This is a genomic window from Pseudoflavitalea sp. G-6-1-2, from assembly GCF_012927185.1.
Lineage (GTDB): Bacteria > Bacteroidota > Bacteroidia > Chitinophagales > Chitinophagaceae > Pseudobacter.
In genome coordinates, this window is record NZ_JABBGB010000003.1 from 1,613,839 (window position 1) to 1,671,509 (window position 57,671).

At 47.1% G+C, this 57,671-nt stretch carries 47 protein-coding genes (2 of these 47 only partly in view); 25 read left to right on the top strand and 22 right to left on the bottom strand.

What is annotated here, in order from left to right; translation table 11 throughout:
* From HHL16_RS25380 to HHL16_RS23820, 8 genes are all read left to right on the top strand, one after another.
* On the top strand, positions 1-392 hold the 3' portion of the coding sequence (locus HHL16_RS25380) for a TlpA family protein disulfide reductase (RefSeq protein ID WP_169427829.1). It extends 748 nt beyond the left edge of the window; the window shows 392 of its 1,140 coding nt (coding positions 749-1,140); its start codon lies beyond the left edge, outside the window; the stop codon is at positions 390-392.
* Positions 393-587: 195 nt separating this feature from the next.
* Positions 588-824: a 50S ribosomal protein L28 gene (gene rpmB, locus HHL16_RS23790; RefSeq protein ID WP_169427830.1), complete on the top strand. Its 237-nt coding sequence runs from the start codon at positions 588-590 to the stop codon at positions 822-824.
* Between the two features lie 25 nt (positions 825-849).
* Positions 850-1,032 (top strand): 50S ribosomal protein L33, encoded by a 183-nt coding sequence (rpmG, locus tag HHL16_RS23795; RefSeq protein ID WP_127125004.1) that lies wholly within the window; start codon positions 850-852, stop codon positions 1,030-1,032.
* Between the two features lie 20 nt (positions 1,033-1,052).
* On the top strand, positions 1,053-1,226 hold the full coding sequence (locus HHL16_RS23800) for a DUF4295 family protein (protein WP_169427831.1): 174 nt from the start codon (positions 1,053-1,055) through the stop codon (positions 1,224-1,226).
* Positions 1,227-1,306: 80 nt separating this feature from the next.
* Positions 1,307-2,272, top strand: a complete 966-nt coding sequence (gene ftsY, locus HHL16_RS23805; protein WP_169427832.1) for a signal recognition particle-docking protein FtsY — start codon at positions 1,307-1,309, stop codon at positions 2,270-2,272.
* A gap of 484 nt (positions 2,273-2,756) precedes the next feature.
* The gene (locus HHL16_RS23810) at positions 2,757-3,170 is read left to right on the top strand and encodes an EVE domain-containing protein (RefSeq protein ID WP_169427833.1); all 414 of its coding nucleotides are present in this window, start codon (positions 2,757-2,759) and stop codon (positions 3,168-3,170) included.
* Positions 3,171-3,279: 109 nt separating this feature from the next.
* The gene (locus HHL16_RS23815; protein WP_169427834.1) at positions 3,280-4,245 is read left to right on the top strand and encodes a DUF4349 domain-containing protein; all 966 of its coding nucleotides are present in this window, start codon (positions 3,280-3,282) and stop codon (positions 4,243-4,245) included.
* 139 nt (positions 4,246-4,384) lie between these two features.
* Entirely contained in the window at positions 4,385-5,080 is a 696-nt protein-coding gene (locus HHL16_RS23820) for a Sir2 family NAD-dependent protein deacetylase (protein ID WP_169427835.1), read from the top strand.
* A gap of 124 nt (positions 5,081-5,204) precedes the next feature.
* Here the strand turns inward: HHL16_RS23820 and HHL16_RS23825 are convergent, their stop codons facing one another.
* From HHL16_RS23825 to HHL16_RS23835, 3 genes are all read right to left on the bottom strand, one after another.
* Positions 5,205-6,509 carry a saccharopine dehydrogenase C-terminal domain-containing protein gene (locus HHL16_RS23825; RefSeq protein WP_169427836.1) on the bottom strand — a complete coding sequence of 435 codons (1,305 nt, stop codon included), beginning with the start codon at positions 6,507-6,509 and terminating at the stop codon, positions 5,205-5,207.
* A 102-nt stretch (positions 6,510-6,611) separates the two neighbouring features.
* Positions 6,612-6,926: a hypothetical protein gene (locus HHL16_RS23830; RefSeq protein ID WP_169427837.1), complete on the bottom strand. Its 315-nt coding sequence runs from the start codon at positions 6,924-6,926 to the stop codon at positions 6,612-6,614.
* A 198-nt stretch (positions 6,927-7,124) separates the two neighbouring features.
* Complete coding sequence (locus tag HHL16_RS23835) at positions 7,125-8,849, bottom strand: hypothetical protein (protein WP_169427838.1); 1,725 nt, start codon at positions 8,847-8,849, stop codon at positions 7,125-7,127.
* Between the two features lie 400 nt (positions 8,850-9,249).
* On the opposite strand from HHL16_RS23835, the gene gyrA reads away from it, so the two are divergent.
* From gyrA to HHL16_RS23850, 3 genes are all read left to right on the top strand, one after another.
* Positions 9,250-11,883, top strand: coding sequence for a DNA gyrase subunit A (gyrA, locus tag HHL16_RS23840; RefSeq protein WP_169427839.1), 2,634 nt, complete (start codon positions 9,250-9,252; stop codon positions 11,881-11,883).
* Between the two features lie 70 nt (positions 11,884-11,953).
* Positions 11,954-13,336 carry a hypothetical protein gene (locus HHL16_RS23845; protein ID WP_169427840.1) on the top strand — a complete coding sequence of 461 codons (1,383 nt, stop codon included), beginning with the start codon at positions 11,954-11,956 and terminating at the stop codon, positions 13,334-13,336.
* 111 nt (positions 13,337-13,447) lie between these two features.
* Positions 13,448-13,594 (top strand): hypothetical protein, encoded by a 147-nt coding sequence (locus HHL16_RS23850; protein ID WP_169427841.1) that lies wholly within the window; start codon positions 13,448-13,450, stop codon positions 13,592-13,594.
* A gap of 35 nt (positions 13,595-13,629) precedes the next feature.
* Here the strand turns inward: HHL16_RS23850 and HHL16_RS23855 are convergent, their stop codons facing one another.
* The 5 genes from HHL16_RS23855 to HHL16_RS23875 all read right to left on the bottom strand — a co-directional run bounded on the left by HHL16_RS23855 (position 13,630) and on the right by HHL16_RS23875 (position 21,003).
* Positions 13,630-14,307, bottom strand: coding sequence for a hypothetical protein (locus HHL16_RS23855; protein WP_169427842.1), 678 nt, complete (start codon positions 14,305-14,307; stop codon positions 13,630-13,632).
* Positions 14,308-15,867: 1,560 nt separating this feature from the next.
* Entirely contained in the window at positions 15,868-18,249 is a 2,382-nt protein-coding gene (locus HHL16_RS23860; protein ID WP_169427843.1) for a TonB-dependent receptor, read from the bottom strand.
* A 131-nt stretch (positions 18,250-18,380) separates the two neighbouring features.
* Positions 18,381-19,289, bottom strand: a complete 909-nt coding sequence (locus tag HHL16_RS23865) for a response regulator transcription factor (protein WP_169427844.1) — start codon at positions 19,287-19,289, stop codon at positions 18,381-18,383.
* Positions 19,267-20,262, bottom strand: coding sequence for a histidine kinase (locus HHL16_RS23870; RefSeq protein WP_169427845.1), 996 nt, complete (start codon positions 20,260-20,262; stop codon positions 19,267-19,269). Before HHL16_RS23870 ends, HHL16_RS23865 begins: the two co-directional genes overlap by 23 nt.
* 153 nt (positions 20,263-20,415) lie before the next feature.
* Positions 20,416-21,003, bottom strand: a complete 588-nt coding sequence (locus HHL16_RS23875; RefSeq protein WP_169427846.1) for a nitroreductase — start codon at positions 21,001-21,003, stop codon at positions 20,416-20,418.
* Positions 21,004-21,071: 68 nt separating this feature from the next.
* Here HHL16_RS23875 and HHL16_RS23880 point away from each other — a divergent pair, with 68 nt between their 5' ends.
* The 6 genes from HHL16_RS23880 (at position 21,072) to HHL16_RS23905 (ending at position 29,276) form a co-directional block, all read left to right on the top strand.
* Positions 21,072-22,196 carry a 5-(carboxyamino)imidazole ribonucleotide synthase gene (locus tag HHL16_RS23880; protein ID WP_240966300.1) on the top strand — a complete coding sequence of 375 codons (1,125 nt, stop codon included), beginning with the start codon at positions 21,072-21,074 and terminating at the stop codon, positions 22,194-22,196.
* Between the two features lie 105 nt (positions 22,197-22,301).
* Complete coding sequence (locus HHL16_RS23885) at positions 22,302-23,351, top strand: efflux RND transporter periplasmic adaptor subunit (protein WP_169427847.1); 1,050 nt, start codon at positions 22,302-22,304, stop codon at positions 23,349-23,351.
* 9 nt (positions 23,352-23,360) lie between these two features.
* Positions 23,361-26,501 (top strand): efflux RND transporter permease subunit, encoded by a 3,141-nt coding sequence (locus tag HHL16_RS23890; protein WP_169427848.1) that lies wholly within the window; start codon positions 23,361-23,363, stop codon positions 26,499-26,501.
* A gap of 8 nt (positions 26,502-26,509) precedes the next feature.
* Positions 26,510-27,820 carry a TolC family protein gene (locus HHL16_RS23895; RefSeq protein ID WP_169427849.1) on the top strand — a complete coding sequence of 437 codons (1,311 nt, stop codon included), beginning with the start codon at positions 26,510-26,512 and terminating at the stop codon, positions 27,818-27,820.
* Positions 27,821-27,874: 54 nt separating this feature from the next.
* Positions 27,875-28,387, top strand: coding sequence for a 5-(carboxyamino)imidazole ribonucleotide mutase (gene purE / locus HHL16_RS23900; RefSeq protein WP_169427850.1), 513 nt, complete (start codon positions 27,875-27,877; stop codon positions 28,385-28,387).
* A gap of 10 nt (positions 28,388-28,397) precedes the next feature.
* A complete protein-coding gene (locus HHL16_RS23905; RefSeq protein WP_169427851.1) occupies positions 28,398-29,276 on the top strand; it encodes a hypothetical protein in 879 nt (292 codons plus the stop codon).
* A 736-nt stretch (positions 29,277-30,012) separates the two neighbouring features.
* Here the strand turns inward: HHL16_RS23905 and bshC are convergent.
* From bshC to rimO, 4 genes are all read right to left on the bottom strand, one after another.
* Positions 30,013-31,608 (bottom strand): bacillithiol biosynthesis cysteine-adding enzyme BshC, encoded by a 1,596-nt coding sequence (gene bshC, locus HHL16_RS23910; RefSeq protein ID WP_169427852.1) that lies wholly within the window; start codon positions 31,606-31,608, stop codon positions 30,013-30,015.
* A gap of 91 nt (positions 31,609-31,699) precedes the next feature.
* On the bottom strand, positions 31,700-32,947 hold the full coding sequence (locus HHL16_RS23915; RefSeq protein ID WP_169427853.1) for an FAD-dependent oxidoreductase: 1,248 nt from the start codon (positions 32,945-32,947) through the stop codon (positions 31,700-31,702).
* 46 nt (positions 32,948-32,993) lie between these two features.
* Complete coding sequence (locus tag HHL16_RS23920) at positions 32,994-34,478, bottom strand: aldehyde dehydrogenase (NADP(+)) (RefSeq protein ID WP_169427854.1); 1,485 nt, start codon at positions 34,476-34,478, stop codon at positions 32,994-32,996.
* Between the two features lie 101 nt (positions 34,479-34,579).
* Positions 34,580-35,890 carry a 30S ribosomal protein S12 methylthiotransferase RimO gene (rimO, locus tag HHL16_RS23925; protein WP_169427855.1) on the bottom strand — a complete coding sequence of 437 codons (1,311 nt, stop codon included), beginning with the start codon at positions 35,888-35,890 and terminating at the stop codon, positions 34,580-34,582.
* A 182-nt stretch (positions 35,891-36,072) separates the two neighbouring features.
* Between rimO and HHL16_RS23930 the strand changes: the two genes are divergently transcribed.
* Together HHL16_RS23930 and HHL16_RS23935 are read left to right on the top strand one after the other, a co-directional pair.
* Entirely contained in the window at positions 36,073-36,558 is a 486-nt protein-coding gene (locus HHL16_RS23930) for a hypothetical protein (protein ID WP_169427856.1), read from the top strand.
* Positions 36,559-36,788: 230 nt separating this feature from the next.
* Entirely contained in the window at positions 36,789-38,549 is a 1,761-nt protein-coding gene (locus tag HHL16_RS23935) for a carboxypeptidase-like regulatory domain-containing protein (protein ID WP_169427857.1), read from the top strand.
* Positions 38,550-38,655: 106 nt separating this feature from the next.
* Here HHL16_RS23935 and HHL16_RS23940 read toward each other — a convergent pair whose 3' ends face one another.
* Positions 38,656-39,675, bottom strand: a complete 1,020-nt coding sequence (locus tag HHL16_RS23940) for a WYL domain-containing protein (protein WP_169427858.1) — start codon at positions 39,673-39,675, stop codon at positions 38,656-38,658.
* Between the two features lie 102 nt (positions 39,676-39,777).
* On the opposite strand from HHL16_RS23940, the gene HHL16_RS23945 reads away from it, so the two are divergent.
* Both HHL16_RS23945 and HHL16_RS23950 read left to right on the top strand, forming a co-directional pair.
* Positions 39,778-41,298, top strand: coding sequence for a TROVE domain-containing protein (locus HHL16_RS23945; RefSeq protein ID WP_169427859.1), 1,521 nt, complete (start codon positions 39,778-39,780; stop codon positions 41,296-41,298).
* Positions 41,299-42,149: 851 nt separating this feature from the next.
* A complete protein-coding gene (locus HHL16_RS23950; RefSeq protein ID WP_169427860.1) occupies positions 42,150-43,565 on the top strand; it encodes an MAC/perforin domain-containing protein in 1,416 nt (471 codons plus the stop codon).
* A gap of 473 nt (positions 43,566-44,038) precedes the next feature.
* Here HHL16_RS23950 and HHL16_RS23955 read toward each other — a convergent pair whose 3' ends face one another.
* The 3 genes from HHL16_RS23955 to HHL16_RS23965 form a co-directional block, all read right to left on the bottom strand.
* Positions 44,039-45,337, bottom strand: a complete 1,299-nt coding sequence (locus HHL16_RS23955; RefSeq protein WP_169427861.1) for a hypothetical protein — start codon at positions 45,335-45,337, stop codon at positions 44,039-44,041.
* Positions 45,338-45,403: 66 nt separating this feature from the next.
* Positions 45,404-46,489 (bottom strand): hypothetical protein, encoded by a 1,086-nt coding sequence (locus HHL16_RS23960; protein WP_169427862.1) that lies wholly within the window; start codon positions 46,487-46,489, stop codon positions 45,404-45,406.
* A 22-nt stretch (positions 46,490-46,511) separates the two neighbouring features.
* Positions 46,512-47,132, bottom strand: coding sequence for a hypothetical protein (locus HHL16_RS23965; protein ID WP_169427863.1), 621 nt, complete (start codon positions 47,130-47,132; stop codon positions 46,512-46,514).
* A gap of 179 nt (positions 47,133-47,311) precedes the next feature.
* Here HHL16_RS23965 and HHL16_RS23970 point away from each other — a divergent pair, with 179 nt between their 5' ends.
* Complete coding sequence (locus HHL16_RS23970) at positions 47,312-49,279, top strand: tetratricopeptide repeat protein (protein WP_169427864.1); 1,968 nt, start codon at positions 47,312-47,314, stop codon at positions 49,277-49,279.
* 23 nt (positions 49,280-49,302) lie between these two features.
* Entirely contained in the window at positions 49,303-49,920 is a 618-nt protein-coding gene (locus tag HHL16_RS23975; protein ID WP_169427865.1) for a response regulator transcription factor, read from the top strand.
* 96 nt (positions 49,921-50,016) lie between these two features.
* Here HHL16_RS23975 and HHL16_RS23980 read toward each other — a convergent pair whose 3' ends face one another.
* The 5 genes from HHL16_RS23980 to pdhA all read right to left on the bottom strand — a co-directional run bounded on the left by HHL16_RS23980 (position 50,017) and on the right by pdhA (position 55,681).
* Positions 50,017-52,623 carry a zinc-dependent metalloprotease gene (locus tag HHL16_RS23980; protein ID WP_169427866.1) on the bottom strand — a complete coding sequence of 869 codons (2,607 nt, stop codon included), beginning with the start codon at positions 52,621-52,623 and terminating at the stop codon, positions 50,017-50,019.
* A gap of 90 nt (positions 52,624-52,713) precedes the next feature.
* Entirely contained in the window at positions 52,714-53,433 is a 720-nt protein-coding gene (locus HHL16_RS23985; protein ID WP_169427867.1) for a (Fe-S)-binding protein, read from the bottom strand.
* A complete protein-coding gene (gene ribH, locus HHL16_RS23990) occupies positions 53,430-53,930 on the bottom strand; it encodes a 6,7-dimethyl-8-ribityllumazine synthase (protein WP_169427868.1) in 501 nt (166 codons plus the stop codon). The genes HHL16_RS23985 and ribH overlap by 4 nt, the downstream gene beginning before the upstream one ends.
* A 12-nt stretch (positions 53,931-53,942) precedes the next feature.
* Positions 53,943-54,650 (bottom strand): tetratricopeptide repeat protein, encoded by a 708-nt coding sequence (locus HHL16_RS23995; RefSeq protein WP_169427869.1) that lies wholly within the window; start codon positions 54,648-54,650, stop codon positions 53,943-53,945.
* 35 nt (positions 54,651-54,685) lie between these two features.
* Entirely contained in the window at positions 54,686-55,681 is a 996-nt protein-coding gene (gene pdhA / locus HHL16_RS24000) for a pyruvate dehydrogenase (acetyl-transferring) E1 component subunit alpha (protein WP_169427870.1), read from the bottom strand.
* Positions 55,682-55,806: 125 nt separating this feature from the next.
* Here pdhA and recF point away from each other — a divergent pair, with 125 nt between their 5' ends.
* Positions 55,807-56,892 (top strand): DNA replication and repair protein RecF, encoded by a 1,086-nt coding sequence (gene recF / locus HHL16_RS24005; RefSeq protein WP_169427871.1) that lies wholly within the window; start codon positions 55,807-55,809, stop codon positions 56,890-56,892.
* A gap of 40 nt (positions 56,893-56,932) precedes the next feature.
* Positions 56,933-57,214, top strand: coding sequence for a DUF721 domain-containing protein (locus HHL16_RS24010; protein WP_169427872.1), 282 nt, complete (start codon positions 56,933-56,935; stop codon positions 57,212-57,214).
* A gap of 119 nt (positions 57,215-57,333) precedes the next feature.
* Here the strand turns inward: HHL16_RS24010 and HHL16_RS24015 are convergent, their stop codons facing one another.
* Positions 57,334-57,671 carry the 3' portion of an ABC transporter permease gene (locus HHL16_RS24015; RefSeq protein WP_169427873.1) on the bottom strand. Its footprint extends 712 nt past the window's final position, so only the last 338 of its 1,050 coding nucleotides appear in the window; its start codon lies beyond the right edge, outside the window; its stop codon occupies positions 57,334-57,336.

Here is a 57,671-nt window from a genome sequence, read left to right on the forward strand (position 1 = left end):
ACGGTTTCACTATGAACAACGAGCTGGGCAAGGCGGTGGAGTTCGCTTCTTTCCGTGGAAAATATGTGCTGATCGATTTCTGGGCGAGCTGGTGCGGCCCCTGTGTTGCTTCCTTCCCGAAGCTGAAAGAAGTGTATGAGCAGTACAAAAACAAAGGCTTTGAAATTGTGGGAGTTTCAACGGACAAGAGTGAAGCAGCCTGGCAGACTGCCGTAAAGAAATATTTGAATCCATGGCCACAATTACATGATACGCAAAACATTGCAGGAAAATTCTTTGCGGTAAAAATGTTGCCAACCACCTACCTGATCCACCCTGATGGAAAGATCGTTGCGCGTGATGTGCATGCGGAAGAGCTGGGGGCGAAGCTGAGCGAACTGCTGAAGCAGTAAAAATCATTTACTTTCAGAAACGTTTGCCCTTTACCCGGGTATTTACTATATTTGCAACCTTTGGCACTGGGAGTTAAATGATTAAAAAGAAAGGGTTATTCACAATGTTGATAATCTTTGTTTGAAAAACCAGTATTTTCTTTTTGATAATTAATTGCATTTACCGACCTTTGCACTCCAAAAATTTTCAAAGTCATGGCAAGAGTATGTCAGGTGACAGGTAAAGTTCCGGTAACCGGAAACCGTGTATCACACTCAAATATTAAGTCTAAACGCCGGTTTTTACCAAACCTGCAAGTGAAACGCTATTACCTGCCCGAAGAAGAAAAGTGGATTACCTTAAAGCTGTCTACCGAAGCTATCCGCACTATCAACAAGAATGGTCTGTATAGCGTAGTGAAAGAACTGAGAGCAAGAGGTGAGAAAATCTAATTAGTCAAATTTTCAACGTAGATATATGGCAAAGAAAGGTAACAGAGTACAGGTGATCCTGGAATGTACCGAGCATAAGACTTCTGGTCAGCCCGGAACAAGCCGCTACATCACTACCAAAAATAAAAAGAACAATCCTGAGCGTATGGAGCTCAAGAAGTTCAACCCGATCCTGAAAAAGGTTACGGTTCACAAAGAGATTAAATAATTCTTTCAATTTAGATAATCATGGCAAAAGCAGCTTCTAAAAACGCGAAGGTAAAAGATGCGAAGGCTTCAGCTGAAGCTAAGAACTATACCAAAGTTATCCGTGCTGTTCGTAGTCCTAAGACCGGTGCCTATACTTTCAAAGAGGCTATCGTTCACAAGGAGAAGATCAAGGATTTCATGGCAAAAAAATAAGTGGATAGTAAGTACAATATTAAAAGCTGTTCTCCGTAGAGGACGGCTTTTTGTATTTTTGATTTTCACAAACTCGGACTATGGGATTTTTCGGAAAACTCTTCGGCAAGAAAGAAAAGGAATCACTCGATCAGGGATTGCAGAAAACCAAGGAAGGTTTCCTCTCCAAGCTCACCAAAGTAATCGCAGGTAAAAGCACCGTCGACGACGAAGTGCTCGATAACCTCGAAGAAGCGCTGGTGAGTGCAGATGTAGGAATCGATACCACGGTTCAGATCATCAATCGCATCGAGAAGCGCGTAGCAAAAGATAAGTATTTGAGCACCAGCGAACTCAATGGACTGCTTCAGCAGGAAATAGAGGCTGTGCTCGTAGATGCCGACGAAGCATCTTCCTATACTTTCACTTCAGAACTGCCTGCGAAACCTTACGTAATATTGGTAGTGGGTGTTAACGGCGTTGGCAAAACCACCACCATCGGCAAACTGGCCTATAATTTCAAGAAGGCAGGCAAATCTGTTTTACTCGGAGCGGCGGATACCTTCCGTGCCGCAGCCGTAGACCAGCTCACCATCTGGAGCGAGCGGGTGGGCGTGCCGATCGTAAAACAGGCCATGGGATCAGACCCCGCTTCTGTTGCCTTCGATACCGTTCAGAGTGGTGTTGCCAAAGGCGCCGATGTGGTGATCATCGATACCGCCGGTCGCCTCCATAACAAGGCACACCTGATGGATGAGCTGAGTAAAATCAAACGTGTTGTTCAGAAACATATCCCCGAAGCCCCGCACGAAGTGCTGCTGGTGCTCGACGGATCAACCGGACAAAACGCACTGGAGCAGGCTAAACATTTTACGGCTGCTACCGATGTTACTGCGCTTGCCATCACCAAACTCGACGGAACCGCCAAGGGCGGCGTAGTGCTGGCGATCGCCAATCAATTCAAAATTCCGGTGAAATTCATCGGAGTGGGCGAGCAGATGGAAGACCTGCTGGTGTTCGATAAACATGAGTTTGTAGACAGCCTCTTCAATCTCGACAAGAAATAACGCTGTTCCGGAGACATTGTCTCCATCAAATATTGAGCCCCGTGACCAGCTTTTCAAGGCCGGTCACAGGGCTTTTTGTTTTTCCGGCTATATGCCGGATAATGCGGAAGCTTCCTGTTGCATGTCGTGTGCAATCACTCCAAACCTACGCCAGCCGGCCCTTTGCGGATTACCTGTGTAGCTTTACTTTCCAAACCTGCTGAATGCTTCCACAAAAACTGCCGTAAAAAAGGAAGACCGGCAAAAGCCGGTCTTCGTTAGTGAGCCTTTTAGCTCCTGGGTAACACCACATGATCGATCACACGCTATAACTTTAAATGCCGGGTAATACCATGAAATCGATCACGTGCTATGACACCATTATATATCTACGTTGATTATTTACGAAAGCAATCCACCGATTGGATTTTACAGCGCACAAATTTTTTTACTATGTACATTTGCTGCAATTACAATACTTTAAAATACTCCAATCCGATCAGATATGGCTTACTGGCTGGTAAAATCAGAACCTTTCAAATACTCCTGGGATCAGTTTGTGAAAGACAAAAAGACCTTCTGGGACGGTGTGCGCAACTATGCTGCCCGCAATTTCCTCCGCGACATGAAAAAGGGAGATGAGGTGTTCTTTTACCATAGCAATGAAGGTCTTGAGATCGTAGGAATTGCCCGCGTGGTAAAGGAATCCTATCAGGACCCTACCACCGATGAGGATGCATGGGTAGTGGTAGATCTCGCTCCGGTAAAACGATTGCCCAACCCCGTTAGCCTGAAACAAATCAAGGCCGAACCCAAACTCAAAGAAATGGCACTCCTCAAACTGAGCCGCCTTTCTGTAACTCCGGTTACCCCCGACCAATGGGAGCAGGTGCTGAAAATGGCAGGGGAGAAAGGCTAAATAACCTTTAACATTCTTCATGGGTTACATGCTGCAGGTGAGATGTATCAATCAATTGTGAAATATCACAGTTCTGTGCATCTCAGTTCCATCACCTAAAAATTGCAGTATGAAAACCTTACTTACTGTATCAGCCTTTATGCTGGTACTGGCCAGCTCATGCGATCACAAAAACGCCAATCAAAAAGAAGCTGCTGCCACTGCTCCTTCAGAAAATGCAAAATCAGAAGAACTTGTTGTCGCATCAGCAACTGATTCTGCCGCCGGCTACGAACAACTTCCGATGCCGCAAACGGTTTCGCCCGAAAATCAACCCAATCAACCACAGCCTCAACAAAAGAATAATGCTCCCGCTCCGGCGCCCGTAAAAGCAGACTGGAACCGTAAGATCATCCGCCATGGCGATCTGGAGCTCGAAGTAAAGGATTTCAAAAACTTCAATAACCGCGTTTCGGCCATTGCAGGTAAGTATGGTGGTTATATCTCCGAAGAAACACAGGAAAGCTCCGATTACAGACTGATGTCCAAAGTTACTTTGCGTGTTCCCGTAGATCAGTTCGAAGCAGCGGTGAACGAACTGAGCAGCACAGCCGAAAAACAAATCAGCAGAAATATCACTTCGCAGGATGTAACAGGGCAGGTAGTAGACCTCCGGTCGCGGCTCGAAGCCAAACGTCAGGCAAGACTTCGCTATCTCGAACTGATGAAATCTGCAAAGAATATGGAAGAAGTATTTCAGGTGCAGAAAGAAGTGGATGAAATTCAGGAAGAGATCGAAGCCGCTGCCGGAAGAGTTAGTCAGCTTTCCAACCAGTCGGCCTACAGTACCATTACCGTTGTGTTCTTTCAGATAATCGATCCGTCTGCTCCCGTAACAGATAAGTCTCCTTCATTTGGCGACAGACTGCTGGAGGCACTCGGCTCCGGGTTCAAATGGTTTGGCGATGTTGTGATCGCATTGCTGACGCTCTGGCCACTCTGGACCATCGCCATTCTCGGAGTATACGGATACAGAAAATGGAGAAAGCAACGCCCCGCGAAACCCGCCACAGTAGCTGAATCTCCCGTGAAATAAGAATACGCTTTTAATAGCTCTCCCGAATGCAGATTGTGTAACCTCAATGTTCGCAATCTGCATTTTTTTGGAAAGATATGGATAGAAAAGCCATGCTGTAAGATGGTTTTGTAACATCCGTTTTGATTAAATTTGAGATATGGCAAAGAAAAAATTAGTGGTGCTTTCCGGTGCCGGCATCAGCGCTGAAAGCGGACTGAAAACATTCAGAGACAGCGACGGATTATGGGAAGGATATGATGTATACGAAGTAGCCACACCAAGAGGCTGGAATAAAAACCCCGCACTGGTGCTCGATTTTTATAATATGCGCAGGAAGGATGTATTGGACGCCCAACCCAACGAGGCGCATATCGGCTTAGCAGAATTGCAGAATGATTTCGATGTTCAGATCATCACACAAAATATAGATGACCTGCATGAGCGCGCAGGTTCGGAAAAAGTATTACACCTGCACGGTGAGATCTTTAAGATGAGATCGGTAGCGGATGAATCGCTCATTTATCCGATCAAAGGAGATATCAAACTGGGCGATGTGGCAGAAGACGGCGCGCAGCTGCGTCCGCATATCGTTTGGTTTGAAGAACCCGTTCCGATGATCGGGCAGGCAGTTCCGTTAGTGAGGCAGGCTGATTATTTTGTGGTGGTAGGAACATCTCTGGCAGTGTATCCCGCAGCTGGATTGGTAGATTTTGCCCATCATGCCATCCCTAAATTCATCATCGATAAGAAAATTCCTGGCGATGGAGTGAACGGAATACATGGTTTGAAAATTATCGAGAAGCCCGCTACGGAAGGAGTGCAGGAACTGATTGCATTGCTTCGCGGCATTTGATTTGTAGGCCATAACATCCTCACCATAGCATTAAAAAAGCTGTCACTTGCGCGACAGCTTTTTTTGTATCAGTTGAAATGCGGATAAGCCTTGCTGTTACTCAGCGTCAGCCCCGCATGGCTATCTAATCTTCGTGGAACTTCACGCCATGCGCTTCCAGTTCGGCGAGTACCGGCGTATAGATCTCCGGCAGAATAGGAATATGCAAACCGGTTAATGTGATCTTGCCCTGCAAAATCAGTTTGGCAGCAATGCCTAACGGTAATCCAACAGTTTTGGCCATGGCAGTACGGAGTTGATCTTCTCCCTTCACCAGCAGGCAGCTGCTGGCTTTGTGTGAAGAGCCGTTCAGTTCGTATTCCAGCTCGTGAAGCATTACGATCATGTCTTTGTCCTGTGGCTTCAGCACCAGTTTTTGTTCGAGAACAAACTGCATTACATCGGCAGCACTGCATTGGCCTTTGTTGATGAGAGTGGTATTGTCCTCCAGTCCGAAATACTGCAATTGCTGCATGAAAAGTGATGAAGGATCTATAGCCGCCACCGTTTCTTTCAGCGCATATTTTTCAAAGTGCTGCTGATAGAAATCGCGGAGCGACAATCCATCTGTATTGTATTGCACCGTTTCGTCGGTGAGTTTGAGTTCGATTATCTGTTTCCATCCTGAAGAGAATGCAGGATAGCGAAGGGTAGTGCGGAGGAAGGTGGTGGCGGATTCCAGTCCGTATACCGGAATATAACTGAGCGAATCGCGGTTGGCGTACCATGCAAGCGGACCTAGATCGGGGATCTCCACTTTATTCTCCGGGTTGAACAGGTGGTGGTAATCCACTTCAACCGTTTGGTTATTGTCTTTGTAGATGGCGCCTGCTTTTCCCGCCATTACCACGTTGCGGGGATTCCAGCTGATTTTGTAATGCCAGGGATTGTCGTCGCTTTCAGGAGCCACGAGTCCGCCGCAATGCGATTTGAAAGATTGGAAATTGCCACCTTTTGCGCGGATGGCTGCAATAAGCTGCATGGCGCTCATGTGATCGATACCGGGATCGAGACCCATCTCGCATAAGAAGAGCAAACCTTTTCCGGCGATCTCATTCTTCAGAGCGCCGATCTTATCATCCACATAACTTGCTGTGAGCAGGTTTTTTCCGAGGGCGAGGCAGTCCTTCGCCACCAGATAATGCAGCGCGGGCGGAAGCAGGGAGATCACGATATCGGCAGATTGCACCAGCGGGGTACGGGCAGAATCATGTTCTACATTAATGCTCACTGCGCGTGCCTGAGGGGCGCCGGCAATTTTGGAACTGGCCAGTTCGAGGTTTCCGTCCACTACGGTAAGTGTCCACTGATGAGTGGCGGTTTCTTTTTTCAGGTAATCGATCAGGCATGTAGCCGACTTTCCTGCACCAAACACGAGGATATGCTTCATGTGGCGCAAGATAGTAAAAACAGGAATAGGGGAATGCCTGCAATGGCTGAGAAACAACGGTCTGTAAGGAGCGGATTGATGGAAATCCGCCGTGCGGGCGGATCAGCGACGGAGATTGATAACGCCGATATCGGTAGTCTGACGATCCTGCACCTGCACTTCCATATCACAATCTTTCAGCGGATCTCTGGCATCGATACGAAGCTTCCAGGTACCCGGAGTAAGGTTACAATTGAAGTTGCCGTTCTCTGAGGAATAGACCCGCAGGGAATCATGGCCTTTGATGGCCCAGATGGCATCTGCTCCATAAGATGGCTGAACAGATCCGGCTACAGATGAGTGATGCATTGCACGGAATGCATGGAGACTTGCTACCGCAATAATAATAGCTACCAGCGTGGCAAGAGTATTCTTCATAGCATACGTGTTTTTATTTATTGAAGAATAAACTATTCATTTACAAGCAAGTTACAGCAGCTTAGTATGTGTCTGTGCTGTTTTAATGCCTTTTTAATACGGTAACGCGGGTGTTTGGGGGGGGATGGGAGTAACAATAAATCCATGCCAGGCTATCCGGGGAAAAGACAGCTGAACATTGATCATGGGAAAGGTTGATCAAAAACCTGCATGGGCAATGCCCAATGCTCTGGAATGGATACGGGTAACTACATAATCGATAGATACACCTCTGGAGGTACGGGGAGCTTCCAGTGTTTTTTGCGAACCTGCACTCAGGTCGCTGAAAAGAAGCCTTTGCACTTTCACTACCCGTTTTTCGGGACCGAGGTATTTTATCTCCAGTTCAACTTCATCGAGTGGAAATGAACTGTTATTGGATACCGTGAAATGAAGGTCGGAAATTCCTCCCAGTACACCAATTTTGAATTGGCTGGCTGCTACCTGAATCATCTGGTAGAGCTTTTCGCGGGTGGCTTCCGGATCGGCCTGCCGAACAGGGCGTGGCTCTTCTTTATTGGTAACAACGGCCTGGCTCACTTTCATGCCAGACTCATCCGATGGGGGAGTTGTGGTTGGATCATGCACGGGCATCACAGCTTTGGCAACCTGCTCTTTCGGTTCTGCAACCGGTTTGGATGCAGGGATCGCGCTGTGTTCATTACCGGCAACCGGTGGCTTCTCTTCTTTGTATTCAGCTGTACTGATTTGTGTGGAGTGCTCGTTTGGCGTGGCCTGCAGGGCATTCTTCGCATCGGCTTTTTGCTGTGCGTCTCTTTGCTGCAATCGAAGCACCAGCTCGTCGAGCGCTGCCTGATCACCGCTGTTCTGTTTGCTGTAGGTAAGTGCCATGCCGATAACGATGCCGCCGAGCAGAAGGCATGCTGCCACTATACCGCGCATCATCATGCGATGATTGCGTGCAGATGCATTGATCGGAATAACCGGCGCTTTTTCTTCCTGATTGCTTTTTGTGTTGATCAGGGTAGAGAAAGAAGCGGCTTTGCCGGATTGGGTTGTATGGGAAGTTTGAGCGCTTTTGGTGGTAACAGGTGTAGTTGCTTTGGCAGACGATTTATTGTCTGAAAGCTTCCCGGAATGCTGCTCTGTGGCTGATTTTGCCTGCTTGCTAACATCGGAAGATTGTACAATTGCTTTATTCTTTGCGGCAGCGGCTGCCTGCTGAACAGACAATGCCAGTGCTGCTGCACGATCTTCCAAAGCTTTGGCTGCATCCTGCGAAACTTCTGAACGGCTGGTTTTATTTTCTTCGGTTACAGCTGGTGTTTCTGCTTGTTGCTGAACACTTACTGTTTGTTGATTGGATTTCTGTTTGAATGCCTGACTGGCATTCATGCCGGCAGGAAGCGTTACATATACTTTGCTGGTTGCTGCAGTTGCGGTTTGTTGTGCAGCTGCCTGTTGTGTTGATTGATTGGCGGTGCCCGAAACCGTCTGTACAGACTGCATGGCTGCTGTTTGTTCAACGGCTTTTGGCTGCTGTGCAGGAGTATTTTCTGCTGCGTTTATCTCAATATTGGTTTGTGCGGTGGCCGTCTGTTTGATAACAGGAATGGTAACCTGTGCATTTTCGTTTCCTGCCTTCGTGTTATTCTGCTGAAGGGTGCTTCCCAGCTGTTGTGTAGCAGCATTGATCGCATGCTCCTGTGCAATGCTGCTTCTTTTGTAGAATCTGTCGTAAGGCTGTTCTTCAATAGCAGGAGCAAATGCCTTCAATTCCTCCATTTCACTGGGGTATCTCCAGGCCGCACTCTTTCCGTCGAGCCATACGAGATCGTAAGGCTTCAATCCTTTCGTAGCCAGTTCCTGAGCGGAATAAGGGCCCGTTTGTTTATTATCGCGCAGCAATAAATACTTGTTCATAGATCACTGATAAACGTGCTTGAAAATGGGATGTCCATTGGAATCACCGTTCAGATCCGCTAGGCGGAATGCTGTATTACGGAAGGGTAGGATCGAATAGAGGGATATTGGCTGATATCGGAGTTAACGTAAAGGGTACATGCAAGTTAACTGTTGAACAGGGTTAATCCAAAAAGCAGGCCACGAAAATTATGAAAACAGCGTTAAAAAACGAGGTGGCGCCACTTCCTCCCAATCCCTTGAAAATCTGCATAAGTTCCCCACATCAGTGGATAAAATAGAGGGGTAAATACTGGCCTTTTATCGCGGTTTTACGGTCATAATTGGATAAATTTGCAGCCTTCACGTTCCGCCTTCAGTGGCGGTAAAAAAACGGATCAAAAAATACAGGAAAGCAAGTATGGAAGAGAATCTTATACCACAAGAAACGAATGACCAGAACCGGATCGTTCCTGTCAACATCGAAGAACAGATGAAAACAGCCTACATCGACTACTCCATGTCGGTAATCGTAGGCCGTGCATTACCGGATGCGCGCGACGGTTTCAAACCCGTTCACCGCCGCATTCTGTATGCCATGAATGATCTGGGGCTTCATTTCAACAAGCCACATAAGAAATCTGCCCGTGTTGTAGGGGAAGTGTTGGGTAAATATCACCCGCACGGTGATAGCTCTGTATACGATGCCATGGTGAGAATGGCTCAGGAATGGAGCATGCGCTATACGCTGGTAGATGGTCAGGGTAACTTCGGTAGCCAGGATGGTGATCAGCCGGCCGCTATGCGTTATACCGAGGTGCGCCTTCAACGTGCAGCCGAAAGCATGCTCGAAGATATCGAGAAAGACACTGTAGATTTCCAGCTCAACTTCGACGACTCTCTCAAAGAACCAACTGTGCTGCCTACACGCTTACCCAACCTGCTCCTCAACGGATCGAGCGGTATCGCCGTAGGTATGGCCACCAACATGATGCCCCATAACCTCTCCGAGGTAATCGACGGCTGTGTGGCGTATATAGATAAACGCGATATCACGGTAGACGAAATAATGCAGTACATCAAAGCGCCCGACTTCCCAACCGGCGGTATCATCTACGGTATGGAAGGCATCAAATCCGGCATGCATACCGGTCGTGGAAGGGTAGTGCTCCGTGGACGTGTTCATGTAGACACCAAATCGAGCGGCCGCGAACAGATCATCATCACCGAAGTGCCTTACCAGGTAAACCGCGATTCACTCTGCGACCGCATCGGTCAGCTGGTGAACGAAAAAGTGCTGGAAGGCATCGCTCACGTGAACAACGAATCGAACAATAAGGAAGGCACCCGTATCGTACTCGACCTCAAACGCGATGCGATCTCCAACGTGGTGATCAATCAGCTCTATAAATACACCGAGCTGCAAACCTCTTACGGTATCAATAACGTGGCGCTGGTGAAAGGCCGCCCGCGTACGCTCAGCATTCTGGAGATCATTTCCGAATTCATCGAGTTCCGTCACGAAGTGGTGGTTCGCCGTACTAAATTCGAACTCAAAGAAGCCCAGAAGAAAGCGCATATTCTGCAGGGTTATCTCATCGCTCTCGATCACCTCGACGAAGTGATTGCTCTCATCCGCGCCTCTGCAACACCTGAGATCGCCAAAGAAGGACTCGTAAATGCAGGATGGGGCCTCGACGAAATTCAGGCAAAAGCCATCCTCGAACTCCGCCTCCAGCGTTTAACAGGCATGGAGCGTGAGAAGATCAAGGAAGAATACGACGAACTGATGAAGTTGATCAATTATCTCACAGAACTCCTTGGCAACGAAGGAATGAGATACGACGTAATTAAGAACGAACTCATCGAGGTAAAAGATAAATTCGGCGACGAACGCAGAACCGAGATCACTTTCCTCGACGACGAAGTAAGCATCAAAGACCTCATCAAAGAAGAAGATGTGGTGATCACCATCTCACATCTCGGATATATCAAACGTACACCGGCATCCGAATTCCGCGCTCAGCGCCGCGGCGGCCGTGGCGTACAGGGAGGCAAAACCCGCGAAGAAGATTATATCGAACACCTCTTCGTGGCAAGCACCCACCATACCATGCTCTTCTTCACCGAAAAAGGAAGAGTTTACTGGCTCAACGTTTATCAGATCCCCGATGGTGAGAAAACCGGAAAGGGCAGAGCCATTCAGAACATGATCCAGATTGCACCAGACGATAAGGTTCGTGCAATTATCGACGTGAAAGACTTCGCCGACAAGGATTATGTGAATGAGCATAATATTGTACTTTGTACCAAGCGGGGCATCATCAAGAAAACAGCCCTCGAAGATTTCAGCCGCCCACGTTCAACCGGTGTGAACGCAATTACCATCAACGAAGGCGACATGCTGCTCGAAGCAAGGCTCACAGACGGTAAGAGCGAAATCATGATGGCCGTGAAGAGCGGAAGAGCCATCCGTTTCCCCGAAGAAAAAGTAAGAGCAACCGGTCGTGGCGCCATTGGTGTGGCAGGTATCGAGGTAGACGACAACAATGATGAAGTGATTGGTATGATTTGTGTTAATAGTGCAGACACAACCCATACAGTATTGGTTGTGAGTGAAAAAGGATACGGAAAGAGAACACAGGTAGAAGAGTATCGTATCACTAACCGTGGCGGTAAAGGGGTGAAAACCATCAGTGTAACCGAAAAAACAGGCTCACTGGTAGGTATTCTCAATGTAACCGAGAAAGAAGATCTGATGATCACCTGTAAGAGCGGTATCATAATCCGCATGCCGGTTTCCGGCATCAGCGAACTGGGCCGCGCCACACAGGGTGTGAAACTGATCAGAGTGGAAGATGGCGACGAAATCGCAGCTATCACCAGTCTCGATGAAATCGACAACGAAGAAACACCCAATGGAGAGGAAGTAACTGAAGGAGCAGAAGGCGTTTCAACAGCAGAAGGAACAACCGAAGCAGCTGCTTCCGGTGAGGAACCTGCAACCGGAGAAGCCGATACTGCATCTGAAGAATCAGCAGAAACACCGGAATAATTCATCAACCGATAACAGTCTCACCAAAGACACAGAAAACCTCTTATACTATTAAATAAATAAGCAAACAATGAAAAAAGTATTGCTGTTAGCGTTGCTCGCCACACCAGGATTGGGTTTGTATGCGCAGAAGCTGGACAAAGCGAAGGATTATCTGACGAAGAAAAAGCTCACTGAAGCTAAAACTGAGATCGACAATGTTCTCACCGTAGATAAGAATCAGTCGAATTCAGAAGCATGGTATACCAAGGCAAAGATCTATGTTGCCATCGCCAATGATTCAACGCTCCGCAGTGCAACACCCGATGCACGTGAAGTTTCTTTCGAGGCGCTGAAGAAGTATATGGAAATGGAAGAGGCCCGTGAAAAAGATGCTACCAAAAGAAACCTGCTGCTGACAATGGATAACAGCCAGCCGCTGCTCGATCTGTACAGTGGTTACTCATCTGCAGGTGCTACCTTCTATAATGCAGGCAACTTCAACGATGCGCTCGCCAACTTCAAAAAATGCCTCGGCATTTTCGATTTCATGAGCAGCAAAAAGTTGACTAACCTCTCGCTCGATACCACTACAACCCTGTATGCAGGTATCTCTGCTGAGAAAGCAAGCAAACCCGATGAAGCAGCTGTATTCTACGGAAAAATCGCTGACGCGAAAGCAAAAGGCGAAGGATTTGCCGAGCTCTACAAATGGCTGGCAGATTACTACCGTCAGAAAAGTGATATCGCTACCGCTCAGAAATATTCTGCACTCGGAAGAGAAGTATATCCCGGAGATTCTTTCTGGACTGGCTTTGAACTGGAAATGCTTCGCGAGAAGGGTTCCAAAGAAGAGCTGTTCAAAAAGTACGACCAGGTGCTGACCGAAGATCCCAATAACCACCTGTTCCTCTTCAACTATGCTGTTGAAGTATATCAGGAAGGTTACAATCAGGATGCTACCAAACGTCCGGCTAACTCAAAAGAGCTGATCGCTAAAGCATCTGATCTCATCAAAAAATGCCTGACGCTGAAACCTGATTATCCCAATGCAAACATGGTAATGGGACAGATCATCTACAACCAGGGTGTTGATATTAACAATGAGAACAAAGCGATCCGTCCGCAAGGCGGCGTAAAACTCTCTGCTGATCAACTGAAAAAGAAAGAAGAACTTCGCGCACAGGTAGTAACCAAATTCGACGAAGCAGCTCCTTACTTTGAGAAAGTAGCATCAGCGCTGGAAGCTCAGGGCAAACTGAAAATGGATGATAAAGACATCCTGAAAAACTCTCTCGATCTGATGATCACCATCAACGAAGAGAAAGTAAGCCAGCTGGAGCAGAAAAAGAATGCAGCTGAAGCTAAGAAGAACGCAGCTGAGGTAAAGAACCTCGATGCAGAGATCAAAAAGCTGTCGGACAAAACCAACGAATACACTGAGAAGTTCAACAACGTAGACCGTAAGCACTAATCAGGTATAACGATAAATTTTAATGGAAAAACCTCTGAAGTTTCAGGGGTTTTTTCTATATTGGGCAGTATCGTAACCCCTTATCATACCCAAATAACCAATGCTGCCCGCATGTCAACATCATCAAACGATCTGCTGCTGATTCTATTTGTTTTGGTAACCGTACCATGTTTTGCTTACTGGATGGGTTATCGGAAAGGTGAGAAATCCGGAGAGTTGAAAGTGTATAAGAATCTGCAGGAAAAAGAGGAAGGATAATCCCGAATCAGGGTGTAAATAATTGAGGTCAGTTCTTATGGACTGACCTTTTTGTTTGTGCTGGAGAACAGGTGTTTGATGGAAGATCGATCGCTGAATGCCCTGAAATGACAACAATATACAATGGGCACGATGAATACAGGCAGCCAGCAAAATGGAAATTCCAGCAAACCGATATTGGGTTGTTTAAAGCCGAACTGCTGAATGGGCAAGGGGGACGACAATATCGCCATCAGAACGATGGCAGTGAGTGAAATCATTCCAATCAGGTTCCAGATCAGAAACGCATTCCCGCGAAATGATTGACCGGTTCTCCAAAACCGGAGTAACAGAAACAACGCGGAAAGCCCGAACAGGATATCGAAATTCCAACCTTCAAAAGTCATGAGTAAAGGAATCTTCTTCTGTTGATACAAACTATACAATACCAGTTCAACGGGTACACGCAGTGCATGAATGCCCAGCAGCAAACCAACCGATATGGCGGGGAACCGGAGTTTTCTGTAACAAAAGATGGTGAGTAAGATAGTGGCCAGCATCAATAACGGAAAAAATACCGGCTTGATTTTGAAAAGTCCGGTTGCACAGATGCTGCCTGTAAGAGCCAGCCAGAGCAATGCGTACAACAGAAGTGTATTGTTTCTTCCGGCAATCTGGTAAAAGAGCAACAGTATTATCGGGGCAATCAGGGAGATCGTAAGTGCAGCACTCATCTGCATAGGTTTGAATCATCAAAGCTACTGATGAAAGAGACAATTGTTATTGGTAGATCAGATACTGCTGGGATTGGGTGTTTTCACGGGGTTGAATTATGATCTGTTTTAATATGTTTGTAGCGACATTATCATTCTTAAGAAGCCGGTTCCGGGAAACAGGGCCTGGGAACTGAACTTCTGAGAATAGGTAGGATTCACGTAAGCCGGGTTGTGGAAACGCAACCCGGCTTTGTTTATTTCATTATTGATTGGTGTTGTATCTAATTAATTGTTAACTTATTATGATGTTTTGTAAAAATTCTGATTGAATAAATGATAGAATTATCGTAGGCTGTTTCTGACTATTTAGGGGCGATTTATGAGCCATATCAAATGCGTTTCTCTAAGGGCTAATGCGCTGACTTTAGCACTCAAACAATCATTTTCCAGGTCTTTAGAGGATGATTCCCGGCAATGAAAATCTATAAAAATGCCTACCAATTTGAAACCATTTCTACAGACAAATCGGATAGAAATTCGGGAACCAAATCACGGCTGAGGGAGTACAACTTACCGGCTTAATCAAAAACCTCAAGCGCCGGAGAATCCGATATACGGAACGTAGCCAGGGCAGGTTTGGAATATAGAATTCTACAAGGATTGCATTAGAGTTGTACCCGAATGGCGTGCTGGTTGTATGCAGAAACAGCTGCAGATTTCATGAAAACTTACTTGAAAACAAGCCGGAATAAGGTTAATTCATTTGGTAATAGTATCAGGCCGAAACAGGCTTCAGGACTGAATTTCAGGCTATTTCTCACCTCTTTCATTCAGCCCAGTTGTCATCATAATTGATATTATGTTAAATAGAATAAAAGCTAAAAACTCAACCATCCTATCTTTTCGTTTTGCCCCCCTGAAATCAGCCTTTACTGATTCAGGATCGTTTGCTCTTTTGAATATCAGGAACCACACCCTTGTGTAGATTTTCGTCAATTCCCTACCAATTTTTTAGTTCTAGAAAATCGAAAACCCGCATGAGTAACACAGCTTTTTAGCATGCATTCTCACCGGGCTTTCTGGCTCACCGAAAAAAAGAACTGATCAAATTATCCCCTGTATCTGAATCTAAAATCCATTTGATCAGTCCTGTTTGTCTATCTGTTCTGCTACAGGAATTTTTAAAGCGGGTTTCATAAAATATGGTCTCATCTCATGTGGCTATGTTGATTTCGTTCTGGCTCCACCCGGATAGTTCAGAAATCTACTCCCGGACCTCACTGATTTGTAGTGCTGCCAATGACCAGTTTCCCGGCCACCGGCAGTCTTGTTTGTAACCCCTCAGAGCCTTAATTCTAATGCTTCAGTGTTTGAATTCCCCGAATTCTCTATTTGATTTGATCTTCTTGCGAAATCCGGTGCGGATGCTGGCATTCTCATTATTCCGGAACCTGCTATCACTAATGCCGGCAGCAGCAAATAAGTGAGTTCTATTATGGTAATCATATGTGTTATTTTGTTATATGAGTGGGTTGATTTGATTCTCTGATTTGTGATCTGCTTCATATTTCCTCCTTCCTAAAACTGAATCCTGTACAAAATATCCGGGAAGAAACCGATCTGATTCACCTGGCCAACCCGGTTTTGCGCCCTGTTGTACCGTTGTGTAAACACATTATCCCTGTTACTCACATTCTGCAGATCGAGGTAAATGGTTTGTGAGATCTTCCTTTTGGTATTGTTGAGTCGGAATCCAACCCGTACATCGGCTCTGAAATAATCTGAAAACCGCTGTGCATTGAAATTGCGCTCATCGAGCTTTTCAACCCCTGCCAGTCTGGATACTTCGAGGTCTACCGGTGTGTAGTACCTGCCACCGGCACTGGTGAGTTTAAGGTCGGCTGTAAAGGCATTCTTCCCTGTTTTCCCGATCTTCCATTCCTTTCCCGCCAGCACATTTGCTACGAGTTTATTGTTGAATGTTGAGTTGCGCTCAATTCCATCACTTCCTTTATAGCGGGCATCGAACAGCGAAGCTGTTGTAAGCAAATAATATCCCCGGCTGAAAAATTTCTCGATCGTCAGCTCTAACCCTACATTGGTTCCCGTGCCTTTGCTTACCAGCCCTGCTTTATCGGGGAATGTGAAATCTGCACCTGCATTCAGGATGGAAAACCCGCTGGGCGTAGCTTCCACCGGCGCATCGAAGATGGATTGATAATAGGCTTCTGCTTTCAGCCTCCAATCCTTCGCAAAGTTCCAGTCGTAACCAAGTACGTAGTGATGTGCTTTGGTGAGATCGAGGTCCAGATTGCTTTGGTCATAACTGCCATCCGCTTTCTTTTGCTGGAACAGATAAACCGGCAGCGGTTGTTCCTGACTGTGAAGGCCATAACTGAATGTGATGGTTTTAGTTCCATCTATCGCATAACTCAGCGATGCCCGTGGCTCAATCGCGGATGTCTGGTTTAAGCCATAATAAATTCCATGCACCCCTGCATTAAGTGCCAGTTTCTCACTGAACCTGAATCTGCCCTGCACATAAGGCTGAAAAAGCACGGCGCTTCCATTGTAATCGCGGAGGCGACGCCAGTCTGGTGTTTCTTCGCGGCTATCGCGGTAGGTATCCAGCGACTCCACCTCGGCCAGTAATCCTCCCCTGATGGTAAACCTGCTGCTGAGTTTGGAGTTGAGGTAGGTGGATATGCGGAACTGATTATCGGTAGAACTCTGATTTGCTGTATGAATTCTATCTGCTTGTTTTTCAGGATACTTATAGAGATCACCTTCTGTATTGGTGTATGAATAAGATACCACGGATCTGAGATAACTTTTGGTGCCCAGGTCGAGGGTATGTTTCAATCCTACAATCGCCATCCGCGACTTGAAATAAGTGTCTTCATCTGTGTTTGCCCAGAAATCTGTAGAGTCCAGATCCTTGCCGATGAAGTCGATGCTGCTGATGCCCGCCATTCCAAACAGATTGAACTTTCCCAGTTTGGATGGAGCGAAATTGAAATTGAACACTACATCCTGATACTTAGGAACGGCATCGGTTCCTACATTGAAACCCATCGATTGGCCGATCTGTGCAAAGGAGTACCGGTATCCTACGAGGTACGATGATCCGTTTTTCTTCTTGCTCAACGGTCCTTCGATCATGGCTTCCAGTCCGCTGAACAGATTGAGTTGAAGTGTCTTCTCCGTTTTATCTTTATTTCCGGTTCTGAGCGAAAGATCAAAAACAGCTCCTGTGGCATTGCCATATTCTGCAGAGAATGCACCGGTGTAAAAGTCCGAGGTTTTCAGTGCATTTGTGTTGAGTGCGCTAACCGGCCCACCCGTTGTTCCCAATGCTGCAAAGTGATTGGGATTCGGAATGGGGATGCCTTCCATGCGCCACAGAACTGCGGTGGGTGAATTGCCCCTCACCACAATATCGTTTCGCGAGTCGTTGGTGGTGGCCACTCCTGCAAAATTGCTCACCAGTCGCGAAGGGTCGTTTCTTCCCCCGGCATACCGCGTTACTTCTTCCATGGAGAAAGACCTGGCACTGCTTCCCGCAAATTCATTCGAGGCCATGCCTTTTCGTACGCGCCTGCCGGTTATGGTCACTTCGTTGAGGGCGCTGATCTGCTGATCCATGGGAATATCCAGCACCACCTGTTTTCCCACGGTTACCAGAATCTCCGGAATGGTGATGGTTTTGTAGCCCACACTTGTAAACGATAATTGCTGTCTGCCCAGCGGTACATTTTTGAGTACATACCTGCCGCTGGAATCCGTACGTGTTGCGGTGTTGGTGCCTGCAAGCTGAACCGTAACGTTGGCCAGTGGCCGCTCCGAGGCCTTGTCGATAACCGTTCCACTGACGGTCTGTGTATTGCTCTGAGCCGCTGCTTCGGTATTGGCCAGCAAGAACGCAACAAGCAGCCAAAGCAGTGATCGGAATCTTTTCATAGTAAGATGTTTGATGGTTTGTGAATCAAAATTCTTACTGGGAAAGCCGATGGAAAACTGAAGTATATGAGGAAGGAAAACCCTGCGACCATCAGACTGATTCTGTAGACAACAGGTTTTGACGAGGATGTTTATTGATTTGTGCGCTCATCCGGAGTATCATTTTTCAATGTTCCGGGCGCGATGCGTTTGAAGAACTCATCCCGGTAACTATCACTCACCGGAATGATATGCTGCTCGATATAGATCCGGTTCTTCCGAACCGAATTCACGCGATCAAGCGAAATTATATACGATTTATGCACCCGCATGAACGCCCGCAGCGGCAGTTTTTCCGAGATGCTTTTCATGCTCATTCTCGTAATCACTGGCCTCGGTTGCTGATGCAGATGTATCTTGATATAATCTTTCAACCCTTCCACAAAACTGATCTCCCTCACATTGATGCGTACCAGATTGTACTCCACATTCACAAAGAAAAATGCAGCGTACACATTTTCATCGTTGTTGTTAGTTGATTGGAGATCAGCGGTATTAACCGCAGGTACTTCAACTTTTTCTGAATTGTCCGGCTGCTGCCTGGCATTTTCGGTTGAAGGAGTCAGTTGCACCTGATCCGCTGGTGTGGATGATGCAGGTTTCTCTCCGGCGCTCCCCTGCTGGATGCTCGCTGCCTGCTTCATGGAATGCCAGCTTGCCGCCTTGTTCACCGCTTTTACGAACCGCTCGAAAGGCACCGGCTTCACCAGATAATCCAGCACATCGAGATCGAAGCCATCGAGTGCATACTTTTTATATGCCGTTACGAAGATCACCATCGGACGATGCGAAGCAAGGCTCTCCAGAAACTGCACGCCTGTAAGGCCGGGCATCTGAATATCCAGAAAAATAAGGTCGATCCGCTCCCGCTGCATCACGCTCAATGCTTCAAAAGCATTGGAACATCTGGCCACGAGATGCAAAAAAGGTATCCGCCGGATATTGTCTTCCAGCAGATCCAACGAAAGCATTTCATCATCAACAGCCAGGCACCGGATCATGCATTTGTATTTTTAAGGATGCATTGTAATAAACGCCATTGCTTACCATATTCAGCATATGCCGGTTGGGATAGAGCAGGCCGAGACGGCGTTTCAGATTGGTGAGACCGATCCCCGAAGTTTTGTCCTTTGCTTCGGAGCCCTGCCGGTTGAACTTGTTCTGCACCATCAGCAGCACTTCGTCTTTGATCACTTTCAGTTGCACGATTATTTCCGGGTCTTCGATCATGCCTACTCCATGTTTGAAGGCATTTTCCACCAGCGGAATCAGCAGCATCGGTTCGATGGCAAAATCTTCCGGCGGCTGCTCCGCCTCGAAACTGATGCGCACGTGATGCCCGAATCTCAGGGTCTGCAGATCGATATAACTTTGCAGATAATCGATCTCGCGCTGAATGCTCACCTTCTCTTCATCGGACTCGTACAACATATAATGCATGAGGTTAGAAAGCTCCATCAGTGCGGGTTCCAGCTTATCCGACTTCTTCCTTGCCAGCGATACCATGCTGTTGAGGGTATTGAACATAAAGTGAGGACTCACCTGCGAGCGCAGAAATCCCAGTTCGGTGCGAAGGTTTTCCGATTGCAGCCGCTGTTCGCGCACAACATAGGTGATCAGCAGAAAACTGGTGCCCGTTGCCATCACGGCAATGGCTATCAGAAACTTCATGATCATGCCTGCCATCAGGTTCTGATACTCGAACTTTCCCTCGATGGCACAGTGAATGTATGCGCTCGACACTGCCAGTGCAATGCAAAGCACTACGATCGACAAAAGGTAGGTCTTCACCTTTTTCTTCAGAAAATACTTCGGATACAGATAATACACCATCAGGTAAAAAATGCCGATCTGCATAATGGTGAACGGCATTTTCCCTAACGACATATAGGAGTCTGGCCTGTACCCTTCTTTCAAAGGCATCAGTACCAGTGGTATGGCAATGCTTGGCACCCATAGTATGGTGTGCAGCAAAATATTAATGCGTTTATTCGACAACATCGGATGGAAAGAGAATGATTGCAATAAAATTACTGCTTCCCCTCCATCCTCTATAGTGATATGTGCCGCGCAGATGTAATGTTGCGACGAATGGCAGCTTTGTGCCGACCAACGGGCGGGCGCGAATTATTCGCGCACCCACATGATCTTTTCTTCTACCGCACCAGGTGTTCTCACGGCAGATGGCACACGGGCATATCCGAGATTGAAAAAGCCCATCAGCTTATCATCCGCTTCCAGATTGAACAGCGATTTCGCCTGCTCATAGAATGTAATGCCTCCCGTGCTCCAGTACCCGCCGATTCCATAAGCTGTGGCGGTGAGATAAATATTCTGCACTGCACAGGCTACTGCCGCGATCTCTTCCATTTCAGGAATATCCGCGTGGCGCTTCATTCCGATGGCAATTACATGAGAGCAAAGCATTGGTGTGATCAGCAACGAATCGTACCTGCCCTGTTTGAATTTGGTACCGGCATGCGCTTTGTATATAGCAGCCTGCTGGTCAGCCAGTTTCTGAAGGCCATTTCCGGAAAATACGGTAAAGCGCCATGGCTCTGTGAGTTTATGGTTGGGCGCCTGGTTGGCGTTGAAGAGCAGTTGATAAATGATCTCGTCAGGAATAACCTTGCCTGGTTCAAACTGGGATGTAAATGTGCTTCTGCGCTTTTCGATGATCTCATTGATCACCTGCACCTGAGATGTCTGTTCCATAGAGCCGTTCATATTTTTCATTTGTGCGCAAAGATAGGTTTATCTTTGCCGCCTTAATCCACCAATCAATGATGTTAAAAGTAGGTATTCTGGGCGGCGGCCAATTGGGAAGAATGTTGCTCCAGGCAGCAGCTAATTATCCGGTCGAAACTTTTGTGATGGAAAATGATCCCGATTGCCCTTCAGCTCATCTCTGCCATCATTTTACAAAAGGTGATATCAGAAATTACGACGATGTATTCAATTTCGGTAAAGGCCTCGATGCCCTCACCATCGAAATCGAATCTGTAAACGAAGAAGCCCTCGAAGCCCTCGAAGCACAGGGTGTGAAGATCTATCCAAAACCTTCCGCACTTCGTACCATTAAGAATAAGATTCTGCAAAAGGAATTTTACAAGGAGAATCAGATCCCCTCACCTGATTTTAAAGTAACACAGAATATTGCCGATCTGAAGCAACATGCCGATATGCTGCCTGCCGTAAATAAAATAGGTATGGGAGGATATGATGGCAAAGGCGTTCAGGTGATCCGCAACACCAGCGACTTTGAAAAAGGATTTGATGCTCCCGGTGTGCTGGAGAAAATGGTGAACATCCATAAAGAGATCGCGCAGATCGTTGCCATCAATGAAAAAGGCGAGACTGCCCTCTATCCTACTGTGGATATGGTGATGGATCCCAATCTCAACCTGCTCGATTATCAGCTGAGCCCTGCAGACCTTCCCCAGCAAACCGCCTGGAGAGTGGAAGCCATCGCACTTGCAGTGGTGAAAGCACTGAAAAGTCCCGGCATCTTTGCTGTTGAACTCTTCGTCGACAAAGATGGCAATGTACTGGTAAATGAAACCGCCCCCCGCGTGCACAACAGCGGCCACCATACCATCGAAGCCAATTACAGTTCGCAGTTCGATATGCTCTGGCGCGTGATACTCGGTTACCCTCTCGGCAATACCGACCATATTCTGCCTGCCGCTATCGTAAATCTTGTAGGCGCCGAAGGATATAGCGGCGAAGCAATATATGATGGACTGGATGAGGTTTTGAAGATGGAAAACGTTTTTGTACATATCTACGGAAAAAAAGAAACCAAGCCCGGCCGCAAGATGGGACACGTCACCATCGTCTCAAAAGACAGGCAGGACCTCAGTTTCAAGGCTCATCGTATTAAAAACATATTAAAAGTGATTGCTTAACTGAGACCCCCTGCTGCCGTTCATAACCTTTTTGCGGGTTGCTATTTTGAAAAGAGTAATTTTAGCAACCCGTCATTTTTTTTAAACTACTATTCCGAGATTCAAATGAAAGGTTTACGCTGGATAGCAACAGGCTTACTACTCAGTAGCGTTTTAATTGCGTGTAAAGAAAAGAAGAAAGATGCGGCACCTGTGGCTCCGGCCAGAGCGGGAGGCCCCCTGCAGGCCGAAGGTTTTGTGGTAAGAACTACCTCACTCAGTGAAAACCTCGAAATTCCGGGAACCATCTTACCGTATGAACAAACTGAGATCAGACCCGAAATTTCCGGTCGTGTTGTTCAGTTGAATATCGCCGAAGGAAGTTTCGTTTCCAAAGGTGCATTGCTGGTAAAGATCTTCGATGGCGATCTGCAGGCGCAGCTCAAAAAACTGCAGGTGCAGCTGGAGATCTCCGAAAAAACCGCAGAACGTTACAAAGCCCTTCTCAAGATCAATGGCATCAGTCAGCAGGAGTACGATCTCAGCGAACTGAACAGCAATAACCTCCGTGCCGATATCGATCTGGTTCGCGTGAATATCGCTAAAACCGAGATCCGCGCTCCGTTCAATGGACGCATCGGATTGCGCAATATCAGTCTGGGCGCATACATCACCCCTACCACCATCGTAAGTACCATCAGCCAGGTAGCCCAGCTGAAAATGGAATTTTCCGTTCCCGAAAAATACAGCGACGAAATGAACAAGGGCCGCAAAGTGAGTTTCACCATTGCAGGCACCAATCAGCTATTCAACGCAAACATACTCGCCACCGAATCGGTGATCGAAGCCAATACCCGTACCCTCAAAGTGAGAACGGTGGTTAGTGGAAATCACGCTCTGCTGGTGCCCGGCGCCTTCGCCAAAGTAGCATTGCAGCTGGGAGAGAACGATCAGGCGATGATCATTCCAACACAGGCTGTAATTCCGCAGGCAAGAAACAAGCGCGTGATCGTCTACAAAGGCGGTTCTGTAAAATTCGTTGAAGTGAATACGGGCATCCGCGATTCGTCCTACGTGCAGATCACCAGCGGACTGAATGTGGGTGATACCATTTTAACCACTGCCCTGCTCGCCATCCGTGAGAACAGCAAAATCAAATTGTCGAAAGTTCAATAATTACCGGTTATGAATATCTCTGAACTGAGTTTACGCAGGCCGGTACTGGCAACGGTACTGAACATCATGATCGTGTTGTTCGGTATCATCGGCTTCACCTTTCTGGGTGTGCGCGATTATCCCGCCATCGATCCGCCGAACGTGAGTGTGGGCACTTCCTACCCCGGCGCCAATGCCGAGATCGTAGAGTCGCAGATCACAGAACCGCTGGAGAAAGCCATCAATGGTATCGCCGGTGTAAAGAATATCACGAGTACCAGCAGTCAGGGTACCAGCCGCATCAACGTAGAGTTCGATCTCAGCATCGACCTCGAAGCTGCGGCTAATGATGTACGTGATAAAGTGTCGCAGGCATCCCGTTCCTTGCCCGATGATCTTCCCGCTCCTCCCGTAGTGAGCAAGGCAGATGCCAGCTCGGATGCCATCATCTCCATGACCGTGCAGAGCAATACCCGCAATCAGTTGCAGGTTACTGAATATGCCAACAACGTGCTGGTGGAGCGTTTGCAAACCATTCCCGGTGTAAGCTCCATTCAGATCTGGGGAGAGAAAAGATACGCGATGCGCATCTGGTTCAATCCCGCCAAACTCAGCGCCTATGGCCTTACTCCCGGTGATGTGCAACAGGCATTGCAGCGCGAGAACGTAGAACTTCCTTCGGGAAAGATCGCGGGTAATGCCACTGAATTATCCATCCGTACATTCGGTCGCCTCTTCACAGAAGAAGATTTCAGCAATGTGATCATAAAGAATGTGGGAGGAAACGATATCAGGCTGAAAGATGTGGCCGAAGCTGTGCTCGGACCTGAGAACGAAGAAACCGTACTGAAAGAAAGCGGTACGCCGATGATCGCACTGGCGCTGATTCCGCAGCCAGGCTCCAACTATGTAGCCATCTCCGATGAATTCTACAAACGATACGATCAGCTGAAGAAAGAAGTTCCTGCTGATCTCAGTCTCAATATCGCGATGGACCAAACGAGGTTCATCAAACAATCCATTTCCGAAGTGGAAGAAACTCTCATCATCGCATTGATACTGGTGGTGCTGATCATTTACCTCTTCTTCCGCGACTGGCTGATTGCCATCCGTCCGCTCATCGATATTCCCGTAGCCCTCATCGGCGCCTTCTTCATCATGTACATCAGCGGGTTCACCATCAACGTACTCTCTTTGCTGGGTATCGTACTGGCAACGGGCCTTGTGGTGGATGATGGTATCGTTGTAACGGAGAACATCTTCAAAAAAATGGAGCAGGGTATGAACAAATACCAGGCTGCCAAAGAAGGTTCCAAAGAGATTTATTTCGCGGTGATCTCCACGAGCATCACACTGGCGGTGATCTTTCTTCCCATCATATTCCTGCAGGGATTTGTAGGAAGATTATTCCGTGAATTCGGTATCGTAGTGGCCGGTGCGGTGCTGATCTCAGCATTGGTATCGCTCACGCTTACACCGGTGCTCAACGTAAAACTTACCAAGAAAGTACATAAACATGGATGGTTCTATCGCGTAACAGAACCTTTCTTTCAGGGCATGGAACGCGGTTATTACAACTCGCTGCGCGCATTCCTGAAAGTGAGATGGGTAGCGGGTTTGATCATCGTAGGATGTTTCTGCATCATCTGGTTCATCGGCAGAAACCTGCAATCGGAACTGGCTCCGCTCGAAGATCGCAGCCAGTTCAGGCTCAGTGTTACCGCTCCCGAAGGGACTGCTTACGATTACATGGATAAATACGTTGACCGGCTTACCAACCTGATGCTCGACTCAATTCCTGAAAAGAAAATTGTGCTCAGCATCACAGCCCCCGGATTCAGCGGCGCAGGATCTGTGAACAGCGGCATGGTGCGCGTAACAATGGTGGATCCACAGGAAAGAACGCGCTCGCAGGAAGATGTGGTGAACATGGTGAACCGCAATCTCGGCAAGTACTCCGAAGGACGCGCATTTGCCATGCAGGAGCAGACCATTTCCGTTAACCGGAGAGGTGGACAACCCGTGCAATTTGTGATCCAGAACAACAACTTCGAAAAGATCAAAGCGATATTGCCTCAGTTCCTCGAAGAAGCAAGTAAGAGTCCTGCACTCACCAATGTGGATGCAGATCTTAAATTCAATAAACCCGAATTGCAGATCGATGTAGATCGTATCAAGGCAAGTCAGCTCGGAGTAAGCATTGTAGACGTATCGCAAACACTGCAGCTGGCGTTGAGCAATCTTCGTCTCGGTTATTTCTACCGCGAAGGAAAACAATATCAGGTGATCGGACAGGTAGCGCGCAACGACCGCGACGACCCTACCGATCTGAAGAATATTTATGTGCGCAATAACAGGGGCGAGATCATTTCGCTGGATAACGTGGTGAGCATCCGTGAAGAAACCACGCCTCCTACCCTGTATCATTTCAACCGTTACAAATCCGCTACCATCTCTGCAGGTACTGCGCCCGGAAAAACATTGGGTGATGGCATCAAAGCGATGGAAGATATATTCAAAAAACTGAATACCGATGGATCTTTTGAGTCTTCGCTCGCAGGCGCTTCGCGCGACTTTGCTGAAAGCTCCGGCAATACCAGCTTTGCATTCATTCTGGCGCTGGTGCTGATCTTCCTCGTACTGGCCGCGCAGTTCGAAAGTTTCATCGATCCGCTGGTGATCATGTTCACCGTTCCGCTGGCAATTGCCGGTGCGGTGCTGAGTCTCTGGCTCTTCGATCAAACCCTGAACATCTTCTCGCAGATCGGTATGATCATGCTGATTGGTCTGGTTACCAAGAACGGTATCCTCATTGTGGAGTTCGCGAATCAGAAGCAGCTGGCAGGTCTCAGCAAAAAAGATGCGGTAGCAGATGCGGCGCAGGCGAGGCTTCGTCCGATCCTCATGACCAGTCTCGCTATGTCACTCGGTGCATTGCCGATTGCGATGTCGCTCGGTGCAGCGGCGACAAGCCGCATTCCGTTGGGAATTGTGATCGTAGGCGGTATCATGTTCTCGTTGATACTCACGCTCTATGTAATTCCAGCCATGTACACCTACATGGTAAGCCGGAAACACAAGAGCGCCATGGAATTGCAGGATGGTAATGGCATAGCCACAGAAGAAACAGTGGCACATCATGAAACTACAGATGCCAACGGGCATAAATGAAAATGATTATGAGAATTGTTTGTTTAATAGTTTTTCTGTTCTCAGCAACGCTCGCAGGCGCACAGGAAGTGATGACACTGGAAGATGCCATCGCCGCGGCATTGAAGAACAATTACGATATACGCATGAGCCGGAACGATTCGGCCAGTTACGCTATCGATAACGATTATGCGTGGGCTGCATTCATTCCTCGTGTGAACGGAACTGCCAGCAAAGTATGGAACGTGAACGAGCAAAAGCAGGAACTCCAGAATGGCAATAAACCTTCTGCCAGCGGCATCCGCAGCAATAACCTGCAGGCAGCTGTGAACCTGCAATGGACCCTGTTCGATGGATTGAAGATGTTCGCCACCCGCGATAAGCTTGCAGAATTCGAACGCCTCGGTTCTCTGGGTGTGAAGAATCAGATCGTCAATTCCGTAGCCGCTGTGGTAACGGGCTATTTCGATATCGTTCGTCAGAAGCAGCAACTGAAAGCCATCGAAGAACAGATATCCATCAATGAAGAACGTGTGAAACTGGCCGATAAGAAGCTTTCAGTTGGTTTAGGCAGCAAGCCCGAACTGCTGCAGGCGCGTGTAGACCTCAATGCCCAACGTGCACAGCAATTGCAGCAGCGCACGCTGATAGCGCAGCTGCGTGATAATCTCAGTCAGCTGATCGGATTCAAAACAGGTTCGGTGTACGAGGTGCAGGACAGCATCCCCATCAATACCACACTGCAATACGGCGATATCCGCAACAATCTCGAACAGAGCAATCCCGGCCTGCTCTTCGCCAGAAAGAATATCGATATCGCACAGCTCACAGTAAAAGAAAGAAAAGCGGAACTCTTACCTACGCTCAATTTCAATTCGGCATACAACTTCAGTGAAACACGCAATAAAACGGTGATCAATTCTTTCACTACCCTGTTCAACCAGAATAAGGGATTCAATTACGGATTCGGACTCACCGTTCCGATCCTCAATGGATTCAACACCAACCGCCTCATCAAACAGGCGAGGCTCGAAGTGCAGTATCAGCAACTCACCTACGAAAACCAGCTCACCAAAATCGATGTGGGCCTCAGCAATGCCTTCAAGGATTATGAACTGCAGAAGCAGTTGCTGCAGCTCGAAGAGGACAATATCACGCTCGCAAAGGAGAATGTGTTCATTGCGATGGAACGGTTCCGTCAGGGTGTAAGCACATACCTGGAGCTGCGTGATGCCCAGCAGAGCCTCGAACTGAGCTATAACCGATTGATTGCCGCCCGGTACAATACCAAGCTGGCAGAAACTGAATTGATGAGATTAAAGGGCGATCTGGTGAAGTAAACTTGGTCCGCGTACAATTTTTTTCTTTTCTTTGCGGTTCAAACCTTGCTATACATGAGTCCTCAGGTAGGAATAATAATGGGAAGCGACAGTGATCTGAACGTGATGCAGGCAGCAGCGGATATGCTCAAAACCGTTGGCATACCCTTTGAATTGACGGTAGTATCAGCACACCGCACTCCTATGCGCATGGTAAATTATGCCACTGCGGCCAAAGAGAGAGGATTGAAAGTGATCATTGCCGGAGCCGGTGGCGCTGCACATTTACCCGGTATGGTGGCATCTCTCACTCCCCTTCCTGTGATTGGCGTTCCGATCAAATCTTCCAACTCCATCGATGGATGGGACTCTGTATTGTCTATCCTTCAAATGCCAAACGGCATTCCTGTAGCCACTGTAGCCCTCAATGCCGCTAAAAATGCAGGCATTCTGGCGGCCAGTATCCTCGGCGCTTTTGATGAAACCCTGGGTCAGCGCGTAGCTGCCTATAAGCAACAACTCGAAACTGAAGTTTTAAATAAGGTAGATAAGTTAAAATCGGAAGGCTGGAATAACAGCTTTGATTAACCGGAGAAGTATGAAAATTAAACTGTCTGATTACAAGGAAGTGCCATCATTTCCTTCAGGATCTGGTATTGAGTTTTATGATAACAAGGTGTTTCTTGTTGGAGACGATTCAAGAGAAGTACTGATTCTGAACAAAAGATGGAAGGAAATGGAGCGTGTACCCCTATTGCCGGGTACCGAATTGCGACTGCCCAAACAGACCAAATCGGATCTCGAAGCCACTACCATCGTAACTATCAATCGCATCCCCCGCCTTCTGGTTCTCGGCTCCGGCTCACTCGAAAAGAACAGAAACAAAGCCATCCTCTTCAATCTCGACAGCTACCTCAAAGACGAATTCGACCTCACTCCTTTCTATAACCGACTCACTAAAGCAGGCATCAAAGCGCTCAATGTAGAAGCCGCCGCAATGGTGGAAGATCATATTCTGCTGGGTAACCGCGGCAACCGCAAAAATCCCGTAAACCAACTGATCATTACCCGTAACGCTTTCTGGAAACATCAGTCGCAGGCAGAGATTTCTATCGTAGATCTCGAACTGCCGGTGAAAGACTCCAAAGGAATCGGCATTTCCGGCCTCGCTTACTCCCTCCTCAACGATACGCTCATCTTCACAGCATCTACAGAGCAAACCGATAACGCTGTAGACGATGGTTCCATTGGTGACAGCTATCTCGGCATCATCGAAAATGCATCCCGTAAAATCGGAAGAAAGAGCCTGAAAGTAAATGAACTCATCAATCTCGGTGAAGTGCACGAGCTTTTCAAGGGCTTCAAAATTGAATCGGCCTGCATTCAGTCCGAAAAGAACAATAACCTCAAACTTCATCTGGTAGCGGATAACGATACAGGTAAGAGCTACCTGTTCAAGCTGCGACTGAAGTGGTAAGCCAATCTCACAGGGTTTCAATTTTAGTGCACAACTCATTTACATGATCCAGGCCATATAGCAGGGAGCTGTTGTCTATTTGCATCCATTGGAAAAACTTCAGCACTATTGCATATTGCTCTCTCGCCGCGATAGTACATTTGATGGTATTTAACTCCTGTGCTAATTTTTGATTGTATCGGTAAAGCGTCATCGCTTTCTTTGTTTCACTATTCATGGCAATCAGGTACCTGTTAGTTCGCGGTACTGAAAAGACACGTTGAAATTCGCTAAACTCCATATTAATTATTTTGTGGTTTCAATTTTTTCCTTATCTTTGCTTTGAAGTTCCGGATCGCCCCTGAAGAAATTCAAGCTTTCCGGCTTTGTTTTTTTATACCCTCCTGCATTTTTCAGCTTTACTTCTTTTCATTTTACCAGTAATTTTTTCAGTCGTTTTTTTAAAGGATACATTCATCTCAGTAGTATTTATTGAGTGATACGGCATAACTATCCCAGGCAGGTAGCCGCATCATTTTTTTGAAGCAACCTGCAATGGAAATGCATGTATTGGGTGGGAGCTCTGGGGTATCTTTTTGCTCAGGCTATCGGTGACAGGCAAACGAATATAGGGGAATGAAACAATGTAACAAGGGGAAAAACAACGCTTGGAAAAGAGATTTTATTTACGTAAGAAGCCCTGCTGGCATACGCCGCAGGGCTTCTTCTTTTCATTCGATAACAAAAATATGCCTGGTTAGCTTTCTCTGATGATCACAAACTCCTGCTCTATACCCAGACTGCTATGGTACACGCAGTCGATGAACTGTCTCCCCCATTTCGCAAAATAGGGCATGAAGTTCTCTACACGCTCCTGCAGTCCGCCGGTTGGGAACAACGCCTCCCTGATCTGATGGATCTGCTGCTGCTCCGAACTGTACTTGCGTTTCTCTGCACGGATCATTTTCTTTTCCAGTTCCTGCAATGGCTTTACCGTTCTGGCTTTCAGCGCTTCGATATGCGCCAGCAGCGATTCATCTATCTGCCCCGCTTTTTCGCGGATCGAATCATAGAGCGCAGTAGTGGCACTGAGCTCACTGGTAAGCTTCAGGTGTCCATTGGCCTGTTTCGTTACCAGCGAAGTGAACAGCTGTTGTTCGGGCTGGAAGAAGTCAGCGATCTGCAATCCCATCCGGTCAATCTTCTCTTCCCATTTTTTTTCAACAACCAGGAACGAATTGCGGAGCACCAGCGCAGGGAATGGCACTTTATAATGATGAAACAAATCTTTCAGCTCGAGCCAGTAACTGGTTTCGCCACCGCCTCCGATGAAGGCGATATTGGGAAGAATGGTCTCCTGGTACAAGCCGCGGAGAATCACATTCGGACTGAATCTTTCCGGATATTCGTTCAGCTCTACCGCCATATCTTCTTTGCTGAACCGAATGCTGGTGTTACGCACTTCGTAGCCATCGTTCTTCCATTCGATCAGTTCTCTCACATTGTCTTTGAGATAGAAAAGATTGATGGCGCGTGGATTGGCCTGCACTTTATAATGTTCACCCAGCTTCGCAATGGTTTTCTCCACTACGCTGCCCGGTGTCTGATGAAAAAGATCGTCCTCAAACACCGATACCATCTGGCGTTTGAGTTTTGCGGTATCCGGGATGATAGTGATCAGACCATATTCCGCAAAAAGATTATGCAGCAGTTTGAATGTAGCGATCTGAATATTCGGGCTGTTCAGATAAGCATCGCGGAGCAGCTGTACCAGTTCCTCGCCATGCGGCTGTACCGATAATTCACCTGCTATGCGGTTGATCAGCAGATCGAGCCCCTTGGTGTTCATATGGCCTACAGCGCCCGTCTGGCGCGTATTCCATACCAGCTTCTCTCCATTCAGCCACACATTTCCCAACTCGTCGAGATCGGCATCTTCACTTCCCATCCAGAATACCGGAACGAAGTTGTTCTCAGGCATCTCCTGTTTCAGCTGATTGGCCAGCCGCACGGTGTGCAGTATCTTATAAATGAAATACAGATGTCCGGTGAAGATAGCAGGCTGATGCGCGGTGGTTATGGTAAAGGTATTATCGCTGAGCAGCAACTGAATATTCTGCTGCACTGCTTCCGAAGCAGGTACAATGCTGTACTGCTCCTGCAACGCTTCTACCAGCAATTTCCTATCCTGAATAAATTTCCGGCGATTGCTGATAGCTGCTTTCAGGCCATCCATATTCGGTAAATGCTCGTAGAACGGGCGCAGCTCAGGCGATTGATTTAAATAATCGATCACCACTTTGGAAAAAAATCCCGTTGTACTGTAAGGTAGTTGTGTAGTGCTACAATTCATAAGCGGACATAAAAGTACGACTTGCCTATCTTTAAAAAATCCTCTGGCCATATTTAACAAAGTCTATACGGATTTGTTCTCTCCGGCCGGTTTATTTCCTTTCTACATTAAATGCACTGCAATCGATACTGGTGGGTGAATGTGAAACCAGTTCTTCTACCAGTTTGCCGGTTCCGGCGGCCAGAGAGAGGCCCAGCATGGCATGTCCGCATGCGATCACCAGGTTGCTGTAGCGGCTGTGGCGCCCGATATAAGGCAGTCCGTCTGGCGTGAGCGGGCGGTATCCGCTCCATATTTTTTCTGTTGCCGGAAAACTTACCGGCAGATCAGGATAATATAGTTTGGCTGCATTGAAAATGGCCTGCGCTCTTTTGATGAGTGTTGGCGAGCCGAGTCCGCTTATCTCCATGGTACCACCCATTCTGAGATCGGCGCCCATCGGGGTCATCGCGGTACGGTGATCTACCAGTATAGCCGGATATTTCAGGTTCCTTTCTATTTTTTCAAAGGTCATACTATAACCCTTTCCGCCCTGCAGCAGCATGTGAATGCCCAGTTGTTTGTTGAGCTCGGGCAGCCAGCTGCCGGGTGTAAGCACCAATTCTCCGCAATCGAATTTGCCTTTATCGGTAAGAACAGCAGTTACTTTGTCGCCTTGTTTTTCAAATCCGGTGATGGTGGTGTTGAGTTGAAATCGTACACCAGCTTTTTCGAGATGGGCTTTCATGGTGCGCATGAAGTCGCCGGGATGCAAATGGCAATCGATCGGATAGAGCACTCCTCCCCTTACCTGCACTTCTACTTCCGTTTCCATATCCTGCACTTGTTTTGCATCGCAGACGATGGTTTCGAGGCCGAGCGCATTCGCTTCCTTCGCAATTTCGAATTCGTGTTTCTCCGTTGCGGCGTTTTTGTACATCATAAAGATGCCGATCTCCTGCATGCGGAAGTGATTGCCGATATCGTTCTTTATTTCACTGGTGAGGTCTCTGCTGAAAGAAAGAATATTGAATAGCGGCGGGATATTCCTATCCATGGTTGCCTGATTGGCATTTCTCCAGAATGCGAAACACCAGCGGATAAGATCTGCATTCAGCCTTGGTTTGATGTAAAACGGACTGCCCGAACTGAGCATCCAGCGAAGTCCTTTGGCTACAATGCCCGGCGATGCGAGCGGATGAATATGACTGGGAGAAACATAACCGGCATTGCCAAACGAAGTTCCGTTGGTGATATCGCCGCGGTCGATTACAGTTACTGAGATTCCTTTTTTCTGCAGGTAGTAAGCGCAGCATAATCCAATTACACCACCACCGGCAATTGTTACTTGTTGGGTCATGAACGTAGGGATAAACAGTCCAAACAAGATACTGAAAAAGGGAGAACTAACCTGCGTCTTTTGTCAATTGGTCGTTCACTGTTCGCCAGATGCCAAGCGGATTTGCCCGCTTCAGTTCGTCGGGCAGCAAAACATCCGACCAGTTCTGATATGCCACCGGCCTCGCGAATCTTTTGATGCCATCCGCGCCCACAGCGGTAAAGCGCGGATCTGTGGTTGCGGGAAATGGTCCGCCATGCTGCATGCTGAGGCAAACTGTTACTCCTGTAGGAACCCCATTCATGATAAATCTGCCGGCAATATTTTTTATGGATTCGAGTAGTGCAGGATTTTGCAGCAGGTCGTTGTCTGTGGCCATCAGTGAAGCAGTGAGCTGCCCTTCGAGCTTGCTGGTCAGAAGTCGCATCTGGTCTGCATCCTGGCACCTGATCACAATCGAGTACGGACCAAAAACTTCCTGATGCAAAACCGGGTTATTCAGAAATGCACTGGCAGGCGCCGTTGCGATAGTGGCGATTCCTTCTGCATTTGCAGCGGCGCTGCGGCTTTCTGCCACTTCGGTTACATCACGCTGTGATAGCGCTGTTTTTCTTTTTTCGGTGTATGCTTTTGCAATTCCCGGATGGAGCATCGTTGCCGGAGGCGTTGCTGCAATTCCTTCCCCTAATATTTCGATAAATCTGTTGAGTGCATCGCTTTCTATTCCGATGATCAGTCCGGGATTGGTGCAGAACTGACCAACACTCGTAGTTACTGATGCTGCATACATTTTCGCGATCTCTTCTGCACTCTGCTGCAGTTTTTCAGGAAACAGAAATACCGGATTGATGCTTCCCATCTCTGCAAAAACCGGAATTGGTTCGGGACGTGCATTGGCCCAGTCCCACAACGCTTTTCCGCCTCCGTATGAGCCGGTGAAGCCTACTGCTTTTACACGTGGATGAGTTACCAATGCTTTGCCTACTTCGTTCGAACTGCCATGCACATGCGCAAATACATTGGATGGCATATTGGTTTCTCTGGCTGCTTCGAGAATCAGTTGAGCCACCATTTCTGATGTTTCAGCATGGGCAGGATGGCCTTTCACGATCACCGGGCATCCGGCAGCGAGAGCGCAGGCCGTATCGCCACCGGCTGTGCTGTATGCGAAGGGGAAATTGCTGGCGCCGAAAACCACTACGGGACCGAGTGGTGTAAGTGTTTTTCTGATATCGGGCTGAGAAGTATTCTTATCTGTTTTAGCGGTATCGATCCGCGCATCGAGCCAGTTGCCGCGTTCACAGGCATCGGCATAACTGGTAAGCTGAAACACCGTTCTTGCTTTTTCTGATCGCAGCCTTGCTTCGGGCAGATGGGTTTCTGCCATCGCAGTCTGCAGCAAGGATGCTTCTGCATTATCGAGCTTCTTTGCGATGGCACGCATGAAGTTTGCACGGGCTTTCAAACTTAATAATCGATAGCTGTGAAAACTCTCCCATGCATTGTTGCAAATGGTGTCGATCGCTTCCAGTGAGACATCAGCGTATGGCATAGCAGCAAATTTGAATGAACCACAAAGGTAAGCATCTATCCAATGAAGAAGCCGCCCCTGAATGGAGCGGCTTTCTGCTATGATTTTTCACACTGATCTGATTAGTCTACAATCTCTCCTTCGAGATCGTAATCGTAGGCCTTGGTGATCTTCACATTCACGAACTCGCCGAGCGCGAGTTTTTTGTTTGTCTGAATGATCACTTCATTATCTACTTCCACACTGTCGAATTCAGTACGGCCAAGGTATCTGCCGGATTCTTTCTTATCCACCAGTGTTTTGAATGTCTGCCCTACTTTTTCCTGATTCTTCTCATAACTGATCTCCTGCTGCACTTCCATGATCTCCTGTGCACGCGCTTCTTTCTCTTCAGCAGGGATAGTGTCTTCGAATTCGTAAGCAGAAGTATTTTCTTCGTGCGAATAAGTAAAGATGCCCACTCTGTCGAAGCGATGTTGCTGGAGGAACGATTTCACGGTATCCACATCATCCCTTGTTTCGCCGGGGAATCCGGTGATGAGTGTGGTACGAAGACAAATGCCAGGTACCGTGCTGCGGATGTTTGCGATCAAATCATCCATTTCTGCCTTGGTGATCTGGCGGCGCATGGCCTTGAGCATATTGTCGCTGGCGTGTTGCAGCGGCATATCGAGGTAGTTGCAGATATTGTCGCGCTGGCGCATCACATCCAGAATTTCCAATGGGAATTTGGAAGGATATGCGTAGTGAAGACGAATCCATTCCAGTCCTTTTACATCGGCCAGTCGGTTCAGCAGGTCCGGAAGCATACGCTTCTTGTAAATATCGAGACCATAATAAGTGAGCTCCTGTGCAATCAGCATCACTTCTTTAACGCCCATGCTCACCAGCTTTTCTGCTTCCTTCACCAGATCTTCGATAGTGCGGCTGGTATGAACGCCACGCATCAGCGGAATGGCGCAGAAAGAGCAGGTGCGGTTGCAGCCTTCGGATATTTTCAGATAAGCATAGTGTTTGGGAGTGGCCAGCAGGCGCTCTCCTATCAGTTCTGCTTTGTAATCTGCTTCAAATTGTTTGAGGATGAGCGGAAGCTCCATAGTGCCGAAATAGGCATCTACTTCGGGGATCTCCGTTTCCAGGTTGTTTTTGTAGCGTTCGCTGAGGCATCCGGTAACATATACTTTGTCCAGCTTGCCTTTACGCTTCAGCTCCACCTGATCGAGAATGGTATTGATAGATTCTTCCTTTGCCTTATCGATAAAGCCGCAGGTGTTAACGATCACGATATTGTGGTCTTTCTTTGCATTTTCATGCACCACATCTATTTCATTGGCCTTGAGCTGACCGCTGAGCACTTCGCTGTCTACCATGTTTTTGCTGCAGCCCAGGGTGATGATGTTCACCTTATCTTGTTTGCGCGTTCTTGTTTTCATACTGAGCCTGCAAAGGTAATACATTTGAAATTTGGATGGAAGCTATTATATTTGCGCCCGGATAATGATTAATGCAGACTTATCGCATTGAATAATATACACTTAACTGGGTATTTGCCGATTTTACACAGGTTTGGCACAATTTTTTACAACAAGCATTCATCATTAAACATTTAACACGTATGAAACATTTATCGGTTGTATTGGGTCTGGCTCTGCTGCTGGGCGCTGGCACTTCAGCAAAAGCTCAGTCTATGGGCCACGATTACAAAACTTCAGCTGGTATTAAATTCTACCCTGGAGCCCTGACAGTAAAACACTTTATTAAAGACGACGCCGCTCTCGAAGGCTTGCTTACCTTCTGGGAATATGGTGCCCGCCTTACTGGTTTGTATGAATTCCATGGCGACATCAACAATGCCCCTGGCCTGAAATGGTATGCAGGTGGTGGTGCGCACGTTGGTTTCTGGAACAGCAAATGGAAAGATCGTTATTATGATCGCGACCATGGTGTTCAGATCGGTGTTGATGGCGTTGTAGGTCTCGACTACAAATTCAACAAAGCTCCAATCAACATGAGCCTCGACTGGCAGCCTTCTTTCAACATCGTAGGATATTCTTACTTTGAAGGTGGCTGGTTTGGACTGGCTATCCGTTATGCTTTCTAATCTCTGAAACATAATATTATTGCAGATCCCCGGCACAGCCGGGGATTTTTGTTTTTGGGGTATTCGGGGATTTTTACTGAACTACCTTTTTACATAATACAACACCCCCTAATTCCGTTACTTTTGATAGCAAATAAATTTTACGCAGTTCATCGGATGCACAGCCCCGCCCGGTAAATTATCTGTACGATTTTGAGGAAATTTACGTGTCACTCAATAAGCAACAAACCATGAAAGTATCCCGCATCCGTGCCCTTTTATGCATTCTGGGCCTCGCATTCATTTACTTCAGCTGTCAGAAAGACGACTACAAAGAACCACCTGTTCCCACCCTTCCTGTTGTAGAGAAAGTACAAAGCTCTGTGAGTGGACGAGTATTGGACGATAAGAATCTTCCGGTATCCGGTGCCACCGTAAAAGCAGGCAACGGCAGCGCTACCACCGATCTGAACGGAAAATTCGAGATCAAAAATGTTACCCTCAACGAAAATGCCGGTTTTGTAAGTGTTGAGAAATCTGGTTTCTTTAACGGCAGCCGTACTTTCAAGGCAATTGCCGGAAGTAAACATTATGTAGCAATACAGCTGATCAAAAAGAATGATGCAGGTAGCTTTAGCAGTGCATCAGGAGGAGATATTACTGTTCCGAATGGTGGAAGCATCAAAATCGAAGCAGGTGCAGTGATGAATCCGCAAACCAATACGCCCTACACAGGAACCGTATCGGTTAGCGCTTTCTTACTCGATCCTACAGCCTCTAATTTTCTGGAGATCATGCCAGGTGAATTACGCGGCATCGATGAACAAAGTAAAGAAGTTGGCTTGCAGTCATTCGGTATGATGGCAGTTGAGCTCACCGGTGCAGGCGGAGAACATCTTCAACTCGCAGCGGGTAAACCAGCTGTGATTAAATTTCCGATCGCTGCCGCACAGCAGGCCAGCGCTCCCGCTACCATTGCATTCTGGAGTTTCAATGATTCAACCGGACTTTGGAAACAGGAAGGCGTAGCAACCAGACAAGGCAATGAATATATCGGAAAGGCATCACATTTTTCTTTCTGGAATTGTGATGCACCATTCCCCGTGATCGATTTCAAAGCCAAACTGAAAGATCAGGATAGCAATCCAATCAAAAATACCAGAGTGGTGATGCAGGTGATCAATGAAGTGTATGGACCATTGTCTTCAGGCAATTCAGATACCGCCGGCGTTATAGCCGGAAAGATACCATCAGGCAAGAAACTGAAGTTTACTGTCTATAGCAGTTGTGGCGAAGTGATCGATACCAGGGAGATTGGTCCATTCTCATCAACAACGGATATGGGATCAATTCAAATCACCGTTCCGGTCAATGCGCGTGTTACCTTCACTGCTACTGTGGTGAATTGTCTGGGCGAACCTGTTCAGTCTGGCTACGCAGATATAGGTATACAGGGAGTATTTGAAAGAGCCGTCATTTCAAATGGCGTATTGAATTATTCTCTCGTTCGTTGCGGCAGCAGTGCAACGCAGGCTGTGGTGCGGGCAACGGATGTTACCGGCAGTGCGATCGGAGGGCTGAAAGAAGTAGCCGTTACCGGAACAACGGTGGATCTCGGACAGATCACAGTTTGTGGCAATGACCTCACAGAATATCTAATCTATAAAGTAGACACCATGTCCCGCCAGTTCCTGCCTCCGGCAGATGCTGTTAGCCTCAACGGTCAGGGCACAAGGTATTCCGTAGGATACTACACTGCTGATACCAGTAATAGCTTCAATCTTGGCTTTTCAGCCTCTGCACCAGGCCCCGTTACTGAAATTTATCTTGGCATGGATTTCAAGAAAGAAAGGTACGAGCCTGTTGGCGCCATTACCATGAACGTAACTGAATTTGGACCGATCGGTGGGTATATTGCAGCAACAATAAATGGCAGCGTACGGAACTTAGACATTCCCGGCTCTCCTGCCGTAAACCTGACCGGAAGATTCAGACTGAAACGAAATCAATAACATATTATCTGATCGATCTGATCATCTCATAACCCAGGAGGGCGTTCTGTTACAGACGCCCTCCTGGATTTTTGAGAATATTGTTCTTTTATGCATCGGATTGTATTTACTCAGTACCATACTGATACAAAGCATGCATATCATTCACTTTCTTTCTGATGCGCCGCACCAGATTGTTCGGAGACAATACCTTCAAACCTTCTCCAAACCCCATCAACTCCCGCTCCAGCTCAAAATTCGGAATCACTTCAATGCTGAAATTCGTACCACCCTTAACATCTCCCAACACCTGTTGTGATGCATGGATCGGTTTGGTTTTCACATAAGGCGCATTGTATGCATCCACCCAGAACTCAATAACAACGGGCAGTGCTCCTGCATTTCTGGTTACACCTACAATCGGTGCAAAGTATTCGTGGGCATCGAAATTCTTTGGTTCCTGAAACAGGTCTTTCAGGTAATCGATCTGTCTGATGCGATCCAGTGCAAGTATCATTATCTCCTTCCCTTTATTTTTCATCCCCAACAGAAACCAGCGATTGCGGTATTCTTTAAGTAGGTAAGGATAAAAGATAATGTCACCGGCTGAACGGGCTTTGAACGACTGATACCCTACCTTCAGTGTTGTTCTGGATACGATGGCTTTGTAGATCACATCGAGCCATTGCATGCCGGTAAGCAATTCATTCTTCTCGAAATCTATCACAGATACCTGCTGATGCTGTTCTGTATAGATCTTGTCTTCGAGCTTCTGGATCATCTCATTCACTTCGTTGAAATGACTGAATCCTCTGAACTGCCTAAGCAGCTGCGACACTTCCTGCAAAACATTCAGATCCTGCGGCGTTAGCGGAATATTGGTGATGGAGTAAGTGGCATCTTCATAACTGTAATATTTCTTATCGGTTACAATGATGGGTGCATTATAGCCGAGTTTGTCGCTTCTCATGGCATTGAGATCGAGGCGTATGGTACGCATGCTCACTCCTTTTTCGATACCCTCAAACTCGTACAGGGCTGCATTGCAGGCATCGATGAGGTCTTCGATGGTCCATTTTCGGCGACGGTTCTGCAGGCATTTATCGATGGTGCGATACCTGATCAGCGCATTGCGGTTTACGGGCATAAAACAGGTTTTTTTGTAAAAAAAGCGAATTATTTTTTACTGTGCAAAAAGACTGCACAGTGCGTTTGCAGCTTTGTGTTATCAAATCAAACGGAACACATCATGAAATTCAATCTTAAACTGGGAAGAAAAAACAGAGAAACTGTGAGCCATGCGGGTGAAAAAGCCTGGGTGCTGACACCCCAGCTTGAGTTGTATGCAGCAGTGGCAACTGCCGGACTGAACGATCAGTTTTACGAAAAGGCCGATACCCGTCTGCAAAGAATCCGTGAACTGATTGCCCAAAACGATGCAGGCTTCGTAGCCCGCCTGGCCATCTATGTGCGTGAACAGATGAACCTGCGCATTGTACCTCAGGTACTGGCAGTTGAACTGGCAAAACATCACAACGGCGATAATCTGGTGAGTAAAATGGTAGGCAGAACCGTGCAGCGTGCAGATGAGATCACCGAAATGCTGGCCTGCTACGCACAATCGAACGGGCGTACAGAAATGAAGCAACTGAACAAACTGAGCAAGCAATTGCAAAAAGGATTGTCCATAGCCTTCAACCGTTTCGACGAATATCAGTTTGCTAAGTATAACCGTGATGCTCAGGTTAAATTAAGGGATGCCCTGTTTCTGGTTCACCCAAAAGCAAAGGATGAAGCACAACAGACATTGTTCAATAAAATAATCAAAGACGAATTGCAGGCGCCCTACACATGGGAAGTGGAACTGAGCCGGTTGGGACAGCAATCCTATGCCAATGCAGCAGAAAAGCAGCAAGCCTTTCGTGACAAGTGGGAAGAGCTGATCTTCAGCAACAAGCTGGGTTATATGGCCACTTTGCGTAACCTGCGGAATATTCTTGAAGCAGAAGTGAGCAGTGAAGCATTGAACAAGGTTTGCGAATTTCTATCCGACGAAAATGCGGTAGCCAGGAGCAGACAACTCCCCTTCCGTTTCCTGAGCGCTTATCGTGAACTGAAAGATGTGCAGGATGGCCGGATAGGTAAAGTTCTGGATGCATTGGAAGACGCTGTACTGTGCAGCGCGCGCAATATCGAAGGGTATGATGCCGATACGCGCGTGGTGATTGCAGCCGATGTAAGCGGAAGTATGCAGACACCCATCAGCCCTAAGAGCAAAGTGAAAAACTATGATATCGGACTGATGCTGGCCATGCTGCTACAAAGCCGCTGCGAAAATGTAATCGCCGGTATTTTTGGAGATAAGTGGAAGACGATCAGCATTCCCCGGAAAAATATCCTGTCCAATGTGCAGGAGTTCTACAGACGTGCCAATGAAGTGGGATACAGCACCAACGGTTATCTGGTAATTCAGGATCTGTTGAACAGAAGAAAGATCGCAGACAAAGTAATGATCTTTACCGATTGTCAGTTATGGAACAGCAATCAAACCAACGATTCTCTTGCTGCCATTTGGAAGCAATATAAGAAGTTGGCTCCCGATGCAAAGCTGTACCTGTTCGATCTGGCAGGATTGGGAAGCACTCCTCTGAATGTATTGCGTGATGATGTATTTCTGATTGCAGGCTGGAGCGATAAGGTCTTCAACGTGCTGCATTCCATCGAGAACGGAGGCTCTGCCATCGATGTTATCAATCAAATAGAGTTCTGACATATTCAGCAAGCAGTCCCGGATGGCCGGGCTGCCTGTTACTCCTTGAATTTATTGAAAGGTGTCGTAGGATAGTGTTACTTCGGTCGAGCGGCATGCGCAATTGCCATGCAGGTGCTGGTTCAACCCCGGCTCACGCGCAAGCGCGATAGCTTAAATAATGGTCACTGTCCGCTCTTCTACCCTTTCAAAATCTTTGAATGATGCCGTTAAGCAAGGGATACTTCGTAATTCAACTGGTTAGAATGTTCCGGGAAACCGGAATGCTGCGGGTTCGATTCCCGCCATCAATTTCCCTGCTGCCTGTTGCTCGTTCATAATTGATTTTTTAGATGGTTAGTATTTTCAATTTATTCAACAGGTGTCGTAGAAAAGAGATACTTCGTAATCTATGGACGCCAGTTCGAGTCTGGCTCTCGCGCAAGTGAGATAGCTCAGTTGGTAGAGCAATTGAAATAAGCGCTCTTTTCGCCAGGTTACCCTGTTGATGTTTTTGTAGCCGGTCAATTTATTGACCGGCTTTTTTATTCGGGTATCTCATGAAAAACTACAACGTTGAAGCATACCCGCACCGTCGATACGGAATTCCACAAAATATAACGTTTACGTCTAAGTTTTTTTTGCGGGAGTACAAAAGATGTTTATTTTAGAAACTCATCCCTCTGCACCCTCATCCGGCCTGAGTTAAAGGCCGGCCATCAACTTTTACAGTTCATACAACAATTGTGATCTCCATCAACGGTAATCAGCTGTAGGCTTCCTATTGCATAGCCATCAGTTTATCCCGGCATGTGTGGCCGTGAGGATCCCTCATGCCTGTTCTTATATTTATTCAATTGTAAACCTTTTGTATGAAGAGAATTTTCAGCCTTAGTCTTTTGTTGTTGGTATTGGCTTCGGCCTGTAAAAAACAAGTGGCCCCGGAGCCGGCTGGTGAAGAGACCAGCAAACCCGTACTACACCCTAATTCGGCAGGTGACGGTCAGAACGATCTGCTCGGTTATGGTTATGATATCACCGGCGAATACGCCAACTCAAGCGCTTCTAAATTTGCAGTGATCGATGTCGCAAAACTGAAAGCTGCACAGCCTACCCGCGTTGAATGGGATCTCTCCTCCCGTCAGGAAGGTTACATCATCTCCGGCGAGAATGCACAATCTTACCTGAAACGTGTGAGCGCCAGAGTCTCCGCCGATTTCTCCTACGGATTGTTCAAAGGAAACATCAGCGGTTCCTACACCGGGTCCGAGTCTTTTTCTTCAAAGTATCTGTACAGCAGCTACAACCTGGTTATTCAGCAGAAACGCGTGAAACTGAATGCTACACTCGATCTGCTGAAACAATATCTTCATGCCAGCTTTGTGCAGGATGTGCAGACCCTTAGCCCGCAGGCGCTCGTTGCTGCTTACGGTACCCATGTGCTGAGCGATATCATTCTCGGAGCAAAACTGCAGGTGCTCTATCGTTCCGAATCTTTCGAGAGCGGAGAATTCAGAGCGAGAGCAGGCAAAGCAGGTGTTGGCTTCGGACTGAAAAAGATCTTCAATATTTCAACCGGGTATGAAGACAGTACCAGCAATACTGCAAAAAGCTTCTCTCAGTCTCTGCACTTCAAAACCTATGGTGGTGATCCTTCGCAAAGTCTCGTAGGGCAGCTTCCCGTAGGCAACAACAGCCCAACAGTGAATATTCAACCCTGGCAGAACAGCGCTACACTCGCCAATTCTGAACTGATCGAAATTCCGCAGGGCGGCATCATTTATCTCTGGGAGCTGATCGCTGATGCTGCAAAGAAACAGGCAGTGAAATCTTATATCGAACAATACCTGAAAGACAATCAGGTGGTGGTAACGCCTGTTCCTGTTCATGTGTTCTATAGCTCACGCGATGGCAATCACACTTACACGGTCAACAGAAACGACTGGCCTTATGAAAGCAATGGCTATACTTATCTGGGTGTAAATTTTGGCGCATTCGCTTCTCAGGTCGATGGCACGGTTCCTGTGCATGTGTGGTTCAGCCCGGTAATCGGCAATCATACCTACACTATCAACAAATACGATTACCCATACGAGCGCGATGGATATGTTTATCTGGGAGTGAACTTCTATGCTTACCCTTCACAGGTACCTGGCGCCTCTCCTATCCATGTATGGTACAGCCCGGTGATTGGCAATCACACTTACACTATCAACAAGAACGACTATCCGTATGAACGCGATGGCTATCGCTATCTCGGTGTGAATTTTTATGGAGTTAGATTGTAGTAAAACTCAAGAGGATGCCCTGTTAAAGCGGCATCCTCTTTCTCATTCACCTTGATTTGCACTAAATAAACGCTCGTTGCTTTCACCCCGATCACAACTTAACGTTCTGTGCTTCCCCGTATCCATAACTGCGTTATTCTATCATCGAACGCACTGCGCCGAAATTGAACTTCTCTGTAAAGTTCTCCAGCAATCTGAGCGATGATGGCAATGAAACATATCGAAATGCAATTGTGATCAATTGTGGTTTCGCCTGCGTTTTTGATCCTGATTTGAAATACTCCGCATTGTATTTGTAAAGTGGAACACCATTGTCGTAAAATTTCCAGAACCGATTGTTATCCGGTCCTGCACTTCTTTTGCGGAAGATGGATTCTTTGACTGTGCCGACACAATCATAGACAGTATCAAGGCAATTGGTATGAATAGTATTCTCTTCATAATTGACAATATTGCAAATGGAAACAGGTAAACTATTGAAGCATTTTTCTCAATGCATTCATGTTGTAATTCTTCTCGAAATTGCTCAGCAGCCTTTCCGAAAAACCTCTTCCCTCCGCAATTTCATAGCGAAACTGCACTTCCATCAATACGGGTTTCACAGGCTGATCGGTGTTGTTGCTGAAATAGGCGGGATTGTAGATGTAGAGCGCGGCTGTTCTTTCTTCTTCATACTCCCCGAACCTGCCAATATCCGCCAGCCGTTGATAAGCATCGTAGGTGCTGCTGTTAAGAGGCACTACAGCCTGTTTTTGCAGCCATTCGTTTGGCTGAGCAGCGAGCAGTTGTTTTACTTTCGCTTTTTTATCTTCATACAATTGTGCGTAAGCAGATTTGTCGGACTCCAGCACCATCCTCGCCTTTTTCGCACGGTCGGAGTTGTCTCCGGCATAATTTTTCATTTTCTCTTCGTGACTAAATTGAAAATTCACTTTTTCAATTTCGAAGTACTCTAACAGATCTTCCAGAAATTGTTTTCGTGAAACGGGTATCAATACCGGTATGCCTGGTTTTACAATGAGATACCTCCTGTCGATCCACTTGTACCCTTTGGCAGATGGTTTGTCGTACTGTGATCCACTCATCCAGTTTTCAACATATCCTTCTCCGGAAACGAATCGTAAGAAATTGGCATGTTTGTTTTTGTAATCCCCCGATCTGTTGGCTAATACATTTGCTTCTGAAATATATTGAGAGATGCGGCTTGGCTTAGTCAGTTGATCTTTGGAATAATCGGGTCCCAGCTTTGCATCAATGGGAAATGTATAACGTACGGTCATGCTTTTGTCGATGTAAAACTCCCCGGTTCCTGCAGGCGTGAGGTATCCTCCATTTACAAGAAATGGATTGATGTTTACTCTCATCACGGTGCGGTATTCATCCACTGTTTTTACGATATGCTGTGTTACATGACATACATTCTCATATACTCCCAACTGGTATTCGTATCCATAATGAGCGTAGCCTCTGAAATTGTTTTTTGCGCCACCGCTGAAGCTCACCCTGGCCACGCATCCTGTTAACTGAAAATTGCTGCGGCTTGCCTCTTCAATTTTTTCCAGTGCGATCAGTTGCTTTATCATGGCTGCTTTATCCGGCGTGTTGCCTTTCAGGCTCGATGGATATTTGGGATTGGTATGATCGGTGTATCTTCCCGGAAGTCCGTCTGCATCTCCATTGCAGGGCACTGGGGGTTCGTTGCTCATGTTCTTTTGAGCGAAGGATGTATCACTGCAAAGCAGTATCAGAAAAATGAAAAGATGATTTTTCATTGCCGGGTTCTATTTTAATGAATTAGGAAGGATAGCTGATCTGGATGATGCACCCTGCACTGCCTGCTATGGTTGTGCAGATGATGTGAACGGTTTGTTTTCAAAACCTGTTTTAAAACCAGGAGGATTGTCGATTAACGATGCTGATTTTTCCCGGAATGTATAACTGTACTCATTTGTTTCGGAGGGTGCATTTGATCTGCCCCCATCCCTTGCAGTAGTTTTTCCGGACCTGAGAATGAGCGCGTATTGTTGACTGCCTGAATAATATTTGATCCCGAAAGAGTAAGTCACTTTCTCCAGCGGAAATTCTGCTGCCTTTACCAGCTTTCCCCAGAGTTTTGTATTGTTCTGTGATTTGCTCCACCACCCTCCGCGCCCTTTTGAGGGAATGATGGTGAGCTGATCGCCGCTTACAGAATAGGTGCCGGTTTCGTATATGTACAGAATTTCTTTCATCAGGGTTATCCATTGTTTCGTCCGAAACAAATAAGTGCCATCCGGATAAAATGCATATTCCTTTCTCCTGTATCCTGCGGTGTATTGTGGCATCCCATTTACAAAACTTCCGGTAGTTTCGAGGTTATTGTCTGTCCACAATCCGATTACAGATGTTTTATCTTTTCCCTCTGTTGCAACTGATGCAGGTGGCTTTGTTTCATTCTTCGGAGGTGCCGCCAGTTCAATTGAGTTGATGAACGAAAGCAGGTCGTCCTGATAATTGGCAGAATTGGTCAGCAGAATCACACTGATCATTTTTCCGTTGGCAGAGGCTGTAATCAATGTTACCAGTCCTTTATTGCTGCCATCTGTATAGTTTGCCTGACCTGAAATGATGTCCCAGCCGTTTTCACGCTGAGGCTCCTGCATGGCAGGTTTTTCGTGTACAGTAACTGTTCCCTTCACCAGTTTTTCACAGTTGTTATGGAAGTTTTCTGTAGATGTTCCAATGGCTGCAACTGTACCAACAATCACGGCAGCGGCATATTGCCCGTTTCCGGGATCTTTTGTCGAAAGCTGTACGCCCGTGCTGCTTGTTTGCTGATCCCATCCTTTGGGAACAGTGTAAGTCAACAGATCAAAGGTTTGTTTCTGGGCAAAAGAATCCGATGCAAACAGCGTAACCATAAGCAGAAGTGTTAGTGGTTTCATCTGATTTATTAAGCGTGTGTTGTTAAAAATTGTTCCATTGTTGTCCGGTGACTGTATTCCAGCCCGATTGATTCGATCGGCGGTTGCCTTTGCTGTCGAAGCTGTAATAGACCCATCCGATTCTGCTGCCTTTCAGTTTGATGCGGGTGGTGCCAGTTGTGGCATTGTCGGTGCAGCTTTCTATGATCAGATCTTCCAGCACAATCTGACTGACAGTTCTATGGAGATACTGCGGAGGATTATTTTCGGTTACAGAGATCTCTGCTCTTGCAAGCCTGGGTTTGGCTGGTTCCATTTGCATGGTGGGCGATGGCCTTACTCCTGCATCTTTTCTGATAGTGGCAGGCTCAGCAATGGTTTTGGGGCTCGCTGCAATTACTTTGCTGCCATTGGAAACTGTGTTCATCAGATTGCGGAACTCTGCTACGTAAATGCCAGAAGGTACTTCAATCTCAATTGCACCACTGTTGTCGGAACCTCCGGTGTAGTTGCTGATGGAAATCTGATCTTCAAATCCTTTGAGCTTTACCGTGCCTTTGATTCTGCTGCCGTCGCTTTTTCTGAACATGCCATAGGTTTCTTTTGTCTGAGCAGCTACATGCATGGTTACCGATATAGCCAGAAGAAAAAGGAATGCTTTCATTTCAGGAGATTTTCATGATTGTTTGTATGCTGCAAAAGTAGATGGACAGAAGAGCGGGAACAATCATTCAAAAAGATGATTTTTTGTAAAAAACCAACCGGAAATCATTAAAAAAGATGAGTATAAATACCCGGTTATCGGCCTTTATTTGCAGTAGTTGAAATGCCTTAAATTAGAGAATGAAAAAATTACTGTTGATTTTGATGGTGCTGATGGCATCTGCCCGGTTGTTTTCCCAGACAACTCAGCTGGACAGTATCAAAGCCGTAATTGCCAAACATCCGCAACGCGATTCCCTGCGCGTAAGCATGCTGGTAGATTATGTGCTCACTGCCGTTAACACCAACACTTCACAGGCACTCCCCTTTATGCAGGAGATAGTATCCATCAGCAAAGAATTGAATTTCGCCAAAGGCATACAGTTAGGATACATCTACCTTCAGATCTATTACTCAGACAGAGGAGATTTCGCCGAATCTGCGCTTTATGGAGATACAGCCATTCGGGTGCTGCAAAAAGATACCAGTCTGTCTGCCACTATCAATATTGCTTACCTCTATAATAATCTGGGTGGAGACAGTTATAAAATGGGCGATTATTCCAAAGCCATCGATCATTACACGAAAGCCGCTGAAATAATGGAGAAGTACAAGCCGGAAATAATCGCTTCTGCATATAACGGTCTGTCGGTAGTGTACGAAGCATTGTCTCAACCGGAAAAAGCATTTGAATACGACAAGAAAGCAATAGCCGCTGCGGAAAAAAGCGGAAATAAAGCGTCCATTGCCAGGCGTTATCTGAATTATGCCGAAAGACTTTTCAACCTCAAATATTACAGGGAAGCAGACAGCATGCTGAAAAAATCGGCACCGCTGGTTTCGGAAACCAATGATGTTATTGCCATGGCTTTGTTCTATCAGTTGCGCGGTGGCAACAGCAGAATCAAAAAGCAGTATCCGCAGGCAATTGCCGATTTCAGAGCAGCCTACCAGATTGGGATCGGTAACGATGATAAATATCAGCAGATTAGCCTGCTCGATCCGCTTATCAAATCGCTGCTCGATGCAGGTGAGCTGGATCAGGCAAAAACAATGAACGATACGCTGCTGGCCAAATCCATCCTTTATCAAATGCCCTTCGGCCGCCTCAATGCCTACGACAATCTCGCTAAATGGAACCTGCTCCGGAAAGATTATGCCAATGCCTACAGGTACCTGGAGCTGAAAACTCAGCTCGCAGACAGCATCTCCTCCGACGAAACCAAAAGCAAAATCTCCATGATGGAGACCCGTTTTAAGGTTGCCGGAAAAGACAGGGAAATAAAATCATTGCAGGATGAAAAACAAATACAGCAACTTCAGCTCCGTCAGAAAAGCACTTTCATTTATATCCTGATAGGAAGTGCAATAGCACTACTCATAATTTCTTTACTCTCCTACCGCAATTACCGGCATCGCCAAAAACTTCAGCAGGCAATAATCGATGAACTGGAAACTGAAAAACAACTGACTGCCACAGAAGCCGTATTCAAAGGCGAAGAGCAGGAACGTACCAGACTGGCGAAAGACCTTCACGATGGATTGGGAGGCATGCTGAGCGGGATAAAATTTTCGTTAAGCAACATGAAAGAAAATCTGGTAATGACGCCCGACAATGCCCGCGCATTCGGACGCAGCATCGATATGCTCGACAGCTCCATTAAAGAAATGCGACGTGTAGCACACAATATGATGCCGGAAATACTGGTGAAATACGGTCTGGATACAGCTTTGAAAGAGTTCTGCAGTGAAATAGACCGCAGCGGAGCCATCCATGCAGATTACCAATCCGTAGGCATGGGTAACGTAACTATCGATCAAACCACCAGTGTTGCCATTTACCGCGTTGTACAGGAACTGGTGAACAATGCCATAAAACATGCGCAGGCAAAGTGTGTGCTGGTGCAATTGCATCATTCAGTGCAGGAAAAAATGCTGGCTGTTACCGTAGAAGATAACGGTAAAGGACTCGATGTAAATATGCTCAAAGATGCTGCCGGCCTTGGCTGGCGAAGCATTCAAAACCGGGTAGACTTTCTGAAAGGGAAAATTGATGTACATTCAAAACCCGATGAAGGCACTTCTGTGATGATTGAGATCGGGATCTGACTATTCATTGTAATACCTGCTGCATGATAACTAAATTATTCATCGTCGACGATCATTACATGGTAATAGAGGGCATCCGCTCTTTGTTGCAGCACGAAAATAATATCGAATGGATGGGCCACGCCACCAATGCCGCTTCCTGCCTGAGTTTCCTGAAACAACAGCTGCCGGATGTTGTACTGATGGATATAAACCTGCCTGATAAAAGCGGTATCGATTTGTGCAAAGAAGTGAAAGAATTATACCCTGCCCTGCAGATCCTGGGCCTCAGTACGTTTAATCAGCAGGCGGTTATTCAGCATATGATGCAGAACGGCGCCTCCGGATACGTTTTGAAAAATGCTACCAAAGAAGAACTGATGGAAGCCATTCAGGTAGTATCGGCAGGTAAGAACTATCTCAGTTTTGAAGCTGCCCTGTCGCTAAGAGAATCAAAACAATCGCAGCCACTGATCACCCGAAGGGAAAAAGAGGTGCTGCTTTTAATTGCAGAAGGACTTACCAACGCAGAAATATCGGAGAAACTTTTCATCAGCGTACCTACAGTGAACACACACAGAAAAAGCCTGCTGGAGAAATTCGGCGCCAAGAATACTGCCATTCTTATCAGTATGGCAAGCAGGCAGGGACTGATTTTGTAATGAAGCAGATCAATGTAATAAAAAAAGAAAGTCCCGGTAAACGATGTTACCGGGACTTTCTATTGTATGTATCCGGAGCGTACTCCGCATATCTGTTTATTTAGGATCCAGCGCTTTATTGATCACCAGCGTCAGCGCACCGCGATGCGCTTTGGTTTCTTCGTTCGTAGAAACGGCTGTTGCCAGTTGAGCCTTGATCTTTTTCAGTGTATTCAACGCCGCAGCTTTGGAGATATCATCAAAATCTTTAGAATCAGTGATAGCAGCCAGGCCTCTTACGAAGAGCGACTGCAGGTTCTGACGATATACATTCACATTAGTGGCATTGTCTGCGCTGAAGATGCCCTTTTGCAGATCACTCATTACATCCGCTACGCTGTACTGATTGCCATACAGGCGGGTGTTGGTGATACGCTGCAATGTGGCAGGATGCAGAATATGCGACAGTGCGCCGCCTGCCTGCAATTGCAGTACAGTCATGGTTGTGCGTGGATCATCACCGGACTGGTTCTGATTGAATCCACGACGCTGTGGCTGCAGGTAAGGGAATATCTGCGCATCTGCATCGAATGCATTGGGTGCAAAAACATATTTGGTGAGCACATCCATGGCTTTTTTCTGTGTTGCCAGCGGAACCGGAGTAAATGGTTTGTTGGTTGACTTCTGCTCTGGGAAGCTTCTGTCTACATACACACCACCGATATAGCGGCTCACTGCTGCGATCATGTTGATGCGCTGCGTTTGCATGTTGCCGTAACGGGCTCTCAGCTCTGCATACGACTGACCATTTTTTGAGTATTTGCCGATCAGTTTAGGAATAGCTGTGTTCACGATCTTGAAACGCTCTTCAGCATAGCCAATGGCGTCGTTTGTGTGATCCATGATGTTCACACGTGGGTCCATTGCTTTACCGGGAGAACGCATATCATCACCATCGTTACCGAAAGTGAGTTGCGGATCGTTGCTGCGGCTGAGGATCTTGTTCAGTCCTGCTTCTTCCTGACCTGCAGGGAATTCAGTATAACCGAACTCGATAGCCCATACATCATAAGGACCAGCCTTGGTGGTGTAGTAATCGCCCTGTTTGCTCTTATCGGCAGCGATGTTCACAGCTGGATAATCCATTACAGAGCCCATGGTACCGATCTTATGGGTGATAGCAGTATTGTTGATCTCTTCGGGGCTCAGCATCTGACTTGCCTTCATGTTGTGATTGAGACCCAGTGTGTGTCCCATCTCGTGCATGATGAGGTAAGTGAGAAACTGTTTGTGCATTACTTTCAGTTCAGCTGGTGGTGCGTCGTTTGCATCGAGGAAAGTAGATGCTGCGATGAACTGCGATTTCAGTTCCTGAGCGAGTGCGCAGGTTGCGAGGTGCTCGCGTTTGATGCCGGGGATATGCATTTCAGCCTCATCTTGCTGTCCGAATGTATGGATGAGATTGTTTTGCATGGTTGATGAAGCTGCTCCGTTGAACAGTTCATCCTGACGGATCATGCCGCTGCCGGTTGCCCATTCTACAGTGATGTCGGCTCCGAGAATTTCTCCTGTTCTTGGGTTAACGAAGCTGGGCCCGATAGCGCCGTAAGGCGGCTGTGCAGAAGCTACCCAGCGGATTACGTTGTAACGGATATCGTCGGGGCTCCAGGTGGCATCGTCTGGCATGATCTTCATCTGAACGGCATTCTTGTAGCCGGCTTTCTCGAAGGCTTCATTCCATTTGTGACCTGCTTCCAGAATAGCTTCGCGGTACTCAACCGGTGTGGTATTCTCGATCCAGTAAACGAGTGGCTGAACCGGCTCGCTGATGGCTGCACTGGCATCTTTCTTCTTCAGGTTCCAGCGATGGATCAGATCTTTGTATGGTGTTGGACTTGTAGAAGTGAGGTCCGTAACGGTTTCTGTGAAGTAACCAACACGCGGATCGTCATATCTTGGTTTGTAATCGTTCTGTGGCATTTCGATCAGTGTATGCTGAATGCGTACACGCACGTAACGGGCATCGGTGATGTCGGCACCACCGGAATTGATGGTATACGGATTGTCGTATGCCATATCCACTACTATATCGGTATTGTTCGGGAAAGAACGGATCGCAGCCACTTTCGATTTGCCGGGATTGAGGCTGCCCAGGTTGAACTGCATCGCGGCAAACGGACTTGGGCCGAAGTTTGGTTTAACAGCATCCATCTTTTCGCTGATGAACAGCGCGTCTGCATTGATCAGATAACCATCACCATCTTCTCCGCTTACTTTCTCTGCGTGGAAAATAGCTTCGGGTTTATCTACATTGGCAGTTTTGCTCACTGCATCATTCTTGTTATACCAGAAATTGGTATTCAGCTGAGAGAACTCCAGCTTGTCGAACGATTTCTCCACTTTAAACACAAAGGTTGAGCGATGCATACCCTGGTGCAGAAAGAGTGAGGTAGGTCCGTTGATGGAAAAGCTTTGATAGATGTACTCTTTGCCGAGCTGGCTTTTTTTGATGTACAACTGAACACTACCGGTGGCTGTATCCTGATAGATGGTGAAGAGGCCGTCTACTTTGCGGCTGCTTTTTACTTTGTCTGAAATGCCTGCGGGCTTTTTTGCTTTGGCTGTATCCGTAGCTGCAGCGGGGGCAGCTTTAGACTTATCCTGTGCATAGGAAACAATCGTCACGGTTCCCGAAAACACGAATAACAGTAGGAGTTTTTTCATTGTGTGATGCCGTTTTAGTGCTGATGAATATACAAATCATATCCAGATTAAAGGATAATAATTTGATAAATGGTCACTGCACTAACGGTATCACCAACCGCTGGCAAGTACGTCGGCGATATGCATGGTCTTCATGGAAAGTCCCTTGTGGCGGATAACCCCATCGATATGCATGAGGCAGCTGTGATCGGTGGAGATGATGGTGTCTGCGCCGGACTCTCTGGCGTTGTTCACTTTCTGATCGGCCATGCTGGTAGAAATGGCTTCGAATTTCACGGCAAATGTACCGCCGAATCCGCAGCAGGTTTCGTTGTCTTTCATCTCCATCAGATGGAGACCTTTTACATGGCTGAGCAGGCGGCGCGGTTCTTCTTTGATGCCGCACTCGCGGAGACCCGCACAGCTATCATGATAAGTAGCATTCACCGGAAGGGATGCGCCGAATTTTTCGATCTTCAGCACGTTCACCAGAAACTCGCTGAACTCGAAAGTTCTTTCTTTCATCTCCTTCACTTCGTTGTGGTGCGAAGAGTTGTCGAAGATCTTGGGATAGTAGTTGCGAACGAACCCGGTGCAGGATGCACTGGGCGCTACAATGTATTCTGCTCCGCTGAAGTCTTTCAGGAATTTGGAGCAGACATCTTTTGCATCATCCCTGAAACCTGCATTGTAGGCGGGTTGGCCGCAGCAGGTTTGGTTCGAATTGTATTCAACAGTACAGCCTGCTTTCTCCAGCACCTTTATCATATTGAAGGCAGTCTGGGGATAGAGCTGATCTATGAAGCAAGGTATAAAAAGCTGTACTGTCATTTTTTTATTGAATTGTTGAACACCATCATCTTCAGCGCAGTGATCGCTGCTTCTTCTCCTTTATGTCCGTGGCGGCCACCAATGCGTTCGTCGGCCTGCAGCTGGTTGTCTACGGTGAGTACACCAAAGATAACGGGAACGGGCAGTTGCAGGTTCAGCTGCAATACGCCGTCTGTAACAGCTCTGCACACATATTCGAAATGTGGTGTATCGCCGCGTAGCACGCATCCCAGTGTAATGAAAGCACAGGGCCTGTTGCTCTTTGCTTTGTTCGCTTCCCAGTAGGCTTTAACGCCGAAGGGAATTTCAAATGCGCCGGGAACGGTGATGGTGCGGATATCCGTGATGCCGTTTTCTTTCAGAATGCGGATGGCGCCGTTTTCGAGTTCATCGATCACTGCGGCATTCCATTCGGTTTTCACAATAACGATACAGGCATCCTTACTGAGAATGCCTGTATCTATTTGAAATAACTTGCTATTAGTTACATCTGCCATATGGTAATGGTTCTATTTTGTTTCACCCAGTTTGGCCAGATATTTATCGGCCTCATAACCTCTTTGGGTCAGGGGGAATTTTGCTTTCAGCTCCTGCAGCATGGTGATAGCTTCTTTGGTTTTACCCAGATCGGAAGAGAGCAATGCAGCACGGAAGAGGTATTCAGCAGAATTAGCTGCATCGTCAGGGAAAACGCTGCTGGCCTTTCTGTAGCTGTCGATAGCCTCATTCTTTTTGCCCAGTTCAGAGTAAGCATCTCCGAGCAGACCGTAAGCGCGAACGTTCACGGCATCAGAAGTGGTAGAAAAATCGTTCAGGTATTTTACGGCGTTGTTGAAATCGCCCAGTTGCAGGTAACATGCACCGGCATAGAATTTAGCCAGGTTACCTGTTTTGGTGCCGCCATATTTGTTGATCACTTTCAAAAATCCCTGATTGGCAGCAGAACCGTCGCCATTGAGGGCCAGTGCAAAAGAATCGTTCCTGAAATTCTCTTCAGCCTTCCACATAGCGTTGCCGGCTTTTTCGTTTTCAGGTCCTTTCACAAATTTGTTATAAGCAAAATATCCACCTACCAGCAGTGCAACCACCAGTATAACAGCTGACAATTTTTTGCCGTTCTTGTTCCAGAAACCTTCAAAAGAATTGGCAAATCTGTCTTCTGCCGTTTTTTGTACAGGCGCTGCTTGTTGTTCGGTTTGTTTTACTTCAGTAGCCATTAGGCAAGAATTGTTTAGGTTGTTTAATAGTGAAATTAGTCCACAATGAATGGATAATCGGGTTGGGTTACGATATCTTTCAGCACTTCATCGTCGTTTGGCCATGGTGATTCTTCTGCGAATTTCACGGAAGCATCCACTTTTTCACCTACCCTCTTGTCGATAGCATCCAGTTCTGCTTCGGTAGCGAACTTGTTCTTCAGAATGGTGTCTTTCACCAGCTGAATAGGATCGCGCTGTTTGTATTCTTCCACTTCTTCTTTGGTACGGTACTTCTGCGGATCGGAGATAGAGTGACCTTTATAGCGGTAGGTCTTGATCTCCAGCAGGGTTGGACCATCTCCTTCACGAGCTCTTTTCACCGCGCGTGCTACAGCTTCGTGAACGGCTTCTGCACTCATGCCATCCACTGAATCGGCAGGCATTTCGTAAGCGTCGGCCAGTTTATAGATATCCACTACGTTGGATGTACGCTCAACTGAGGTACCCATGGCGTAGTTGTTGTTCTCACAGATGAAGATCACAGGGAGCTTCCAGGTCATCGCCATGTTGAAAGTCTCATGGAGCATACCCTGACGAGCAGCGCCGTCACCGAAGTAGGTAAGGCACACATTGTCGGTTCCCTTGTATTTTTCAGCAAAAGCCAGTCCGGCACCAGTGCCGATCTGAGCGCCCACAATGCCGTGGCCGCCAAAGAAATATACATCCTTTCCGAAGAAGTGCATACTTCCGCCTTTACCTTTTGAACATCCGGTAGCTTTTCCATAGAGCTCTGCCATGCACGATTCTGGGCTCATGCCTTTCGCAAGGCCAAGGCCGTGATCGCGATATGCAGTAATAAAAGGGTCTTCCTGGCGGGTAGCGGTCATACAACCGGCAGCGATAGCTTCCTGTCCTACATAGGCATGGAAAAATCCGCGGATCTTCCCTTCCATCTTGTATTTTTCCTCAGCCATCAGCTCAAACTGACGGATCAGTTGCATCAGCTCGTACCAGTAGAGATAAGTTTCTTTTGAGAATTTAGTGGCCACAGTACAAAAATTTGAGGGGCAAAGATAAGGGGTTAAAGGGAAAAATGACCAATATTTGCAATTCGCTTTCTTCCGGTGCCGGAAGCTTGCTAAACGCTGATAACCTGTACAGTAAATTTACCTGATTGTTGTTCCTCCACTCCATATCGCTGTTTCAGTTCAAGAACTACGCCCGTACTGAATTTGCCTTCGATAAGCGCATCGTAGGCATCTGCGGCCGCAATGGTATGGGCAAAACCAACCTCCTCGACGCTATTTATTATTGCTGTTTCACAAAATCCTATTTCGGCAGGTCCGACGGGGCTCATGTGCAGCATGGAGCATCAGGGTTCCGGCTGGTAGCCAATATGGAGCTGAACGGGCGGAAAGAAGAGGCCGTGTGCATCCTCCGCGAAACCGGCAAAAAAGAGTTTTATCTCGAAGGAGAACTCTATGAAAAATTCGCACAGCATGTGGGCCGCTATCCCTGTGTGATCATCGCCCCGGATGATATCCGCATCATCATGGAAGGAAGTGAAGAAAGAAGGCGTTACATCGATGCCCTCCTCTCCCAGCTCGACAGTCAATACCTGCAACACCTCATCGATTACAACCGTGTATTGCAGCAGCGCAACGGTTACCTCAAATCGATGGCAGAAAAAAATATCCGTGATACCAGTCTGCTCGATGTATACGATCAGCAGCTGGTGCAATACGGCGAATACATCTTCAGCAAACGTGCAGAATTTCTGAAAGAACTGATCCCTTCGGTGATCAGTTTTTACAAACAGATCGCCTCCACCGATGAAGAACTGGAGATCGAATACGAAAGCCAGTTACTGCAACATCCATTCGCTGAATTGTTGCAGCGGAACAGGCAAAAGGATGTATTACTGCAACGTACAAACGCAGGACCGCATCGCGATAACATCGATCTGCAGCTGAAGAAACAATCCTTCAAAAATCTGGCATCACAGGGGCAACGGAAAAGCCTACTCTTCGCACTCAAGCTTGCAGAGTTTGAACTGCTGAAAAAACACAAGGGCTTCGCTCCTCTCCTGCTGCTCGACGATGTGTTCGAAAAGCTCGATGAACAACGCATGCACAATCTCCTCGCCTGGGTATGCGTACAAAACGACGGTCAGATTTTTTTGACGGATACGCACGAAGACCGTATCCGTGGCCACTTCGATGCACTCAACCAACCTTATCAGGTAATTTCATTGCAGTAAGATTCATCAATTGATTACCTTTGTGTTTCAAGCGAACAATATGGGTGAATATTCAATGGGCGATGCGCTCAAACATTTCATGAGGCACAGTCGGATGAAAGGCTCTATGCAGGCATTGCAGATCGAAGATGTGTGGGAGCAGATCATGGGTAAAACAATTGCCAAATACACAGAAAAGATTCAGATCTACGGAGGCACTCTTTATATCAACACAAATGTGGCTCCATTGAAACAGGAACTGCTGTATCAGAAAGATCAGATCAGAGAAAGAGTGAATGAAGCGCTCGGAGAAAACACCGTAAAAGAAGTGGTGATAAGATAATTGAGCTGAATGATTTGATAAATCATTGATCCCGCCTGCGGGATTTTTTTATGCCTTTATGAGTTGAAGAAGATAATCATGCTGATGCATCGGCCAATTGAGCATATGAGAAAACTGCGTTAACTGATCCTTACGCGCGGATCTACCACCCCATACAGCAGGTCGGCGAGAATGCCGATCACGATAAAGAAGAAAGAAGAGATCAGAACGGAGCCCATCACCACAGGAAAATCTAATTTCTCCAGGGCATCAACGGTAACCTTTCCGATGCCTTTCCATCCGAAAATATATTCTACGAAGAAAGCGCCTGCGAGCAGTTCGGCGAACCATCCTGTTATGGCGGTGATCACCGGGTTGAGTGCATTGCGGAGACCATGGCGCCAGATCACCACGCGTTTGCTGAGCCCCTTTGCGTAGGCAGTTCTGATATAATCCTGCGTAAGCACATCGAGCATGG

Bases quoted from the DNA above. Each gene is read 5' to 3' on its own strand.
- rpmB (WP_169427830.1), top strand. From the start codon at position 588: ATGGCAAGAGTATGTCAGGTGACAGGTAAAGTTCCGGTAACCGGAAAC.
- rpmG (WP_127125004.1), top strand. From the start codon at position 850: ATGGCAAAGAAAGGTAACAGAGTACAGGTGATCCTGGAATGTACCGAG.
- HHL16_RS23800 (WP_169427831.1), top strand. From the start codon at position 1,053: ATGGCAAAAGCAGCTTCTAAAAACGCGAAGGTAAAAGATGCGAAGGCT.
- ftsY (WP_169427832.1), top strand. From the start codon at position 1,307: ATGGGATTTTTCGGAAAACTCTTCGGCAAGAAAGAAAAGGAATCACTC.
- HHL16_RS23810 (WP_169427833.1), top strand. From the start codon at position 2,757: ATGGCTTACTGGCTGGTAAAATCAGAACCTTTCAAATACTCCTGGGAT.
- HHL16_RS23815 (WP_169427834.1), top strand. From the start codon at position 3,280: ATGAAAACCTTACTTACTGTATCAGCCTTTATGCTGGTACTGGCCAGC.
- HHL16_RS23820 (WP_169427835.1), top strand. From the start codon at position 4,385: ATGGCAAAGAAAAAATTAGTGGTGCTTTCCGGTGCCGGCATCAGCGCT.
- HHL16_RS23825 (WP_169427836.1), bottom strand. From the start codon at position 6,509: ATGAAGCATATCCTCGTGTTTGGTGCAGGAAAGTCGGCTACATGCCTG.
- HHL16_RS23830 (WP_169427837.1), bottom strand. From the start codon at position 6,926: ATGAAGAATACTCTTGCCACGCTGGTAGCTATTATTATTGCGGTAGCA.
- HHL16_RS23835 (WP_169427838.1), bottom strand. From the start codon at position 8,849: ATGAACAAGTATTTATTGCTGCGCGATAATAAACAAACGGGCCCTTAT.
- gyrA (WP_169427839.1), top strand. From the start codon at position 9,250: ATGGAAGAGAATCTTATACCACAAGAAACGAATGACCAGAACCGGATC.
- HHL16_RS23845 (WP_169427840.1), top strand. From the start codon at position 11,954: ATGAAAAAAGTATTGCTGTTAGCGTTGCTCGCCACACCAGGATTGGGT.
- HHL16_RS23850 (WP_169427841.1), top strand. From the start codon at position 13,448: ATGTCAACATCATCAAACGATCTGCTGCTGATTCTATTTGTTTTGGTA.
- HHL16_RS23855 (WP_169427842.1), bottom strand. From the start codon at position 14,307: ATGAGTGCTGCACTTACGATCTCCCTGATTGCCCCGATAATACTGTTG.
- HHL16_RS23860 (WP_169427843.1), bottom strand. From the start codon at position 18,249: ATGAAAAGATTCCGATCACTGCTTTGGCTGCTTGTTGCGTTCTTGCTG.
- HHL16_RS23865 (WP_169427844.1), bottom strand. From the start codon at position 19,289: ATGATCCGGTGCCTGGCTGTTGATGATGAAATGCTTTCGTTGGATCTG.
- HHL16_RS23875 (WP_169427846.1), bottom strand. From the start codon at position 21,003: ATGGAACAGACATCTCAGGTGCAGGTGATCAATGAGATCATCGAAAAG.
- HHL16_RS23880 (WP_240966300.1), top strand. From the start codon at position 21,072: ATGATGTTAAAAGTAGGTATTCTGGGCGGCGGCCAATTGGGAAGAATG.
- HHL16_RS23885 (WP_169427847.1), top strand. From the start codon at position 22,302: ATGAAAGGTTTACGCTGGATAGCAACAGGCTTACTACTCAGTAGCGTT.
- HHL16_RS23890 (WP_169427848.1), top strand. From the start codon at position 23,361: ATGAATATCTCTGAACTGAGTTTACGCAGGCCGGTACTGGCAACGGTA.
- HHL16_RS23895 (WP_169427849.1), top strand. From the start codon at position 26,510: ATGAGAATTGTTTGTTTAATAGTTTTTCTGTTCTCAGCAACGCTCGCA.
- purE (WP_169427850.1), top strand. From the start codon at position 27,875: ATGAGTCCTCAGGTAGGAATAATAATGGGAAGCGACAGTGATCTGAAC.
- HHL16_RS23905 (WP_169427851.1), top strand. From the start codon at position 28,398: ATGAAAATTAAACTGTCTGATTACAAGGAAGTGCCATCATTTCCTTCA.
- bshC (WP_169427852.1), bottom strand. From the start codon at position 31,608: ATGAATTGTAGCACTACACAACTACCTTACAGTACAACGGGATTTTTT.
- HHL16_RS23915 (WP_169427853.1), bottom strand. From the start codon at position 32,947: ATGACCCAACAAGTAACAATTGCCGGTGGTGGTGTAATTGGATTATGC.
- HHL16_RS23920 (WP_169427854.1), bottom strand. From the start codon at position 34,478: ATGCCATACGCTGATGTCTCACTGGAAGCGATCGACACCATTTGCAAC.
- rimO (WP_169427855.1), bottom strand. From the start codon at position 35,890: ATGAAAACAAGAACGCGCAAACAAGATAAGGTGAACATCATCACCCTG.
- HHL16_RS23930 (WP_169427856.1), top strand. From the start codon at position 36,073: ATGAAACATTTATCGGTTGTATTGGGTCTGGCTCTGCTGCTGGGCGCT.
- HHL16_RS23935 (WP_169427857.1), top strand. From the start codon at position 36,789: ATGAAAGTATCCCGCATCCGTGCCCTTTTATGCATTCTGGGCCTCGCA.
- HHL16_RS23940 (WP_169427858.1), bottom strand. From the start codon at position 39,675: ATGCCCGTAAACCGCAATGCGCTGATCAGGTATCGCACCATCGATAAA.
- HHL16_RS23945 (WP_169427859.1), top strand. From the start codon at position 39,778: ATGAAATTCAATCTTAAACTGGGAAGAAAAAACAGAGAAACTGTGAGC.
- HHL16_RS23950 (WP_169427860.1), top strand. From the start codon at position 42,150: ATGAAGAGAATTTTCAGCCTTAGTCTTTTGTTGTTGGTATTGGCTTCG.
- HHL16_RS23955 (WP_169427861.1), bottom strand. From the start codon at position 45,337: ATGAAAAATCATCTTTTCATTTTTCTGATACTGCTTTGCAGTGATACA.
- HHL16_RS23960 (WP_169427862.1), bottom strand. From the start codon at position 46,489: ATGAAACCACTAACACTTCTGCTTATGGTTACGCTGTTTGCATCGGAT.
- HHL16_RS23965 (WP_169427863.1), bottom strand. From the start codon at position 47,132: ATGAAAGCATTCCTTTTTCTTCTGGCTATATCGGTAACCATGCATGTA.
- HHL16_RS23970 (WP_169427864.1), top strand. From the start codon at position 47,312: ATGAAAAAATTACTGTTGATTTTGATGGTGCTGATGGCATCTGCCCGG.
- HHL16_RS23975 (WP_169427865.1), top strand. From the start codon at position 49,303: ATGATAACTAAATTATTCATCGTCGACGATCATTACATGGTAATAGAG.
- HHL16_RS23980 (WP_169427866.1), bottom strand. From the start codon at position 52,623: ATGAAAAAACTCCTACTGTTATTCGTGTTTTCGGGAACCGTGACGATT.
- HHL16_RS23985 (WP_169427867.1), bottom strand. From the start codon at position 53,433: ATGACAGTACAGCTTTTTATACCTTGCTTCATAGATCAGCTCTATCCC.
- ribH (WP_169427868.1), bottom strand. From the start codon at position 53,930: ATGGCAGATGTAACTAATAGCAAGTTATTTCAAATAGATACAGGCATT.
- HHL16_RS23995 (WP_169427869.1), bottom strand. From the start codon at position 54,650: ATGGCTACTGAAGTAAAACAAACCGAACAACAAGCAGCGCCTGTACAA.
- HHL16_RS24010 (WP_169427872.1), top strand. From the start codon at position 56,933: ATGGGTGAATATTCAATGGGCGATGCGCTCAAACATTTCATGAGGCAC.